This window comes from Neolewinella lacunae (assembly GCF_014349155.1).
GTDB lineage: Bacteria > Bacteroidota > Bacteroidia > Chitinophagales > Saprospiraceae > Neolewinella > Neolewinella lacunae.
The window spans coordinates 1-53065 of sequence record NZ_JACSIT010000065.1 but is presented as its reverse complement, the minus strand read 5'-3'; the positions used below and the strand labels follow the sequence as shown (position 1 = coordinate 53065).

The window sequence follows — 53065 nt, the reverse complement described above, 5'->3', positions numbered from 1 at the left end:
CGCCAACGCTTTATGTATTGGTCAACAGTCTTCTTGACCGGTCGGAGGCGCGTCAGAAAAATGATCACCTCATCACCAGCGGTCCCTTTAGGATTAGGACGCATCGATATAAAATAGAACTGTCCACCCAACTTTATACGTTTGCGGCAGAACTTACCGTGACTCCGGCACTGGTCATACATCTGCTGATAAGTCTTACCGGGAGCTTCGTCTACAGCTTGGTAGAAGTCGCCGAACCTCAGTCGGATGACAAACTCTATTTTGTTGTCAATCAGGAACTTAAACCATTCTTGGCCGACATATTCTCGGTCAGCAAGCAGCGTCATGCCCTTCAGGTCGAGATGTTTCATCGCTTCAGTAAACAGAGCTTTGCGCTCTGCTTGGGAGGAAGCACCAATTTTACCTAGTTGTTTCCAATAGATGGGGATGGCCACGGAGCCGACTAGAACGCTCAACACCATGTAGTGATACTTTTGCTGACCTCGCTTCCAACTGGTACCATCCAAGAGTAAGTGAGTAAAACGAAAGCGACGAAGTAGGCTCAGCGTTCGTCGCTGAACGTCAAGAATAAAGCCAGCGTTGTCTTGCCAGGCATCGAAAAATCGAATCAATCGCTGATAGTGACTGGCGGGCTGAACAAGCGGTTTGTCGAGGGCCAAGCCGACATAATCCTTGAGTTTCCATAGGCTGCAAGTTCTTCCCAAAATGAGAAGTTGGCAGATCAAGTGAAGGTTTTTTGTAGCACCAAGACCGTATTTTCCGTACAAGTCAGTAAATTTACGCAGTTGCGGAGTGAGCATGAGTTGGAGTTGTGGTTAACCCCTAAGGTAGTGCTCGCTTCGCACTTTCTAAAAATGTAGAGTAGTGTGCTATTTAGGTCGATCTGGGAAAACGAGGAAAAAGTCATACCTAGCGTAGGTCTCTAGGGGATATTGCATAAAGTGTGTCATTAGTTTCCTCCAGGAATCTCAAAGATTGAAGTGAAATGATTTTACAAGCCTCGCCGAAACTTCGCCCAAACCAAAGGAAAGCCCCTCTCGCCCCTCCCCCATCCAGCTAATGTGAAGGAAGCACCCGATGACCCACTGCATCCCCTTTAGCCTTCCAACCGCAGCATGTCCTCCCCAGCGGGGGAAAGGATGGGGTGGGCCAGGTCGGCCTAGCCGGGGGTGGTGGTGGGCTGGAAGGGGGGGGCGAAGCACACGAGATGCTCCCCGAATCTTAGCCTGGCCCAGTAGCATTAAGTGGAAAAAGTGAGGGCCAAAGAGGGCCTGGCTAAAATTTTGGCCTGAAAACTTGGATGTTTGAACCTTTAATAGTATGTTGGGGCTGCTTTCAATTAGCAGCTATGCGAAACGCCGCATATTCAGTCGGGTAGGCGCATACCTTTGGCGTTAGTTTCTATTAAGATTCAGGCCACACCATTCAATATTTAATACATAATACTATGCCCAAGAATAAAAAAACGAAAAAGGCCAAGAAGAAGACCCCCATGCAGTATGTAGGGGAAAAAATGCTGGGTTCGGTTATCGAAACGATAGCTGGTGACCCTACCAGTGCCGGAATCGGCTTTATCTTCTCACTTGTTACCGGTGATGATGGCGGTGCTGCTATGGATCAAGCGCAGCTGGATGAGTTAAAGAACATTTCTTCAAAACTGAATGAGGCTATCAAGGAACTAAAAGAGGTGAACAAAAAGCTAGGAGACATTTCTGAGCACCTCAAAGAACTCGTTGATGGCCAACGCCTTGATAGGTGGCTAGGGGCCCACGCTGCAATACTTGATGATATTGGCAGAATCGATACTGTTTTTGAAAATTATTTACAGTATTTCACGCCTACCCCTGACGGTAAATTACCCCACATGGGGCGTAGAACATTTGACATTTTCTACGAGCGGGTCCTCGGAAGTAATGATTCAGTCGAATTTTGCCTTGCCAATATTCACAACCAAATCATGGGTCCTACAAGAGGGACAGGCCTCTTAGATTTATACGCCGATATGATAAGCCAACGGATTGCTGCCGATGGAAAATCATGGTTTGAAGCAACGATTATAAAACCTTACAGCTTTCAAGAATATTACACGAAAGTTACCAGCGAGCAAATTAATAAATACGCTGACGATTATTGTGAATATTACAAGTCGATCGTAAATTCCCAATTGATGGCTATCATATTAATTTGTGAGGTAAACAGTGGTGATACGAATGATCGCTTTATTGGTATTAGTGAGATCAAAAATTTTGCCATTAAAATGGCAGAACAAGAGGAAGTATTTATTTTAAACCTGGGGAAAATATTAAATGCTTGGGTATATACTGTTAACCTTGGTTCCTCTGGAAACATCGCCGTTGGCAATCTGTATAGATACAGCCAAGTAAATCTTGATAACGCAGATAAAGTAGCTTTTCTTCCTTTTAATAGAGCGGGTGGGGGAGATGAGGCCTTGGCCAGTAAGAAATATTACGAAGAGACCGTATATCCAAACGTATTAGAAGGCCGCGCCCAGGATTATTTAGAGAAAGCTGAAGACATTCTGGCCACATCGATGGTGTTTTCTTCGTTGAGGGAAGATTTTCAGGGGAAATCAATTTTCCGTAGAGTAATCGTTTACGCCCAAATGTACAATATGGCAACTGCGGGTCATACTCCTTCTAAGCTAAAAGATGAGGAGCGTATAATGCAACTGGCCAATCAAATGAACGATCTTCGCTTGGAGGGATTCGCCCCCGAACCGATATCTTGTTCAAATATATTTCCGATGACATCCTTCGGAGTTATTAGTGTTAGGAGCAATTTGTATCGGATTGTATTTCAGGTGGATAAAGACGGAAGTTATTCACTGGCTAGCCCAAATTATCCGTTTGATATCGAGGGATACAGTGGGAAGTACCAGTTCTTAACGCAAAATGATCTTGATGTAGAAGTAGATGTAGATGCAGAAAATCCCGTGGAGATCATTCACATTTGTCCATTTATGACAGTAGCCGGCTAAAATTAAAAACTTCCGGGCTTCTGCTGCAGGCGAATGAAGAAGATTGCCATTATAAGTACTATTGAGAAAGGGGTGGGCCTTTCTTCTGTCTCGAACCTTATCATAGATGCATTGAAGGATCATTACCAAGTGTTTCTTTTTGCAATGGATCAGGAGGGAGACGTGTATACAAGAGCGGAGGGAGGAACCATCATTCCATGTTTTTGTAATGGCAGTCTTTTGCACCAGCAAAATTTCTTGATGTCCGGCTTTCGAGCCTTACAGCCAGCTTTATTCCTGTGGTATTTTGATCTGTTTCCACTGAATTATTTTTCAACCTTATTTGCTTACAGCAAACGATTGGGCATCAAGCGCACCATCTACATTCCTGTAGACGGTGACTTGGTTGATCTTGGGCAAATAGCAGTGGTTTTAGAATTTGACCGATTAATTTTCTTCTCTAAATCTATAAAAGATCAATTTGATGCAGTATTGGAAAAAGCAAACTGCGGAGTGTTGCCCGAATGTACTGTCATTGGTCATTCGGTAGAGACTTTTTGGAGTTCTGGCCCGGTCAAAGATCAAACTCTGGCCGAATACCGTGTTGCTGCTCGTCGAGCCTTTTTTAAAAAGGGCAATAATTATGAAGATAGTTTTATAGTTCTGAATGCTAACCGCAACTGGGCCAGAAAGCGGTTGGATTTGACGATTGAAGGATTTTCTAAATTCTCAAAAATGGCTCCTAATGCCGTTTTGTTTCTTCATCTTCCTCACGCCACCTTAAAGGAACGGCTGTTTTTTAAAAGTGAAGTTTTGAGGCTTGGAATCGAGGGAAGGGTTATCATGCCCAACGATGAAACAATCTTACCTTTAAAAGATCTCAAGCTTCTTTATCAGTCATGTGATGTAGGTATTAATACCTCAATGGGCGAAGGATGGGGGTTGGCGAGTAATGAGCATGGATTAACCACCGCAGCACAAATAGTTCCTGGGTTTTCAAATCAAAAAGAGATTTGGGGTGATGCTGCAGTTTTTTTAGAGCTGGTCGAAAGTACTTACCAGTGGTCTCATCCCCATCTGGAGTACCGGAGTACTACTCCTACCGATATTTGCAAAAACCTTTTGATGCTTTACACTGATGAAAGAGCATTGATTAGTTATTCCGTTAAAGCCAGGAAAAGGATGCTAATGGAAAAATTCCGGCTTGAGTTTGTAAACCAGGAGTGGGTAAATTTATTCGAATCAATTATAAAGTAATCATTTACTTGTGCGCTCATGGATTTTAAAAATCAATTTACTCTAATTGGCTATCTATAGGTGCGTAACCGTCCACCCAACCCCATCTGCCCGCCTGGGCCTCCCGCAGGAACTTTGCCCGAACCAATGCAAAGACCTCATGCGCCAAACGCCATCCACCAAACGCGGAAGAAGCACCTGATGACCAGCTGCATCCCCTGTAGCCTTCCCCCCGCAACATGTCCTCCACAGCGGAGGAAAGAATAGGGTGGGCAGGTCGACGTGGCTGGGGATGGTGGTGTGCTGGAAGGTAAAGCTGGCGGGGAATGGGGGGCTGGTGGGCTTTGTGGGGGAGGTTTTTTTGGGGGGGGGAGGGGTTTAGGCGAGCGGGAAAGGGCTAGAGTCGAGTTTGGTGGAAGTCAAGGGCCAGGCAGTCGCCAAGCAACTTCCATCCCCGCAATGTTCAAAATGTCCAGTTTTTTTGCTAATAAACTGGACATTTTGCCTATCTTTGCACGAAAATCAATGGTATGAAGACCGCTGAATACATAGCATCTACGATAGATAGACTACCCAAAGGTTATGTATTCACCTATGCTGACTTAGCTTCTGAGGTGAGCCAAAAGGAAGCGGTCATCAAAGCCCTGAACCGTATGGTGGCTTCGGGGAAGATTGCCAAGCTGTCCAAAGGGAAATACTACAAACCGGAAAATACGCCCTTTGGCCAGCTACAACCCAGTCAGGCACAAGTAGTAAAGGACCTATTGGAAGAAAATGGAAAGCCCACAGGCTATCTCACTGGTTACAGCATCTATAACCAATTGGGCTTAACAACCCAGGTAAGCAATACCATACAAATCGGTAAAAATGATGTCCGCCCCAATTTTAAAAGAGGACGTTATACGATTTCTTTTGTAAAGCAAAAAAATGCCATCACCAAAGAAAACATTGCTTTGTTGCAGTTACTGGATGCCATGCGCTACGTTAAAAAAATACCTGATGCCAGTATAGAAACATCCTGCAAACGATTTTTAGCAATCATCGAAAAATTAACGGATAAGGAAACCAATGCCTTGGTTCGTTTGGCTTTAAAATATCCGCCTTCTACAAGAGCTTTATTAGGTGCGTTGTTGGAGCAATTGCAACAACGCAAAACGGCCGAGCCACTTTTTAAATCATTGAACCCGATTACTAAGTATAAACTATCAGGTGCAGCAAAAACTTTATCTACCACCGAAAAATGGAATATTGTATGAAGTTACACCACGATATAAAATTATTTTCTGATATATTAAGGGTTGCGTCACAGCACTTAGATATTAAATTAGAATTTTTAGAGAAAGACTACTGGATAACATTGGTGTTAAGTCGGTTGGCGAAAAGTAAATTTGTTGGTGAATCAGTTTTTAAAGGAGGCACCTCGTTGTCAAAGGCCTATAATCTTATAGAGCGATTTTCTGAGGATGTAGATATTGCGATCATAAATGACAAGGAAAGAACGGGAAATGAAATTAAAACCATCATCCGCACTATCGAAAAAGAAATCACACCCGATTTAAACGAGTTGCAAATGGATGGTGTGACTAGCAAAGGTTCAAGATTCAGAAAATCTGTTTTTGAATATGTGGCAACTGAAAAGAGCAATTTAAACAATAAGCTCATTGTTGAAATTAACTCGTTTGCCAATCCCTTCCCATTTAAAAAGCTCGCCGTTAAGAGTTTGGTGCATGACTTTTTGATGCAAACAAGTAATTTGAAATACATCGATCAATACAATCTCCATTCCTTTGAGGTAAACGTATTGAGCAAAGAACAAACGCTATTGGAGAAGATGGTGTCTCTAATTCGGGTTTCTTTTAAGGAGGATGTGATTGAAAGTGTATCCGAAAAGATAAGGCACTTTTATGATTTGTATTACTTAATGGGAGACCGTGAATGTGTTGAGTTTGTAGCATCCGATTCGTTTAAGAAAAAATTTGACGCTATTCTACAGCACGATAGAAAAATTTTTGAAGAGCCGAGGGGTTGGCAAGGCAAAGTGATTTCAGAATCACCTTTGGTAAATGACTTTTCAATCATCTGGCAACGATTAAAAGGAAAATACCAAACTGAACTTTCGGCATTAGCATACAGGCCAATACCAAATGAAAGAGAAGTTGCTAAGTGCTTTGAGGGATTAATAAAGAGAATTAAATGAAATTCACCGAATCGAAAATAGAAAAGGATCAAGCTGATTCTTCAGGGCCTATTGATGAAGTTCAGTACGCTTACACCGCATTAAAAATAAGGAAGTGGTGGATAGAAAAGTCGACATTGACGCACTCAAAGAAAAGCAAAACTACCAACCCACCACTACACAAGAATTAAGTGAGATTGCCAAAGAGGCCGATATCGAGCAGTCAATAGAGTTCTTACTGGAAGATTTAAAATCGCTAGGCTAATGAATTATGAGGGGCGGAGCGTTATGAAGGTCGGCCAGAAGTGGTACATAAAGGAAGCTCCACACACTGTAGCCTATAGGGAAATACCAGAGAGAGGTGCCAACTTGTAGTCGTAAGAGTGGATCATAAAATGAAATTCATAACTTTAAACTTCTTCCTGGTAGCCGGTTTGTTACGCTAGGAAGGTAGTTGCGTCTCAATAGCAAAATGAAATGAAGCTTCGAAATCTAATTCCCATAATAGCAGCCTTGCTCTTTGCTTCATGTAAGGAAATCACGAAAGAGGACCTTAAAGGGGACTGGATTGCAGTCCCAAATGGATGCGACGAGCCATTATTTGATGGTATAAACTTCAAAGAGAATGGGGTAGAGCTATTTGGAAGTGATTCATTTAAAGAGACGGGGGGATTTCAAATCAGAAATGGGGTAATTAAAATTCCACTTGATAGAGATGATCTAACATTTGAAACTGAAATTCAACATTGGGAAGAAGACACGCTCGTAATTTTCGACAGTTTAATTTATCACAGAAACAGAGAAATTACACATTTTGATTTTGAAGAGTATGAACTAATCGGTATTGGTACGGAAGCATATTTATCAAAAGCAAATGATTTTAATTATGTAATGCATTATTATAGAACAGCGGACAACCTAATAAAAGTTAGGCTAGGAGACAAGGCCACAACACTCGACGAAATACCGCTCTTCTTAGCGAATGGAAATGGCAATAGAAGAATTGTTGTTTACATCGGGAAAGGGATAACGCTGAATGACTTAAAAAATCTGTATTATCGCTTAGCTTCCGTTCAGCAATTAAGAATTACTTTAGGTACAAAGCGGGACGGTTTTTCAAGCACGCACATCTTTGCTGATATAATTGAAATTTGGTGGGACGATTTGGTAAGCCATCTAGAGAAATTACCAACTCCTCAACCACCGCCGCCGCCACCGACAGATTTTACCTCCAAAGAAAGCTATTTAACAGAAATGGGGGAGGAAGTCGAAATTTTCGCGAAAGATGATTTCCGAAAAATCGAAGATATTGCAACGGGTAAAAAATATGTCGTTTCGATAAGTTCTAATTTATCGGTTGAAAATTACATTGGTTTAAAGAAATTGGTAGTTAGAAAGAGGAAGTTAAACAATCAAATAATAACAGAAATTAAATAGAAATGACACACAGACAAGCACACGAAGGAGGGCTAAGCTTTTGCTGTTGCGCATTTTTTTGAACGAGCTCAACCTTTTCTTGCAAGGTTGAAAATTATCACCCACCTAGGTTGGCTACTGTGCTTCCGGCTTTGTGAGAAGCGCCTTTAGAAAGAGGGACCTGTGGGCGTCCGGTCTCTCCATTCCCTCTACTCAACGTGAAAGGTAACTTTCTACTTGTACCGAAGTTTTGCCATAGTAGGCGTAGCAAAGTGCTGAAGTCTACCTAAGAGCACTGAGTGAGGCTTTTGCCCACCAAGATATTTCCGCCGGGTGAAGGCTCTTCGCACATTGGCGGCTAAAGAGGGCCTGGAGGGAGAAATCGCTGGAGGGAGGGAGAAGGTTTAGCCGAGGCGTGGGGGCAAAGGTTCCAAAGTAGGCTTGGCAGAGAGATTTTTTGGGTAGTAAGCGAGGTTTTGCCCGCCTTTAAAAAGAAGGGCCTCCGAAGTCTCGGAAACGCACTACTTTGCGCATCGTTTGTCTGACCAGTGGGGGTAATCCCTTGGTGGGGACGGATACTGTGAACCATTCTGACCACTTCAAAGTACAGGCCGTTATGAAAAAAGCATTACTTATCGCACTTGTTTTAGTGCTGGCTACCCAGATTTCGTTCGGCCAAGGCCGGAAATTCCTTCGCGACAAGGTTGCCGAATGGGGCACTTGCAAAAACGTTGCCATGACCTTATCGGGGGGCGATATTGCGCTGACCGAGAAAAACGGTTGGGCCGCAGAAGGCATCCCTGACGCCATGTTCGCAGAATTAACCGAGCTCAACGAAGGAGACGAGTTAATTGATGATGTTACCGTAACGGATAACGGCAGTTGGCTGGTTTTGTGGGGGGATAATGGCGTTACTTCCTACGGATGCCCTGCTGAACTGGACGCTGCCATTGAAGAATGGAACAATAACGGTGAAGTGATCAATTCCATCACGTTTAATGATGAGGGAGATTGGATCATGATCAGCGATGATTTCTACGTTGCCTCCGATTCGGATATTATGGATTGGTTGGCAGCAGGTGAAAGTGAGTACGGTGAGCTTTGGGCCGCACACATGACCAACACTGGCCTTGTAGTAGTTTATGAGGGAGGGTATCAATTTTTGGGTGATGTGCCCGCTAATTTGATAAAGGAACTTGAAGAGACGGATATCGATGTGTACCGACTGAAGTTTCTAAGTGACGGAGCTTTCTTCATTGCAGACAAAGGGGGGAAATATTCCTACTATTTTTGAGTTTTTGTTGCAGGAGATAGTATGGGGCAATAAGATGACCGTCCTCCCCATTATGGCCAAGGGGCAATTGTTTTCAGCGGGGGGGCACAGCGGAAAGGGGAGGTCTGCGGATAGGTGATGGAGAGGGCAAGGGTAACTGGTGGTCTTGGTTGGAAGATTTTTTCCGGGAAGGGGAAATTTTGTCTGAATTTTGGCCTGAAGAAGTAGCTACGTCCAAGAAAGGCATTACCTTACACTATAGTTTTATACCCTCCAGATGTTGATCGCAGACTCAGGACCGGTGAAAACCTGCTGCCCTTGAATTTCCTCCTAAGCCTCGTGCCGTTCAGCATGGGGTTTGGTGGACCAATTGCCGATGTTGATCCTTGGTTCATTCCAGTCTGACGCTGCACCGTTCGCCCCCTGGAAAGATTGGGAAAGTTGCGAAAGGCGCAATTGAATACAACAGTGGATAGGGTAAAGGACGGTACCAGCCAACTCAAACAGCAAAACAACAAATTCTCTTTCAACTAAAGCACATATGACTGCCACCCAAAAGAACCCCTTCACGTGGGTAGAAATTTATGTAGAGGATATGAGCAGAGCTCAAAAATTCTACGAGACGGTTTTACAAATAGAAATGATACCCATGCAGGCACCAGGCGATTTTGGGGACTTGCACATGTTAAGTTTTCCTTGGTCACAAGGAGGAAGTAACATAAGTGGAGCCTTGTGTAAGACGGGTGGTATGAAACCCGGAACAGGTGGAACCTTGGTATACTTCACCTGCGAAGATTGTGCCGTTGAAACTTCAAGAGTAGTAGATGCGGGTGGTAAAGTGTTACAAGAAAAGATGTCGCTCGGAGAACACGGGTTTTGTTCGATTTTGATGGATACTGAAGGTAATACCATCGGATTTCACTCAGACAAGTGAGGACTGGTGTGCCAATAGTTATTACTCGTCAAAACGAACATAAAGCAAAGACTTCGTAATGAGCTTGGTGTAAGGTGATTTGAAACATCCAAACCTGTTGCAGACAGGAATTGGCAGTGGCCGCTTTGTATTAGAGGGGAATCGATTAGAGCATTAAATGTAGCTACCCTCCCCGGCCTAAAGGGTAAGGACGTCTTGCCTGATGCACCCATTCTAGGATACATAAAATTTTACCAAAATGAAAAACAGGACTAACCCATTCATTGTACTCCTCGCTGTTTTGTTCCTATTGGTTTCAGGCCTTCCGGCATCTGCCCAATACATAGACGGAGGAAACCAGCATACTGTGTTCCTGTCCACAAAGAAAGAAGTGTGGACGATGGGGAAAAATGAATACGGCGAACTGGGGGATTCCACCTTTGCCAGAAGGATCTACCCAGTCAAAGTAAAAGGTCTGCCACCGATTGATTTTGTTTCCAGGGGGTACAAACACACTTTAGCCGTAGATCATCAGGGGCGAGTATGGACCTGGGGGTGGAACAACTACGGTCAACTAGGCGCTGAATTGCCTTTAGATTACAATTACCCACAGCTGGTTGATGGCGTAAAAGACGCTATCGCAGTAGAGGGTGGACACTGGCATTCATTAGCACTCTTGAAAGACGGCAGGGTGATGAGTTGGGGGCATAATTTCTACGGAGAACTTGGTAACGGCAACCGGGAGCATACCGAAGTGCCCACATTTGTTGAAGGCCTGAAGGACATTGTAAAGATAGCCTCCGTTGGATATTTCTCCTTAGCACTCGATAAAAATGGGCAGCTGTGGTCGTGGGGCTCAAATGCCTATGGCAACCTGGGTGATGGCACCACGGAGCTTAAAAAAGTACCGGTAAGCGTTCAAGGAATGACTGATGTCCTGGACATGGCCACCGGGTGGCACCACGCGATTGCGGTGAAGAAAGACGGCTCAGTGTGGGTGTGGGGAGACAATCCCTATGGACAACTCGGAACCGGGGACTACGAAGACTTACACCTGCCCACAAAGCTGCAAAATTTGCCAAATGCCAAGAAAGTGGCCTGCGGAAGTTGGCACACCATGATGCTGGATGAAAATGATAGAGTATGGACTTGGGGGAGAAATGAGAACGGAATGCTCGGCAACAATTCGGAAATAAACTCCACGCTGCCGGTTCAGCTTGATCTTGAAAACATTAAGGATATCGGCGGAGGATGCTTTCAGTCTATTGCCATAGACCACAACAACGACATCTTCGTATGGGGAGAGAATTGGAACGGACAGCTGGGGATTGGGAATTACCGCCGGCAATTAACGCCAACCAAGGCACTCTTGAATTTTGAAAATGAGTTCCAACTAAGTGATGAACACCTCCGGAATGTGGAGAATGAAACATTAATGGCATTGGGTTTGGAGGATGTAATTCTAGCGCGGCAGTCAAATGATAATGCAGGCACGGACCATGCGTTTACCCAACAACTAGGATTGGTGAGTAACTTCGTTAAGTACAACAAGAAATTTCTCCTAAGCTTTTTCTTGAATATATTTTTGATTTGGAGCCTTCTTAATGTAAGGAAGAAGCTGGTCCGGGAGGTGAGTTGATGAGGTTTTGGGAAGTACTTTGCCTCATCATAAGTTCGCCTTTTGCATAAGGTAGGGGGGGATTCGAAAGATTTTGGGCGGGGTGGGGGCTCCACGCAGGTGTCGATGCTAAAACGCCAGGCCGCAGGGGTGTGGTACAGCGCTGTAGCCCGCCGGTTTGGAAATGTGGCGTTCAGGGACTAAATTTGTTAGGCGCGCGGCATTGCTTTTGCCGCCGGACTTTCTTTGGTCGGGCTGCGCAAGTTCTTGATTTAAGGCACCGTAAACGCGATAACGAATGAAACTAATCAGACTGTCTTTAGCCATTTTAGCACTGGGCTTGCTCCATAGTTGCGGCTACCACGAGGATTTTGCGCCCCGAGGGTTCTCAGATATTGGATTATCGGGTGATACCTACCTTGAGGTGGGGGAAAACCCTTTCCTTCAGGTCGCCGAGCAACCAGTGTCTACCTTTTCGGTTGATGCTGATGGGGCCTCTTACGCCAATGTGCGCAGGTTTATCCAACAGGACAACCAGCTGCCGCCAGTGGGAGCCGTCCGCACGGAAGAATTAATCAATTATTTTGACCTCGACTACGAATTCTCCGACCCCACCCACCCCATAGCTTTGCACGGGGAGGTCAGCCAGTGCCCCTGGAATCCCTCCAACAAGCTCATGCGGATTGGCATCAAAGGGAAGCCGATTCCGGAGAACGAACGACCCGCAGCAAACTTCGTGTTCTTGATCGACGTATCGGGCTCAATGGGCAGTGAGGACAAACTTGAATTGCTGAAAAGTGGATTTAAACTCTTCGTGGATGAGCTGCAGGCCACCGACCGGGTGGCGATTGTGACCTACGCTGGTTCAGCCGGGGTTGTACTGGAATCAACCCCCGGTAGTGACCAAGCCACCATCAAGCGCGCCATTGATGCCTTAGGTTCAGGAGGGAGTACGGCGGGTGCGGAAGGAATCATTACCGCCTACGCAATTGCCCAGGAGCACTTCATCGTGGGCGGTAATAATCGGATCGTTGTGGGGACGGACGGGGACTTCAACGTAGGCCCTTCCAGCCAGGAAGAACTGGTAGCCCTCATTGAGGAAAAAAGGGAGTCGGGAATATTCCTTACCGTACTCGGCGTCGGGAGAGGGAATTTGAACGATGCCGCTCTGGAGCAGATAGCCAACAATGGCAACGGCACCTATGAGTACATTGACAACATCGAGCAATTGCGCAAGGTATTCATTTACGAATACAACAAATTCTTTACCGTCGCTAAGGATGTCAAGGTACAAGTAGTATTTAACCCCGAAAACGTTACCGCCTACCGCCTCATCGGCTACGAAAACCGGCTGTTGAGCGAGGAGGATTTTGAGGACGACAGTGCGGATGCTGGAGAAATTGGGGCGGACCAGAACGTAACGGCCCTTTACGAGATTGTTCCCAAGGCGAACCCGGAGTTTAAGACCGTACCTACGTTTACGATTGATTTCAGGTACAAGCAAGCAGCTGCGGACAACAGCGTTCTCCTGGATCTGCAAGTTTTTGACGAGGGAAAGTCTTTCGATGAGTCCACGGATTTTATGAAATTCACGGCAAGCGTGGCTTCGTTTTCCATGTTGATTACCGACTCGCAATACAAGGGGGCCAGTACCTACGATCAGGTACTGCATTGGATAGGAGCCACCAACCTAAACGATGAACACCGGTTCAAAGCAGAATTCCGGAGCATTGTGGAGAAAGCCAAACGCCTGGAATGAGGGTAGTGCCGGAAGGGCCGGTCTTTCCCAAGCCTTGGGCCGCTCGGAAAGTTTTTCTATTTTTACTCTTCACCGGAGGCGCAAAGTGCGAAGTACAGCGCTGCCGCTCTGCCCCGGGCCATCCCTTCCGCACCTGCTCACGGAAAGGGAGGGCGTACCCAGGCATAAACTATGTCCGTGAAGATAACTGATTGGAGGGGAGTGGTAGCAGTGGCTTTTCTGCTGGTGTCCTTCGCCACGGGCTGTGGGCGGGAAGCGCCCGGGGAGGTGGGTTTAGCCCCGGAGTTGATAGAGGTGAAGGTAAATGGCCGCTCTGCCGCCGCACCCAACTCGCTGGACCTTTTGCCCTGGTTGGGTTTGACGCCTGCGGAACTGGATACGGTCCGTTCGATCCGCTTCCGTTTGGAGAGCGCGCAGGATATGGTGCCGCTGCTGTTTTTGGGTTACGCGCAGGATGTAACGGTCTCGGGACTTGGCCCGCCCGTGCACCTGGGCACCCTGGTTCCCGAGCGGGAGAGTGGCGGACGGCCGGCGGTACAATTTTTCCACCGGCAGGAAGGCTACGCCGCGCACTTGCCCGTTGAACTGAAGGCGGGCAAAGCCGTGGAAGTCCAACTCACTTACCGGAAACTGGTGCAGCGGCCGGCGGGGCGGGCCGTCCGCCTGATGGCCCCGGCCTACGTTCAATACCACGCCAACTGGGGCTTCAGCGATTTTTTCAACGGGGTTTTCCAGGGGATGATCTGGATTTTGATTTTCTACCACCTGCTCCTGTACCTCACGGTGCGGGAAGGATCTTACCTGTGGTACTGCGCCTACATGCTCTGTATCTCTGCGCTGACCCTGGGGGATGTGGGCTATTGGCAGCGGGCGATTTTTCAGGATTATCCCGCCTGGGGGTGGCATTTGTTTCAGGCCATGCAGTACATCACGGGCATCATGACCCTGGTGTTTATGCGCAGTTTCGTCAATTTGCGGCGGCTGGACCCGCGCCTCGACCGAATCGTCCGTTGGTTCATCGTTGGCAACCTGGCCATCCTGGGGGCTTTGGCGCTGTGGTACTTCCCTACGCGGGACGGGCGCGGACTGCAATTGATTAAGGTGTTGATCATCCCCTTTGCCGGTTTCGGATTGTGGGTTTGCTATAAACTCCTGCGCTCGGGAAATGTGGTAGCGCGCTACTTTGCCGTGGCGGGGGCTTTTACGGCGGTGGTGGTGGCCGTCAATGCGGTACTGGAGCAGTTTTTCCCGGAGCCCTTTCCCGGCACCAACTTCATCCACTACTACTGGATCCAGGTGGCGGTCATCTGCCACTTGCTCACCTTTGCCCTGGGGATGGGGTACCGGCGGCGGCAGCAGGACCTTGAACTCCAAAAGACGAAAGAGCTGGACCATCTGAAGACCCGCTTTTACACCAACATCACCCACGAGTTCCGGACGCCGCTGACCGTAATTCTCGGCATGGCAGACCAAATCCCCGGCGATGGCAAAGCGCGCGACCTGATTAAGCGCAATGCCAACCAGCTCTTGCGGCTCATCAACCAATTGCTGGGGCTTTCCCGGCTGGAGACCCAACGGGTGCAGCCGGAATACATCTACGGGGAGATCGTCGCTTTCCTCCGCTATTTGACCGAGTCTTTTCACTCCCTGGCGACGGATAAGGGTATTAAGCTGGTCTTTTATACGGAGGCTACCGAGCTGTGGATGGATTATGACCCGGAAAAACTGCAGCCGATAATTTTCAACCTGCTTTCCAATGCCCTAAAATTTACGGAGGCGGGCGGAGAAGTCGTCTTGCACCTCCGGGAGCAAAGTACGAAGGATGGACGCTGGCTCCAGCTGAAGGTCAGTGATACGGGGATTGGTATTGCCGAAGCGGTATTGCCGCAGATTTTCGACCGATTTTTTCAGGTGGAGAATAATGCCCAGGTGGTGGAGGGCACGGGCATTGGCCTGGCTTACGCGCGGGAACTGGTGCGCTTGCTGGAAGGAGACATCGAGGTATCCAGTACAGTGGGCAAAGGGACTACCTTCCGGGTACTGCTGCCGATCCGGACGACCACGAAAAATAGGGTAGGCCAGGGTAGACTTGGTTTGGAAGGGGGGCCTCGGCTGGGCGGTCCTTTCCTTGCTGCTCCAGAGGTGGCGGGCATTGCACCTGCGTCCGCGCCCCCGAAAATGCCCGCTCCGGAAACCGATGCGGGGGCGGAAGAGCAACCCTGCATCCTGATTGTGGATGATAATGCAGACGTAAGAGAATATATTTTTGGCTTATTAAAAGGGGCGTATCAATTGCGACAGGCGAGCGACGGAGAAAGTGGGGTGGCGGCCGCTTTGGAGGAGGTGCCCGATTTAATCATCAGCGATATTATGATGCCGCGCCGGAATGGTTACGAACTCAGTAAGGAGCTGAAGGGAGACCAACGCACCAGCCATATTCCGATTATTTTACTGACCGCAAAAGTGACGCAGGAAGATAAACTGGCGGGCCTGGAAAGCGGTGCGGATGTTTTTCTCACCAAACCTTTTGACCGGGCTGAATTACTGCTGCGCATTGAAAATTTGCTGGAAAATCGCCGTAAACTCCGCAATTATTACGCGGAGGGCCAGGTGCCTGCGCTGGCGGATGCCTTACGACCTGACCCCGAGGCGGCCTTTTTAGCGGTCCTGGAAAAGGTGGTGATGGAGCGTCTGGACGATCCTTCGCTCGACGTTCCCCAACTCGCTGCGGCCGTAGCGATGAGCCAGAGCCAGATGTACCGCAAGCTGAAGGCAGTCACGGGCAAAACGCCCTCGCAGTTTATGCGCTCCGTACGCCTGCGCCGGGGCCGTGAACTGCTCACGGACCCGGCGCGGAACGTATCGGAAATTGCCTACGCGGTGGGTTTTTCCGACCCCAATTATTTTTCCCGCACTTTCAATGATGAGTTTGGGTGCAACCCGAGCGACTGGCGGAAAAAGAACGGTATTGTTTCACTTTGATGCCGGAAAGCGAAGTGCCGTAAATCGTTTATTTACGGTGGCATTGGCGGGGGTAATGAAGTGGGCTGCTTAGAGCTTGTCTAAAATTTTGTGGGCTGTAATCAATGACTTACGGTTCTGGCTAGACAAAAAATTGCGCGCATAGTGAACTACGTAAGCCATTTTTTGTGACGCCAGGTTCGTAAGTGCTTGGTTATCAGGAAGTAAAAATTTAGACAAGCTCTTACTCCCGTGCCGTGTAGCGGATGGTGCCCAGCCAGCCGGGGGAGGCTTCGGCGTATACCCGGTCGCAGTTATATATTTCCAGTTCCCCCTTGGGGTTAACGAAGGCGGTGCCGCCCCAGCGGAAAAAAGCTTTATCCCAGGTGCGGGCGGCGCGGGGTAAATCGACGTAACTTTTTTCCTGGGTACTGGCGTGTAGTGTCGGGGCGGTATGTACCGTTATTTTGGTGAAGGCCACCCGTTCGCGGGAATATTCCGTGCCATCCACTTTCCAGTACATCAGTTTTGCCAGATAAAGGTCCTGGCCATCACTGAGCAAGGAGATGGCATCAATATTCCACAGGTTTTTATCGGCAACTACATTTCCGGGTCGGGCGGGGTCAATTACGGTGGTAAAATTTTTCACTAAATACCAATATGGGGTGCCGCCATTATATTTCATTTGGTACAGCGAGACCTTCGCTATGTCGTTCTTTTGGTCGCTTGCGGCTGCCAGGTAGTATTGTCCCTGGTGGTTCGTTAAGGCAACTGCCCCGTAGCTGGCAATTTCGGTGCGTTCTTCGAGTTGCAGTTGGGGGATTTCCGTGAGTGCTCCCGTCGTTGGGTGGGCGGAATAGCATTTGATGGTATGTTGCCAGCCGATGGCCACAAGGTTCCCCACGATGCTGATGCCGGAGGGCTCGATGGAATTATACGACGGCACGCGGTTGAGGTGGAATTTTCCGTTACCAGCTACGGGAATCAGGGATTTTCGGCCAGCGTAGTAGGTTTCCATGGCCGTATTGCACTTTTGTTCCAGTTGCTGAATGACGGTTTCGCGGAAGGCGAGGTCACTCAGGAAGGCCAGGTCTTGCACATTAAAGTTGGGAATTTCATTAGGCAGCAGTTTTGCTAGGTCGCTGGCAGCGGGCACCTTGCAGCCAGCGGTATAGTGTTGGGTGTAGGTTGTGGCAAAGCGTTGGCCATCGGGAAAGAGGGCCAGGCCCTGGATGTGGTTGCCGAAGTTGTCTTCCCAGTAGTGGGTGGTTTGGGGCCGTTCCAGGTTGTTCATCCCGGAGGGGATGCGTGCCCCGGCGCTCAGGTCTACGGGCTGCTGTACTACGCCGGCGAGGAAAGCGTCCACCTGCCCGGTTTGCAATTGGTTATTGGTGCCATAAGCCAGCGTGGGCCCGGCCGGCACGTTGCCATTGCCGCCGCTCCCGGCGGGCGCTTGCACGTACAATTCAAATTGTTGCTGGGCCCTGCCGTGAAAATCCCACTGCCACAGAATTGCTTCGTTTTCCTTGCCAGCATCTTTGATGGATAGGTACTTGCCGCTGTGCCGGGCCCTGATGTAGTAGGCATCTCCTTCGGCGGGTTCGAACACAAACTGTTGCTGGGCTTTGCCGTGAAAATCCCACTGCCAAAGCGGAGCGCCGTTTTCCTGACCGGCGTTTTTGACGCTGACGAACTTGCCACTGTGTTCCGCCTTAATGAAGTAATAACCGTCGCCCGTACTTATAAACTCAAATTGCTGCTGCGCTCTGCCGTGGAAATCCCACTGCCAGAGAATGGCGCCATTCTCTTTTTCCGCGTTTTTTACACTGAGGTATTTACCGCTGTGCTTGGCCTTGAGGAAGAAGGTGCCCTCCCGGGGCCTCAGCGGACCCGCCGGGAGCTGAATGGACTCGGCTTTGGTGCCAAAAACCTCGACTTCCGCCAGCGATAAAATGCCTTTGGGGTTGACCAACTGGATCATCACATAACGGCCCTGGGCTTTGCCATCGAAGGTAAATGGATTGCCACCGGTATTACGCTGCGTACCGGAAACGAATCCGCGCCAGGGGTCTCCGCTGGGGTGGTTTTTTACCAATACCTTGAAATTGTCCAGGCGTTCCGCGCAGCAATCGGTTCTGTTCCAGATGCGTATCCGGGATATTTCGTAAATATCGCCCAGGTCTACGGTCCACCAGGGGTTGTTTTGCCCCGCGCTGCTCGTATGGGTAACGGAGCCATTCTGCCAGCGCCCGTCAGTTTTGCCATCAACGGCTTTGGAGGCTCCACCCGCATTGCTGACGTGTTCACTCGATTGCGTAGCGCTTTTATTCAGGGCGACGTTGGTCTGCGCCTGCACCTGGTACTGCACCAGTAAAGTGCCCAGCAGGAGGACGAATATTTTGAAAAAATTCATAGTTGTTATGCTTTTGTAGTGATCACTTCCAGGTTGTTGGTCCTGATGGAAGAAATAATGGTTTTCGTCCGTACCGTGTGCCTCAATCGATTTTAATCCCCGTAAGGGTATTCCCGGAAATGGTCACGTGCATACTTGAATTATCCGGTATGATGGGCATTCCGCCGGGGAATTGCTTCCAGGCCATTATGTCCTTCCATTGGATCTCGTAGTCGCGAATGGTTTGGTTGGCCTCCCCCGTGAGATAGGCGGTGGAGGCATTGAGCCCAGCCTTGAGGTCGGTCCAGCTCGTCCAATCTTTGGCACCGTTAAAAAGCACCCGGAAGCTGACGTCCCACATACTTTTGTTGGTCACGGTAAAGCTGTGGTACTGGGGGTTGGCGGGGCGGACATTGGCGGGCAGGGGATCGTCATTCCAATCAACGCTCGCGGCAGACGTTACCGCAACCATTTCAAATTGTTGTTGGGCTTTGCCGTGAAAATCCCACTGCCACAGAATAGCTTCGTTTTCCTTGCCGGCATCTTTGATGGATAGGTATTTGCCGCTGTGCCGCGCTTTGATGTAGTAGGCATTGCCTTCGGCCGGTTCGAGCGCAAACTGTTGTTGGGCTTTGCCGTGGAAATCCCACTGCCAAAGCAGCGCGCCATTTTCCTGTCCGGCATTTTTTACGCTGAGGTACTTGCCGCTGTGGACTGCCTTGATGAAGAAATAGCCGTCGCCAGCGCTCGTAAATTCAAATTGTTGCTGTGCTTTGCCGTGGAAATCCCACTGCCAAAGCGGCGCACCATTTTCCTGCCCGGCATTCTTGACACTCAGGAACTTGCCGCTGTGCCGGGCTTTCAGGAAGAAGACGCCTTCCTGTACAGGGGAAGGATCGGGTGCTGCCCAGGCGCTGCCAAAAAGGATGACGACTGCGAAGAGTACCGCGCTAAAGCGGATGGAAAATGTGGTCTGCATGGTGAATGTATTTGGTTGGTAGTGAATGGAATGGAGCGTCGAGCGCTCGCTGACGAATGCAAAGCTGCGGGGCGGGCCGCGGCGGGGCACGCACTTATCGTTCAAGTGGACGCAGCTATCGTGCAGCGCGGGAAAAGGGGGCAGCAATTATTGGTCTTAGGGCAAAAGAATAAGTGCTAATCATTTGGTATTCAGGTGCTTGTTCGTTTTTTGGGCGCGGCCGCAGGTGCAGTGTAACTTGCAACGCAAAGGATGGATTAACCACTAAAATGCGGACCAAACTGGGAAAACAGACTAGCTTTGAGGGCCGGACAACTGGTAAGAACAGGCCGTAAAAACTGCATAACTCCAATGGAAACGCCAAACATAAAATACGATTTCCACGCAAAGCCCTGGCAGTACCCCGGGCCGGGTAGCTGGACCTTTGTCTCCGTCCCGGAAGACCTGGCCGAGGAAATCAGAAACACCCAAAAAAGCGAAGAAGAGGGCTGGGGGCGCCTCAAGGCAACGGCAAAAATCGGCGCAACAGAGTGGAAAACGGCCATTTGGTTTGACACCAAACGCAATACCTATCTTTTGCCCTTGAAAGCGGACGTCAGGCGCAAGGAGGCGATTGAACTTGCTAAAGAACAGGTGGCGGTAAGCATTTGGGTTTAGGGGAACTTGCGGGCGGAGAAGGGATTGAAGCGGGGGAATAGGGGACTTCCGTCGCGGGGGAAGGGGGGGCATCTAGCGACTCGAGCGGATGCTCACTATTTTCAACCCGTTCTAGATTTGGGCTAGGGATAGAGGGCGGTTTGGTGAAGTGGATGTGAATGCCTATTTTTGAAGTGGTGTAACTTGCGGGAGTTAGCAAAGTTGCTGATCCCGGTACGATTGCCAATAGACAAAAATAAACCCCATTATGAAGACTTTCCACGTTCTTTCAGCGGTAGTGATGATGTTGCTGAGTTCCATACTGTACGGACAAAGCTTTTCCATACCTATTTATTTTGAGGATGCAATAGGTAATAGGGACACCATAGTTCTGGGCTATGCCGCAGATGGTGGGTATGGAATAGACCCTGAGTTAGGAGAGGTCGATTTGTTGGATAGTGCCTATGTTCGAGCTTTTGAAGTTAGGGCGTCTATCTACGATTATGATAAAATCAGAGATGAAGACCCTCGGGTAATTGAATCGAAGAAAATGGTCATCGGGTATGTTTGTACTGACCCAAGTTACTTTAGCGAAGCCAATTCAATAATGGCCGTAATAAAATGTGACAACTGGCCGATTACGTTGACTTGGGATAAGTCAAAATTTCAGGAAACCTGTGATTTTATGAATATAGTAGACTGTACCCCGGGTGGTTGGTTCGATGTTTGTGGCGGAGGCCACCCCTTTCTAAATATAGAAATGGAGGAAACAGATACCGTAATGTACTATGATGCCGAGTTCAAGATTGAGGCAGGTGAAGATACCCTGTCTGCTCTGTTTTTTCCTTACGGAGGAGTTAATATATTAAGTGTAGCGGAACAGGTGGAAAAAGGTAGGGTAGTGCCGTATCCCAATCCGGTGAATACAGGAGTTGTCAATTTTAAATTTAACGACAGGCTTTATAATGAATCTAACTTGAGTGTGAGGATTTATAACAACTTGGGTGCCCTGGTTTCCACCAGTAGATTAGATGAGGAGATAACCACACAGGGCTGGAGCAGTGGCTTGTACCTATTTAAGGTGTCGGATGGAAGCAAAGTCTTGCAAACAGGGAAATTGTTAGTGGTCCGATAGACGCAATCGGCATAGTTCTTTGCTTTTGCTCTGCTTCGGGGCTATTAGGAATAGTTTTAGGGCCAGTCTACTCCAAACTGGAAATCCATACTGATAACGGTGTAACGAATACATAATGAGCAATAGACTTATTTCGATCAACGGGGCGAGTCTCTTCAAGGTGATTCTTGTAACCTTGCTTCATGTTGTACTTGGGACGGGAGCAATTCTTGCCCAAGACATCGAAAGCGACCAATTCTACACTGTTGTCGCAAAAAGCGGCTTAAACGTCCGGGCGGAAAAATCCCTGGAATCTAAAAAAGTGGGTGGACTGCCTTTCCAGGCCGAAGTAGAGGTGATCCCAGGCGCAGGGAATGAAGAGGAGATATCGATTGATGGCCGGCCTGGGAAATGGGTTAAGGTCAGGTACCGGAACATCCAGGGTTATGTGTTTTCAGGTTACTTAAAACGTGGGAAGCTATACATTCCTTCGGGTGAGATCAATAACGGGTACAGAATTCTCAATTTGGGGACCAGGTGCACGGCCATTAACTACGACCCTGCTTTGATTTGGTACACCTTCCGTATAGTCAGTGGAGAATCGGGATGCGAGGCAGAGTTGAAACGATCTAACCTGACGATTGATTATGACGTCGATGAAAGTACGTTCGCAGATGGAATGCATTACCAAGCTGCGGGGGAGTTCGTATCCGTGATGGATTCAGTGAACAAGGGCGGAATTGTAGCAATTGGTGTTCCTGCGGAAATTGAAAATCCATCAGGTGAACTACTGGATTGTTCTGATTTTACAGGAAAAGGGTTAGGAGGTGTTGGAAAATTTATTTATCCTTACGAGAACTACCTCTACTATGAGAAGGGGCACCAGCGATTTTACTTATGTGCCCGAGAATTGGCCAGTATTGAATACAGCACTTCAATAAAGAAAGAGTATCTTCTGATAAATGCCATGCATGATCCTCACGTTGGTGACGAGGAGGAGATGAAAAGAAAAAACATAGGTGCTAAATTACACTGGAAAAACCTTATATCTTACCAATATGGAAACCATCAGGGGCCAAGATTAATCTGGAAAGGAGATGTAAACAACGATGGATTTCCAGACTGCATTTTTTACACCCCGAACATGAGCGAATCCTGCGGAGGATCTTCGTGGTTTAGTTTACTCGTGTCAAAGAAAAATACGCGGGGGGAATTTTACTTGGAAGCCGTTGCTGAGGAGGAATTTGAAAGTTGTCATGGGTGTTAGGATTGATCTTTGCCTCCCTTCTCGTCACGCTTCCCGCGGCTTCGGTGCTCAATGCCCCTGCCCGTAGGGTAAATACACCGATCTTCGTTCAAATTCTTTAAATTGCCCACACCATGAATTCAATCGCCACCTCCCCCCACAAGTCGCTTTGGTATGCCATCCCCGTGTTGATGGTCCTTTCGCTCATCGGGCTCAACAGTTCCGTTAATCTACAACTTTACGATACCTACTTTGATGTTTCAACGTTTTACGTAGGTTTTTTATCCTCAGCGTTTCTCTTCCTTCTGGGGTTATTGTACTGGGCCGTCCGCAAGCGGAAACTCATCAGGTGGATGACCATCATTCACGTAGTGATGACCACCCTGACTTTAGTCTTGATACTAACCGTGGGCTTAATCGCTGATGACTCCAGCAGCGGTGATTATTTAACCTTCCAGGCGTTTAACCAAACCCTGGGCATCGCCCTTTTGGTCACCATCATCAGTCAGCTCTTGTTCCTGCTCAACGTGGGGCTCAGTTTGCTTCAGGATAAGAAGGAGTATTGACGAGGACGCTGTTGCTACACGCTCTTTTCCGTCTATGTGTTCAATCAGTAATGTTCAGCGTATCTGCATTAGTACTAACCCAAGCCAATCAACTTGTAAAGCATGGAAAAGGAAAAACTCAAAGACCACCTTGATGCCGCAACAAAACGCTTGATCGACTTCACCCGTACAGGCAGCCGACTATTAAAGGTAGGGTTTCTAATCAGCTAGGACCCCTAACAAAGCCCCACAAAGCCCCCCCCAAAACCACCACTACAGCCCGGTCCTCTGCGGCAATCCCTCACAAATCCCGCGGGTTGAACACTTTTTGGCTTTCTACAGACGCTTCTCCTTGGTAAAGTGGGTGTTTAAACCTATTTTTGGGTTTGAGACCCTGCTGTTGGCGCAAAGATTACCCAGCAGCCCTGTCGTTTTTAGTAGGAATCCACGCTATCGGTTGAAAATCTTTGTCAAAACCAATCTGAACTTTCGCTTTCTGGTAACATAAGTCACCTTCGGTGATAGTGTTTGGCCAGTACCCAAGCACTGCCTGTCTGGCGGGTGGGCTTTCTATTGCGTCTGGCCAAGACTTTCGTGCCACCGCTTACCCAGGAGGCAAGATTTTGATAAAGAATTTTTAAAAAAAAACCGCTGCCTTCGGAAGTGCCCTCCGTCACCCGTGGCGTACTGAGCGGTCCGAAAACCTTGCCTACTGCCCACGTTTGCTTCACTGTATTAAACCACCTGCTTAAATTTTTACCACATGAAAGGCCTTTTAATCACCCTCCTTGCTGCGCTTACTTTCGCTCTTTTACCCGCCCAAAACGTGGAATGGGAACGAACTTACCCGAACTACCTGACCTTGGGCAAAGCACTTAGCGTTGATGCAGATAACAATATTATTTCGGTCAGTAACGGTTTCAGCCTGGCGGGTTTTGCCGAGTACATTTACGTGCAAAAACATTCGCCGCAAGGGACGCTCATCTGGAAAGATTCGATCAGCAGCAACCTCGCCAGCAACTACCAGGCCGCCACTTGGGTGGGAACCGATGCCAACCAGGACATTTTTATCGTCGGCTACCGCTTTACCCTGTCTAACCAGTTTGAAGTGCCTAATGCGCTAAAGGTAATCAAGTTCTCCTCCGGCGGGGCTTTGCTGCAAAACCAAACGATTACCGGATTCTTTAATCGGGACGGGAATACTAATCTAGGGCGCAGAAATGAGTCGATGCTGGACGAAACCGGCAACCTCTACGTTGCCAGCGCGGGCGCTACCAGTTCGCAGTCTGGCGGTGGGTTTGTCTTACTTAAGTTTGATAACGACGCAAACCTCCTCTGGGAAAGAATTCATACTTTTTCAAATGTCCATGGCCTTAGGGGTATGCATTGCCAAAATGGAAAAATTGCCGTGCTCGGAACGACCTCTACGACGGGCACCGACAACAAAGTAGCAGTGTGGGATGAAAATGGGAACTTCATCTGGTCTTCTGCCGGAATTAACCTCAACCAGTCGTGGGCAACTGATGTACTAGTGGACGCTTCAGGTAACACCTATACTTTGTGCCAGAAATTCGGCTCTTCCTATAATTTGGTGGAGCTCACCAAATACAGCCCCACCGGCGGGGTACTTTTTGCGGAATCTTTTGATCTTCAAGTGTCCGCAACGTCCGGTCGGATGGCCAAACTGCCCAACGGAAATATAGTCATCAGTGGCACAAATTGGACCAGTTTTGGGACGGGAAAGCTCTTCGTAGCCCAAGTTTCCGCTCTGAACGGAGCAATCATCAACAGCAGTTTGAGTGATCTGCCGCAAACCAACAACTGGGTGTACGACGTAACGACTGCCCCCAGTGGCAATTACTACGTGGCAGGACAAAGCGATAACAACGGTGGTGCGCCAAGTTCAATGTTTCTCTACGCTTTCTCTGACCTAAACGGCCTGGAATGGTCTGCCTCCTACAATACCCAGGGCGTCAAGCCCATGTCGGTAAAGGCCGATGCGGACGAAAACATTTACGTACAAATTGAAAATACCAATACCGTTGTTAAATTCGGCAATAGCGCTTTGCCCGTAGCGTTATCCCGTTTCGAAGCGACGCTTTTTAAAAAGGAAGTTTTCCTTGACTGGACCACGGAAAGGGAATCCAATTGCGCTTTATTTGCGGTCCAGAAATCGCCTAATGGAACGGTATGGACAACGTTTGCGCAAACGCCCGCCGCGGGGACCACCACCGCGACCGAAGCCTACCAGGCCATTGATCATTCCCCCTTCGACGGAACGAATTACTACCGCCTGAAAATGATCGATGTCGACCAAACATTTGAATACTCCAGCGTGGTCAGGGTTGCCGTCAAACGCAACGCCCAGTTCAGTGTTTTCCCCAATCCTACCACAGGATTTATTTCGGTAGAAGGTGAGGCCACGGCGCTGGGACAAAAACTGCGCGTTTTCAGCCTGCGCGGGAACCTGGTTTACCAGCAGGAATTATTCGGGGCAAGCAGCCTCGACCTTTCCTTCTTGCCGAACGGAGTATACGTGTTGAACGTAGGGTCTACTTCCCAGCGCGTAACCATCAGAAAGTAAGCTGTAGCAACCCGGCAACGCTGGCACCTACCCCGCCAACTCCCGAAACCGCTCATTCTCGGCCAGTAGCGCATCATAGGTGCCCGTGCCAAGAATTTTCCCTTTTTCGAGGACGTAAATCTGGTCGGCGCGGCGCACCGTAGTCAGGCGGTGGGCGATGATGAGGACCGTAAGCCCGGCGGGCAGGCGTTCCAGGGAGTTGATGATGTTTTTTTCCGTCAGGTTATCCAGTGCGCTGGTGGCTTCGTCCAGGATGAGCACGGAAGGACTGCGCAGCAGCGCCCGGGCCAGCCCGACCCGCTGCCGCTGTCCGCCACTCAGGCGAACGCCATTTTCGCCCAGCAGGGTGTTCAGCCCGTCGGCAGCCTCCTCGGTGACGAAGTGGTGGAGATCGACCATCACCAGAATCCGCTGCATTTCGTCGTCCGACACCTGCCAGGGGTAGCCGAAGGTGATGTTGTCGCGCAGTGAGGCGTCGTAAAGAAAAACGTGCTGCGGAACGTAGGCCAGTTGGTTGCGCCAGGCCCGGATGGTGGCGGGGGTCAGGGCTTTGCCATCCACCGTCACCCGACCGGCGGAGGGGGTCAGCAGGCCGGTTATCAGATCTACCAGGGTGGTTTTGCCGGAGCCAGTACGCCCGACGAAGGCCACCACCTGCCCCTTCGGAATGGTCAGGGAAAGTCCCTGGAAAAGGGGCGTCGACGCGCCCGCAAAGTGGAAGCCCAGGGCTTCGGCGCGGATCGCCTCGGTGAAGGGCAAGTCTTCTTCCTGTACTGCCGGGGCGGTCGTGTGGGCCAGGCTGCCGCGCAGGTCAGGGTAAAGTTGCTCCACCACCGCCGTATTGGCGCGCAGCATGGCGTAGGCCCCGAATACCTGCTGCAAAGCGGGCAAGAGTCGGTAGCCCGCCACCGCAAACAAGGTCAGGGTGGGGAGGGCCTGGCTGAGGTCGTCCGATTGCAGGTACAGCGCCAGGGTAATGCCAATGATGCCGCAAAAGGCGATCACTTCGAGGAGGTACTTCGGGGTTTGGTAGATGGTCAAAAGCCGGGGCATCACGCGTGCCATCACCGCCGTGGCCTGCCGGTACTGTTTGACGAAGTGGGCTTCGTTGCCGTAGGTTTTTACCGTCTTAATGCCTTGCAGCAGTTCCTCCAGGGCGCGGGAACGGGTGCGCGATGCCGCCATTCGCGCCTCTCCCAGGCGGGCCAGCGGCCGTTTACGCCACTGGTAAATGAGCAGGTAAGCCCCGCCAAACACCAACGCCGAACCTACGGCTACTCCCGGACTAACCACCAGCAGCAACAGCACGATGAGCAAGGCCATCCCGCCATTAATCATCAAGGTGATCAGGGGAGCCAATGACCCCGTCACCAGCACCATCACTTCATCGAGGACGTTGGACCGCAAGGCCGCCGTATTCTGCCCCAAAAAAAAGCGGTAGGGCTTGGCCAGATAGTAATCCAGCAGCCGGCTGCTCATCCGCTCGTACACCCCGTATTGGTAGCGCTCCCGCCAGTAGTTGACCGCCACGGCCAGGAACCGCGATAGGGCCAACAACAGAATAACGACGACCCCGGCGGTGATGATGAACGACCGCGTATCCACAAATCCCCCCCGCTCGTAAGCCCGCGCCAGCCACGGCGAGGTACTGATCCGCTCCGGCTCCGCCAGCAGGGCCATGAAGGGCAAAACGCTGGCCACCCCCACTACTTCCAGGACCGAAAGCAGGGCGACACTACCGGCCAGGTAGCGGAATTGGCGGCGGTCCGCCCGCGTGAGGAGGTCGAATATTTTTTTGATGCGACAAAGTTAATCCCCCATCGCTAGTAAAAGTGAAGGGAAACACTTCGGCTATTGCTGCGCCGTACCCTGCTCCTTGTCTTAACTCCCCCCTTCGGGGGGCCGGGGGGAGCACCTGCGGCCGCGCCCAAGAAAATCACCACCTCTGCTGCGTACAAGTGCCTCAAAAAGAGCAAATTACGGCGTAAGAAAAATCTTAAATTGTACATCCTGCATGGTAAATTGTAAATTTCCCTGACAACCTTTCCCGCCCTACCTTTGTCTTCCATTCTCAAGTGCGTAAGCCCATGATTGACCTCCCCGTAGCCCCGTCCCCCAGCGAACGCCAACGCAAGCCCGATTGGCTGCGCGTTAAGCTCCCCATCGGCCCCGAGTACAAAAAAGTGCGGGCGCTGGTGGATGAATACAAGCTGCACACGATCTGCCAGAGCGGCAACTGCCCCAATATGGGCGAGTGCTGGGGCGCGGGCACCGCTACGTTCATGATCCTGGGCAACGTCTGCACCCGCTCGTGCAGCTTCTGCGCCGTGAAAACGGGCCGACCCACCGAGTACGATACCGACGAGCCCCGCCGCGTCGCCGAAGCCATCGACCTCATGCAGGTCAAGCACGCCGTGCTCACCTCCGTCAACCGCGACGAACTCAAAGACCGCGGTGCCGAAATCTGGTACCAAACCGTGCGCGCCATCAAGGAACGGACGCCCCAAACCACCATCGAAACGCTCATCCCCGACGTCCGCGCCAACTGGGAAGCCCTCGACCGCATGATCGAAGGCGGCCAGGAAGTGGTAAGCCACAACATGGAAACGGTGCGCGACCTCTACCGCAAAGTCCGCCCCCAGGGCAATTACGCGCGCAGCCTCGAAGAACTCCGCCGCATCAAAGCCGCCGGTAAGCGCACCAAAACCGGCTTCATGGTCGGCCTCGGCGAAACCGAAGACCAGGTAGAACAGCTCCTCGACGACCTGCTCCAGGTCGGTGTTGATGTCGTTACCATCGGGCAGTACCTCCAGCCCACCGCCATGCACCTGGCTGTTGATTCATTCGTTACCCCCGATACCTTCGCCCACTACAAAGCCCTTGGCCTCAGCAAAGGCTTTGATTACGTCGAAAGCGGCCCGCTGGTACGCAGCAGCTACCACGCCGAAAAGCACATTTGATTTGGTGAAACGATTTCTCCTCCGAGGCATCTTTTGCCGTATGCAATAGGCAAAAGTTCCTCGGAGGTGTAAATCGTGTGCATCGCGTAAAACCTCTGGAACGATTTCTCCTCCGAGGCATCTTTTGCCGTTCGCAGGGAGGAACACTTTTTCGGAGTGTTAATCTTTGAAGGCAAAAGTTCCTCGGAGGCGTAAATCGTGTGCGAAGTATAAATCTCCCCCATCGCGCGAGCCCAATCAAATATCCAATATCGTCTATCGTCTATCCCCCGGATAGGTGTAAACATACGCCCCGCCCGCGATCATTCGGCGTACAACGCCTCCACCATCTCGCCTATCCCTCGCGGCAGCCCATTCACTCATTCGCTCATTCACGCATTCACTCATTAACTTTGTAAAAAACCCACCAATGCCCCTCCCCCTCTTCCGGCCCGTCCCCATCCCCACCCTGGTCTGGCTGCGGGTCGCAATGGGCCTGCTCGGGGGCGGCGACATCCTCGGGAATGGCATTTATTACCATTGGTATTTGGATGATTTTGCGGGCTATACCTTCCGTTACTATGGTTTCGAGTGGGTGCATCCCCTGCCGGAGCCGCTGCTTTCGCTCTACTTCATCGTGGGTTTTCTCCTCGGCCTGGCCGTGGCGTTGGGGTGGCGCTTTCGCATTACCGCACCGCTTTTTGCCCTCTTTTTCAGCTACCTTTTCCTGCTGGAAAAGGCCCATTACCTGAACCACGCTTACTTGTTCACCTGGCTGGCCTGGTTGCTGGCCCTGACGCCGGCGTGGCGGGAGTTTTCCCTCGACGTCCGGCGGAACCCGGGCGAGCGGCGCACGGAAGTGCCCGCCTGGACGGTTTTACTCTTTCCCACCCTCATGGGCGTGGTGTACTTTTTCGGCGGCATCGCCAAAATCAACGCCGATTGGCTCCTGGAGGCCTCGCCTTTGCACGCCTGGCTCCAGCGCCGCGCGGATATCCCCCTGCTCGGCCCGCTTTTCGCGCTCAAACCCACCGCCTACGTCATGGCCTGGGGCGGGATGTTGCTCGATCTCACGGCGGCATTTTTGCTGTTGCACCGGCGCTTGCGCTGGGTGGCGCTGGGGTTCCTGGTTTTCTTCCACGCCACCAACCACCTCATTTTCCAGATCGGCATTTTCCCCTACCTCTCGATGGTGCTCACCAGCCTGTTTTTTGCACCCGACTGGCCACGGCGGGCCATTCATCGTTTGGCGGGTTTTGGGATCCCGGCGGAAAAGCTGGGGTGGGCGCGGACGCAGGTGCGGCGCTGGGTCGTTCAATGGCAGGGTAGGGTAGGGAGGGCCCCGGAATCCCCCGCCAGCCAGGCATCCTCCCTCTGGCAGGGCCACCCCCGCTACCGGCCACTCGTCACCGCCGGATTGGCCCTCATCATCGGCCTCCACCTTTTTCTGCCCCTTCGCCACTGGCTTTTCCCCTCTGACGTCAACTGGACCGAAGAAGGGCACCGCTACAGCTGGCGCATGATGCTGCGCAGCAAACAAGGCCACGGGCACTACCTCCTCGTTGATCGCACCACCGGGGCGGAGGAAATCGTTCAGCCCCGCGATAGCCTGACGACCAAGCAGTACCGCAAGATGACCACCCACCCGGACATGATCCTGCAGTACGCCCACCACCTGCGCGACCTCCGCGCCGCCGCTGGCCAGGACCTCGCCATTTACCCCCGCTTCCGCGTTTCTCTCAACGGTGGCCCCCGCCATACTTTCCTCGATCGCGCTGCCGATCTCAGCACCATCCACTGGCAGTGGTGGGGCGCCAAAGATTGGGTGCTGCCGGAGGGGGAAACGGCGCAGGATTAACCCTGGAGGTAGGCAGTCTAATTAGCCAGGCTGCAGCCGTACTCACTTTGGCCAACCGGGGGAGGCCCAAGCGCTTACCAGGTCGAGACCCTCTGGGTCGTAGGAGAATGTGCCCCTGTGCCTAGCTGGATCGACCCAGAGGGTCTCAACCTAGGCAGTCTAGGCCCCTAACGCGCGTACGGGTTAACCCCACTAGATCAAACACCTTGGCCCTAGAGGTTTGTCAACATCCGTTCTCTGTGGTCTATCTATTGAAATGGAATGAATGGATTTTAAGCAGAAACTCTAGCGGCTGATAAACACTCCTTTAACGTCAAAAGAACGGTGCTTGGGTCATCCCTCTCCCATGGAGAGGGACCGAGGGAGAGGGCAAATGGAGCCGTTTGACAATTGTACGAAAGAGTAAGGTTCGGTAAGGAAACCCCAACTTTTCAGTCCACAAAGTGCAACTTCCGTACCTTGGCAGCGGATTAATGATCAACTGACCAAGGACTACAAAACCAAGCATGCGCACCCTCCAGACTTCCGCACTTCCCTACGCCAACGGCCCCCTGCACCTGGGGCACCTGGCCGGGGCTTACCTGCCCGCCGACATCCACGCCCGCTACCTGCGCTTGCTGGGCCAGGAGGTCCTTTGGGTCTGCGGATCAGACGAGCACGGCGCGGCCATCACCCTGCGCGCCAAGAAGGAAGGCATTAGCCCCCAGGCCATCATTGATAAGTACCACGCCCTCAACAAGGGCAGTTTCGAGGCCCTCGGCATCAGTTTTGATTACTACCACCGCACCAGCGCCCCCCTCCACCACGCTACCAGCCAGGACTTTTTCCTCAAGCTGCTGGCCGCTGGCGACCAGTTTGAAGTCCGCTCCACCGAGCAGTACTACGACCCCGCATTCGCGCAGTTCCTCGCCGACCGCTATATCCAGGGTACCTGCCCCAACTGTGGCTCCGACAAAGCTTTCGGAGACCAGTGCGAAAACTGCGGCAAAGACCTTTCGCCTACCGACCTGATCGACCCCGTCTCCACCCTCAGCGGTGCCAAGCCCGAACTGCGGGAAACCAAACATTGGTTTTTTCGCCTCGATGCCCACGCCGAATGGCTCAAGCCCTGGATCCAGGAAGGCCTCCTCGATGGTAAGCAGGTGCACGACCCGCGCGCGTGGAAAAAGCACGTCATCGGGCAGTGCCTGAGCTGGCTCGACGGTGGCCTCCACGCCCGTTCCATCACCCGCGACCTCGACTGGGGCATCCAGGTCCCCCTCGAAGGTGCCGAAGGGAAGGTGCTCTACGTCTGGTTCGATGCCCCCATCGGTTACATCTCCAGCACCAAGCAGTGGGCCGCCGAAAACAACACCGACTGGGAACGCTGGTGGAAAGGCGAAGACAGCCGGCTGATCCACTTCATCGGCAAAGACAACATCGTTTTTCACTGCATCGTCTTCCCCGCCATGCTCAAGGCCCACGGCGAATACAACCTGCCCGAAAACGTACCCGCTAACCAGTTCCTCAACTTCGAAGGCGATAAATTCTCCAAATCCCGCGGCTGGGGCATTGAACTGCAGGAATACCTCGACGCTTTCCAGGATTTCCCCAACCACCAGGACGCCCTCCGCTGGGCCCTCATCCGCAACCTCCCCGAGCAGCAGGATGCCGACTTCACCTGGGACGGCTTCACCGACTACCACGACAAAGACCTGGCCGATAAACTCGGCAATTTCATCAACCGGGTGACGGTGCTTACCCACAAGTACTTCGCCGGCGAGGTACCCGCCCTTCCCGCTTCGGCCACCTCCACCGTGCTGGCCACCCTCGCCACTTCGGTCGATAAGATCGGGCAGGACATCGCCGCCTTCCGCTTCAAAGACGCCGCCACGGCTTTCGTCGAGCTGGCCACCTACGGCAACGGCTACCTGCAAGACGCCGCGCCCTGGACCTTATATAAGGATAACCCCACCGACCCGGCCATCGCCGAAACGCTCCACAACTGCGCCCAGATTGCGGCGGCGCTGGCCCTGACGGCTACCCCCTTCATCCCCTTCTCCGCCGAGCGGCTCCGCGCTACCCTCAACCAGGCCCCCGCGCAGAACGGCGACTGGCAGCTGGCCCTAACGGCCCTTGCCGCCGGAGCGCCCCTGCTTGCCGCCGGCCACACGCTCGGTGAGGCGGGTGTCCTCTTCCCCAAAATCATCGATCGCCAGGACCAGAGCCGCAACGCCATCATCCAGCGGCAACGCGATAAACTGGCGGCCATCCTGGCCAGCAAGCCCGCCATCCCCGCCGGGTCCCCCGCCGCCGAAGCCACCGCACCCGCCGAACGTGCCGCCCCGAAACCCGAGATCAGCTTCGACGACTTCCTGAAACTCGATCTCCGCACGGCCACCATCCTCACCGCCGCGCCCGTCCCCAAGTCCAACAAACTCCTCCAACTGACCATCGATCTGGGCAGCGAGCAGCGCTCGGTCGTTTCCGGCATCGCGCAGCACTTCAGCCCCGAGGAGGTCATCGGCCGGCACGTCACCGTCGTCACCAACCTCGCCCCTCGAAAAATGGCGGGCGTCTTGAGCGAAGCCATGATCCTGATGGCCGAAGATGGCAGCGGAAAACTCACTTTCGTGAGTCCCCCCGCCGGCTTCGGCAACGGCTGGACCGTCCGCTAAAGGTACTGTCGGGCTTTAGCCCGACCCCCAAGGTACTGTCGAGGCTTCAGCCCGACCGGTATTGTCGAGGCTTTAGCCCGACTTGTACTGCCGCAGCACCAACCCAACTCTCCCCCCACTATCCATTCAGGCGCGGCCGCAGGTGCAAAGTGACGATTTGGAAGCAAGGGGTGTCAAAAAGGCAGGTGAACAATTGCTTTTACGTCATAATGTCACGCAAATTTTCAATTTTCTCCGGCGGTCCGGATTTTGCCCAGGCGATGTCGTGCGCTATTGCACGAAAAGCTAAATCAATCCACCATGAAACTTGTAAATTATAACCGCCCCTTCCCCAGTGATCTTTTCCGCTTCTTCGATGATACGGTAACGAAGGCCAACTATGGCTACCGTCCCGCCGTAAACATTGCCGAAACGGATGAAGCCTTCTTCCTCGAAGTACTGGCTCCGGGACGGAAGAAAGAAAACTTCCACATCGCCTGCAACGAAGGCACGCTGGAAGTATCCTACACCGCTGAGAAAAATGGTGAGGAGCAAACCCCCAACTTCCGCCTCCGGGAGTTCAACCTGACGGACTTCCACCGCCGTTTCCAGTTGGACGACAAAGTCATCAACGACGAAGGCATCGATGCTACCTACGTGGATGGCATCCTGCGCCTGACCCTGCCTAAGCGCGAAGAGGCCCTGCCCAAGGCGCCCCGGCAGATCAGCGTTGCCTAAGGCTGCGCAAGAGGATTAAATGAGTTGGCCCGGGAGGACGTTCGTCTTCCCGGGCCATTTTTTTTTGGCGGGTACCTTCCCTTGCTCTTCCTTGGGGTACGGGCCTGGCACCTGCGGCCGCGCCCTTTAAATTTCCTCGATGACCAGCAAGAGGGAGTCTACGCGCAGTTCTGACTGCAGGTAAGCCTGAAGCCGCTGCCGCTCGGCGCGAAGGACGGAGGTATTGGGGCGAACGCCCGGCCAGCTGCGTTGGATGGCCACGAGGGGGACGTATTGGCTGGCGGCCTGGCCATCTGCGCGCTGCTGAACGTAGACGGAGCTGATGCCGGGAAAAGCCAGTTGAAGGCGAGTGGCGAGGCTTTTTTCGGCGTTTTCATCGGCCGCAACCTGGAGCAGACTTTCCAGGGCGGCGGCCTGGCTGCTGACCGTGCGCTCCAACTGCGCGATGCGGCTGCCGTGGTTGTTCAGCAAGTTGAGTTTGTCCTGGAGGCTGGCCACGCTGGTGTCGGTGACGATGCGCGCATTGGGAATCCGGTAAGGATCGTTGCGCAAGCGTTCGTTGTAAAAATCCAGGGAGTCGGCGCTCAACGAGCGGGGACGCACCGGGAAGATGAGCAAGGGAGCGTTGGGGTCGTCGGCGTTGAAAACGTAGGTCGATTTGCTCTCGGGGAAATAGCGGGCGGTGAAAGCGCTGGCGGCGTTGCGGTAGCTGTGGTTGTTGAGGACTTGCCGAAGGATGTAAAAACCGGGCAGGATGATGAGGATGCTGACCAGCCCGATGATGAGGCGGCTGCGGAGCGCTTCCCGTTGGTTGATGTACTTGCGGTAGGGGAAGCGCAGCAGGCGGATGATGATATAGGCGGTAGTTGCAATGAAGAACGAGTTGATGAAAAAGAGGTAGAAGGCCCGCCAAAAGACGGAAAAGCCCAGGGATCCTTCGGTAAACGAGAGGGCGATGCCGTAACCGGCCACGCAGAGCGGCGGCATGAGGGCGGTGGCGATGGCTACGCCCGGGATGGCGCTGGTCTTCTCTTCGCGGGTGACGGAGATGATGCCCGCCAGTCCGCCGAAAATGGCCACCAACGCATCGAGGATGGTGGGTTCGGTGCGGGCCTGCATCTCGTTGGTAAACTCGTTGAGGGGGCTCAGGGAAAAGTAGAGTACGCTGGTGAGCAGGGCAATGATGATGGAGATGCCGAAGTTGCGCAGGGCCTGCCAGAGGAGGTCGCGGTCGTTCGTCCCTACCGCCAGGCCGATGCCCAGGATGGGGTTCATCAGCGGAGAGATGAGCATGGCCCCGATGATGACGGCGCTGGAATTGAGGTTGAGGCCCAGGCTGGCGATCATGATGGAGCAGACGAGCATCCAGGCATTGGAGCCCCGCATCTGTTTGCCATTGACAATGGACTGGACGGCCCCGGCGCGGTCGGAGCCCGTACGCAGGTTCATAAAATCCCTGAACCAACTGCGCAGGTTTTCCGCGGGTGAGGATTCGACGTGTTTTTCGGGCTTCGTCTCTTCGGGTAGCATAGGCAAATCCTGGGCTGGTGGTCAACAAGACAGCGGCCCGCAAGATAGGACAAAAACGGGGTTAGCCGGCCAGTGCCGCAGGCGAACGGGAATAGGGAAGGCACGCAAAAGACGGGCAGGGAAGCAGCCTGGCGGTACAATGCCGAAATCAGGAGCCCATCGACTTGTTATTTCTGCACTGATCTGCCCGAGTCGAAACCCGACGTAGCCATGGCGATGCCCAACTTCAACGCGCTTGCTGAGAAACAAGCTCACTTCGCCAGGTCATCACTAATTTTAGTCTTTGACTACTAGCGCTTTACGCTGACGGGGCGAAGGGTGCCGCCGCCGTTTTGGCGGGCGCGCTCGGCGTAGTCGGGGCTCACGCCAGAGTCGGAGACGTCCTCACCGAGGATGGAGTCGTTTCCCTCGAAGGTGCAGCCTTCCATGACGAGGTTGCAACGGCCGGTATCGTTGCTGATGTTGTAGATGGCCGCGCCGTTGATGGTGGAAACGTTGTTGGTGAAGTTGCAGTCGAGCAGCAGCGGGCTGGCGGAGCCGTTGGTGCCGTTGTTGGTCATGCCGGCACCGGAGTTGCTGCCGTTATCGACGAACTGGCACTGGTTGAAAATGGGGCTCACTTCGCTGCCTACGCCGTAGTTGTACACGGCGCCTCCGTTGTAATCGGAGGTGTTGTAGACGAAAGAGCAGGCGATGAAGGAGGGACGACCGGCGCTGACGAAAACGGCGGCACCGTTGTGGGCGCGGTTGGCGGTGAAGTGGCAGTTGGAGATCTGGTGGGCTGCCGTGGCACCGGGGGCACCCTGGATGAAGAGGCCACCGCCGGCGCTGCCGGTACCGAAGCCTTCGCGGAAATTGCGGGCGCAACCATGGGTGATGACAAATCCGTCAAGGATGGAGGAGAGGTTGCCAGCGGAAAGCATCAGGACAACGGTGTAGGCGTTGTCGGCATGCTCACCTACCACGCCGATGTCGCCGGAAAGGATGCTCTTCACTCCCGCTGGCCGCTCGGTGGGGCTGGCCTCGCTGCCCAGGAAGCCGCCGTAGACCTGTACGCCGGCGGGAACAACGAAACTGGCTTCGCGGTTACCCGTACGGGAGGTGGGGTAGGTGCCTTGGAGCATCCAGACCTCGTCGCCCGCAACCACCCGGGCCAGGGCATCTTCTACGCTGGTGGCGTTGGCCCAGCTGGAGCCAGCCAGTGAACCGTTGGCGGCGGGGCTTACGTAAATACGCGTGGCCTGGCCGCTGGCGGCAACTAAAAAGGTGGCGATGAAGAGAAGAAGAAGTTGTTTCACGATTCAATCCGTTGTGCTAGATCCCAAAAAATGATGCACTTTAAGCGGGCAGCAGCCCACTAAAGCGTCAAACGAAAGCAATTGGAAAAACACAGAGATTGAAACCACCGGGTGGTGGAGTGAATGCTACCCCCCGGGTCGGGAAGCAGCACAAGAGGCGAAATAGTGTTCTTTGGTGTTCGTCAAACTGTCAAACAAAAAAAGCAACCAACTGGTGATTACGACGCTAAAGTAGGCAGCAAAACGGTATTTCCTAGACCCTGGTACACAATTTGCGCTCCGGTCTAGGAAGCGGTACTGAAAATAAAAGGAACGGTCGGTATTGGAATTTATATAATTCGTCGTAGCTTGCGTCCGTATTCGGATAGCTACATGGGAGGTAAGCAAGAACACTACCACAGAACACGCTGCAACTGCAGGCTTTTAACGAAACCGATTTTTTCCAAGACGTAATCTCTCCCAAGCTCCTATGCGAAATACGTTTACCCTTTCAGATAGAGTGACCATGAATTCTCTTCGCCTCCTCGTTGCGGTGGCTCTACTGGCATTGCTGCCAGCCCTTGGATCGGCCCAGGATTTCCACTACTCCCAGTTCTACAACGCTCCCTTGCACCTCAATCCCGCGCTTACGGGCATCTTCCGGGGGGATGTACGGATGATGGGCAACTACAAATCGCAGTGGACGGACGTTCCGGTGGACTACAAGACCGTCACGCTGGCCATCGATAAGAAGTTTCTCGGCAGCTTGAACAAGCGCGGCTGGTTATCGGGCGGAGTCGCTTTCAACTACGACCGGGCGGGAGACAGCAAGTTGAGTTGGGCCAACCTCGACCTCAACCTGTCGTACACCCGGGTCTTTTCTCCCCGCATCATCCTGAGTGCGGGCGGGAAGGCTGCGTTGGTACAGCGGTCTTTCCAGCAGGGCAACCTGCGCTTCAACAACCAATACGACGAGGCCCGGGGCATCGTTGATCTGGGCCTGCCCACCCGGGAGTCTTTCGATGCCGACGGTCAGGTATTCCCCGACTTCAGCCTGGGGCTCAACCTGCGCCTGCAATCCAGGCAAACCAGCGAATTGGTTTTCCGCAACGACCGCCGGACGAAGCTCGACCTCGGGGTGGCGCTGCACCACATTACGGCCCCTGACCAGGCCTTCTACGACGACGCGAAAGTGCCGCTGGAGCGCCGGCTGAGCCCTTACGCGATTGGCACTTTGCAAATTTTACCGGCCGTCGACCTGGTTGGGGCCATCACGTACCAGAACCAGGGGGCCTTTTACGATGAGTTCGTGGCTACGGCGGCGGGCCGGGTATGGGTGAAAAACACCCTGAGCAAGCGCATCAGCCTGATGGCGGGCCTGGGCTTGCGCCGCGACGCCATCCAGGATTCTTACTGGCCAACCTTCGAGGTGAGCTACAACGACATTAAAGTGGGACTGAATTACGACTTCAACGTCAGTGAATTCGACATTGCCACGGAGAACCGGGGAGGGATGGAGCTGTCCATTCGTTACCTTATCCGCAAGGTTCGTCCCATTCCCGAGTTCAAAGTTTGCCCCCTTATCTAGCCCCGATCCCAGAATCCCATTTACTATGTACAGATTTTTGACCTTTCTCGTACTCTCCCTGCTGGTTTCTGCGGGGCTTTACGCGCAGAACCAATCCTTCACTGGCTACATTGAAGGGGGTGACCAGGCGATGGAGCGTAACGACCATTATAATGCGTTCCGTCTTTACGACATTGCCGCCGACCCCGAATGGGAAGAAGACCGGGCTTACGAAGAACGGATCGCGGAAGTATACTACAAGGCCGGCGTAGCCGCTTACCGTGCTACGGCTTACCGGGAGGCGGAAAAATACATGCTGCAATTGCAGAGCCGGCCGGAGATTACGAAGTACCCACTGGTGAAGTACTTCATGGGGCAGAGTGCCTTCCGCCAGGGCAACTACGACCAGGCGGCGGCCAATTTCCAGTTGTTCCTCGATGAGCAGCCTAACGCTCCGGAGGAGTACCGCTCGGCGGCACTGGCCCAGATCAACGATTCCAACTGGGCGATCGATGCCCTGGCGCGGAGCGAAGACGTTATTTTGCAGCACATGCCCGAGGGCCTCAATACGGAGAACTCGGATGTGATGTACGTCCGGGGCCCCAATGGCACGCGCTACTTTACCTCAAATAACTTCGAATTCAAGAAAGACACCGTTTCTCCGAAGCGCCAACTCAGCCGCATTTTGCGCCAGACGGGAGAACGTACCGCCGTGCCGCTGCTGAACAGCATCAACCTGCCGGGCAAAAACGTGGCCCACACGGCCTTCAACCTGGAGATGACCCAAGTGTACTACTCCGTTTGCGATTTCCGGAATTACGATGAACTGATCTGTGACCTCTACCGGGCGGATATCGGGGCGGACGGAGAATGGGCCAACCCAGTGAAGCTGGACCTCAATGTGGCGGGGTATTCCACGACCCAGCCCAGCATTGGCCTGGACGCCACCGATGGCGGCTCTTTCCTGTACTTTGCTTCCGACCGGCCAGGAGGAATGGGTGGACTGGACCTTTACCGGGCGGCGTTGGCCCCCGACGGAAGCCTGGGTGCGCCCGCCAACCTGGATAAACTCAACACGGCGGGCGACGATGCTTCGCCGTTTTGGTACGGCCCCCGGCAGACGCTGTATTTCGCAACGGACGGTCGCTTTACCTTCGGTGGCCTGGACATTTACAAGTCTTACCTCATTGACGGACGTTTTCGTCGGCCCGTAAATCTGGGCAACCCCGTAAACTCCTCCGCCGACGAAGCCTACTACACCCGCTTTGACGACCCCGATCAGGCTTACGTAGCCAGCCGTCGCCCGGTGGAGGAAGCCCTTTTTTACTCCGAAGAACGCGACGTATGCTGCTACGACCTCTACGAGTTTACCCCCGACCCGCGCCTGGACCTGCAGGCCCTGACGTTCAATAAGCTCACGGGTAAAGAGCTTCCTGGCGCCACCGTAGCGCTCTACAAGATTACGCCTACTGGCCCGGAGTTGATTGAGGAAATTACCAACCTGGAAGACAACGAGTTCAACTTTCTCGTCGAGCCCGGCGGCAAATACGAACTAAAAGCTACTAAGGATGGCTTTACCGAGGACCTGGACGCCTTCGATCTGGCCAGCCCTGAACTTAAAGACCTCTCCTTCATTGAGCGGCGGCTGGAGCTCAACCCGAAAGTCAATCTGGACATCTTCACCTTCAACAACGTTGACCTTTCCGAGCTGACGGGCGCGACCGTATCCCTTTACGAGGTGAACGAAGACGGGACGCTGACGCTGGTCCGGGAAATCACCAACCCCATCGGCAATGATTCTCACTTCGATCTGGAGATCGGCAAAAACTACCGGATTGAGGCCAGGAAGGATGGCTTTGGCCAAGCTTACACGGAGGTGGACCTTCGGAATTACAGCCCCGATCAGGGCGGTACGATCCGGCGAGACCTGTACCTCGGCCAAACCCTGGAAGTTTACGTTATCGATGGCCGGACCGACGATCCGCTGAACAACGCTACCCTACGCCTGAGCAAAAGTGACGGAGAACTGGTGGACGAACGTTCCAACCCCACCGGCAACGACTTTTACTACACCGTCAACCTGGACCAGCCCTTTATTCTCAATACCCGCCGGGAGGGCTACTTCCCCCGTACCGATACGCTGGTCTTTACCCAGCAAGACCTGGTGGACGGCGGCGGCAAGCTGATCTACTACGTTCCCTTGTTCAGCGATAACCTTAATGACTTCCTTCCCTTCGAGGTTTACTTTGACAACGACCACCCGGACCCCCGGACCACTTCGTTCACCACGCGCCTGAGTTACGACGAGACCTACGAACCCTACATTGGCAACGAGGAAATCTTTAAGAAGGAAGCAGGGGAAGGTTTGCCAGAAGAAGATGCCTTCATCGAGCGGGGCAACATCGCCCAGTTCTTTGAACAGGAAGTAAAAACGGGCTATAAACAACTGCAACGCTTTGCCGACGCCCTTATTCAGCACATGCGGAGCGGACGGAGTTTCAACCTGGAGCTCCAGGGTTCCGCCAGCCCGCGCGCGGAGACGGAATACAACCGCCGCTTAAGTGGCCGCCGGATTACGTCGGTCAAAAACTTCCTGGCCACCTACCGCGATGGTGCGTTGCTTCCTTACATCAAAAACAAGCAGTTGACTTACACCGAATCTGCGCTCGGCGAATCCACGGCTAAACTGGCCAAGATCTACGAAAGGCTCGACCAGGTCCGGGAGTCCATTTACAGTCAGCCTGCCTCGCTGGAGCGGCGGGTGGTGCTGCGCGCCGGCCTGAACTTGAAGAAATAATCCCATCAGCGTTTTAAAGCATAGTAATCGTGAAATCAATCCATAAACTTCTCAAACGCGCATTCGCTGCAGGGTTAATCCTTCCGCTGGCGGCATTGCTGCTGGCTGCTGAACTGTCCGCAGCGGGCATTCAAGACATTGCACCTACTGCGGCCGACGCACCGGTCATGCTGGATACCGGCCGGCCTGGCTTTGGGGTATTTGCGGACTTCAACGGTCCGGAGCCCGGACGCCTGGTTGTTTCCATTGGCCGGGCCGACGAAACGGTCTTCTTTGGCCTGGCTCCCGAATACCAGGACACCGGAGTACCCTTCAATGACAACAATTCGCGCTACAGCTTTCGCGTCCGTCAGCTGACCGCAGATGGTACCAATCCCGTCGTGCACGGCCCTTTCACGATCAGCAATACCAACGCGAACGTCAACAGCTACGAAGACGCGGCCTACGGCGTTTACGATACCACGCTGACGGTTGCCGGACGGAAGGTTTTCGTCTTCCGACCCGGAACTACGGGTGATTTTTCGATTGAGTTTGACGATATCCCCGGGGATGGAAACCAACGCGTGAGCATTCCATTCTGGGATTTTACGGTGGTCCGCGACGGCGCAGTAGTCCCAGGCCGGGTATGGTCGAGGGGCTGGGCTTTCCGTCTCCCCCAGGTGGACGGAACCCAGACGCCGGAGTGTGTCTGGGACCGCGAATTCAACGGCCGCCTTTACAGCTATACCGAAGATGGATTCGTGTCCTTGATCGACTTTCAGGACTCCGGCTTTCAGGGGCTCTCATTTAATATGGCCTTCAACAGTGTGGGGCCAGGCCAAACGGGCAATATTGCGGAAGACCGGATGTCCATCCCCGGTGTAAATGCTACCAATGCCTCCGCCCAGCACCGCATTTTCCTTTCTTTGCCGGACATCGAATTGTTCCCCGACGGGGAATGTGGCATGGTGACGGCGGCGGAGACTTTCCGCTGCGATGAGAATGCACCTTACTGCCTCGACGTTTCCGTTACGCGGCCGGGACTGGTGGAAATCTTGTTGGATTTTAACGGCAACGGTGTACTGGACGATAATGGCGAAGACGTATCCCTCATCTACGAGTTTGTGGGAACGGATACTTCGGCGTGTATTCCCTGGAATGGCTTGCGGGGAGACAGCACCCCGGTAAGATTTACCGATACGGTAGACGTCATCATCAATTATTCCCAGGGCATCCAGCACTGGTCGGCCTACGACGTGGAGTACATGCGCAACGGTTTTTGCGTACAGACCGTGCGTCCGCTGTGTAGCCTGGAACTCGAATCCACTGAGTTGTACTGGGATGACCGGGAAATCCCTCAGCTTCCCGGAACCGGTGCCATTAAGGACAACCGCAATGGGAACGACTGCATGGAAACACCCCGTTCGTGGGACTTCTTCGACATTGGCGTGGATTCCTGTAGTGCCGTTGAAGATGAGTTGACAACGGGTTACGGCGACAAAAACACCCTCAATACCTGGTGGTTTGCCAATAGCCAGGCCCAGTTCCGGGCCCGCGTCCCCGTGGTCAATGCCGCAATTGTAGGTCCAACCCGCTTGTGCTCCGGAGATACCTCTGCGCTCACCGCCCGTAACCTGGCTGCGATTGGTCCGACCACCTTTGCCTGGTCCGGGCCCGGTGTCGATACCGCCACTACCGCCACGGTGCGGGTGACCTTGCCGGGGGAATATTGCGTCGTGGTGACGGAGGAGAACGGTTGTTCGCAGGAAACCTGCGTGACGGTTTCCGTCTTTGATTTCACCAGCAACCAGTTCCCGGAAAGCCTGAATACCTGTTTTGGAACCTCGGTATCCCTGCCGTCCCCGGGCAACCCCGACTTTACCTACACCTGGAGCCCCGCCACGGGGATCAGCAGTACGAGCTCTAACCAGCCTACCTTCTTTCCGCAGGATACTACCACCTACACCGTGGTCATCAGCAGCACCAATGCGGAAGGCATTACCTGCGAGGTGACGGAAACCATCACCATCAACGTAGCCCCCGAGATCAACCTGCAGGTAATCGGCGGCGGCCCGATCTGTGATGCTACCACTACTTTCACGGCTTCCACCAATGTGCCGGCCGAAATTGTGCTCTTCGATCCCAACGGCGTTGCCATCGGTACGGGTACGACCTTTACCGTTCCCGTAAGTGGAGAATCAGACTACCTTTTAGTGGCGACGGACGCCCAGAACTGTACCGATACCATCACCTTCACCGTCAGCGGTGGACCAGTGGAAATCGCCCTGCCGGATACGCTGCTGGCCTGCACCAGCGACGGAGTAAGTGTGGGTGTGACCAACCTGGACCTGAACGATACCCTCAGCTACCTGTGGTCTCCGGCCAACCTTTTTGATCCCGCAACCCTGACCAGTGCCAATCCGACTTTCGTGGGCGGCCCAGGCGATTACACGGCCACGGTGGTAGCCACCAACCAGTACGGCTGTACTGCCACGGAGGATATTCAGATCATCCTCATTGACGACAGCGGTACGCTATCCTTTACCGAGATGGTAGATTGTGACGGCAGCACCGTGCGCTTTACCAATACCAGTACCGTTACCTTCGGCTACCGCTACGATTTCGGGGATGGCACCACCAGTACGGAGGCCAATCCCACCCACGTTTACGCTGCCCCCGGAACCTATACCGTAACCCTTTCCCTGATCTACGACCAGGAATGCGTCAGCTTCTTTACCCGCGAAGTGACCACCTTTGATGCTGTTCTGGTAGCCGGCTTCAGCGTTGGCCTGGGCGACTGCGAGAACGGGACGACGAGCATCAACTTTACGGACAACTCGCTGAACGTGAGTGGCGCGGCCTTGTCCTACCGCTGGACGTTCACCGGCGGTACGCCAACGACATCCACGGAACAGAACCCCACGCTGGAAGTGAATACCTCGGGCGAAGTGACGGCTACCCTGCAAGTGACTTCCGCCGACAACTGTGTTTCCAGCGTGGATACCTCTTTTACCGTCGACCTGGCCGTGGTCAACCTGGCTACGGAGATCATCATCTGCCCCGGAGAAGAAGCCGAGCTGAACCCCGGAGCGGACACCAACCTGATTTACACCTGGTCTCCCGCCCCCGACTTCGACCCCGCCACCCCCAACCCTACCACGGGCATCGCCGGGACCTACTTCGTCACGGTAACCAGCGCCGCCGCCGATTTTAACTGCAGCAACGTAGATACCGTCACGCTGATCGTTGCCGACAGCATCGGTCTGGCCGTAAACGGCCCCGACGGACCCATCGACGGAGGAGATATTGACCTCGGCACGGTACAAACCTGTGGCACCCCCATTGAACTGAGCGTTACGCTGATGACCAACGACGGCGTCAACGTTGTCTTTACGGACCTGGCGGGCAACGTGATCGGCACGGGATCTTCCCTGACCATCAATCCCAGCGGACGTGACACGATTGTCGTCACCGCCACCAACGCCTTCGCTTGTGTGGAGCGGGATACGGTCGTCATCATCAACAACCAGGTGGATGCGGGCATCAACGTGGGCGCAATGGGGCTTAACTTCTGTTCTTCTACGGACACGAGTGTACAGGTCCTCAATTTCGATCCCAACGATACCCTCACCTACGCCTGGGAGCCCAACGCCATCATCAACGGTGCGCTGGACGGTGCGCGGGTGGACATCACGAGTCCGGCGGAAGGCAGCGTAGACCTGATGGTTACGGTGGCCAACCAGTTTGGCTGCGATACGATGCTTACCGTCACCGTTACTTCCACGCCGTTTATGCCCAATACTTATCCGGAACTGGTAGCCCCCTGTTTCGGACAGTCATTTACGATTGACGGCGGAGCGGCAGTTGCCGGCTACGTTTACGAGTGGAACCCCGCCGATGGCCTTGACCTTTCGGACCCCGCCAACCCGGTGGGTACCTTCACGGAAGATGGGACGCTGACGGTGACCATTACCGACCCCCTCACGGATTGCAGCAGCACCCAAACCATTACGGTAGACGTTGCGCCGGAGATTGCCTTTACGGCTACGCCGGCGGATACGGCGGTTTGCGAACCGACCATGGTTTCCGTAACGGGCAGTACCGTAAACCCGGACGTAGTGATCGTGTGGTTTGACGATGCCGGCCTGACGAACCAGGTGGGTACGGGCACGACTTACACCGTCGATGCTGCGGAACCCGGACAAAGCTACCAGCTCTTCGGGCAAGCTACCGATACCATCACCGGTTGTAGCGAGGTGGTTCCTGTCACGATCAACGTCTCGGGCATTTCGCTCGGCCTGCCCCTGCCCAACGTAACGGCCTGCCCGGGTGAGCGTCCCCAGATCTTTGGAGAAGTGCGGCCCCTGCCTACTTTGCAGTACACCTATTCCCCCGCTAACGCCATCGACAACTCTGATCCCACTGCACCGGTCTTCGTTGGAGAGGTCTCTGGCCCGGTTACCGTCACCGTAACTGATCTGGCTACGGGCTGTTCCGCTACCGTGACGATTGAAGCGACGGTGGTAGACTTTGACGGGCTGACGGGAACGGCCGACCCTGCCGAGATTCTGCTGGGTGAAAGCTCTACGCTAACCGTGGAAGGTTGTGAAGGCGAGTGTGCCTACGAATGGATGATCCCCAACGGCACCATTGACCCCGCCACCGGACCGGTCGTTACCGCAACTCCCGATGCAGCGGGCAACCTGCTGTACGAGATCCAGGTGACGCGGGATGGCTGCACGGATGATGTCCAGATCGAGCTGCGGGTGGAAGACCCCATTTGTGACGCCGACCACATCTACGTGCCCAATGCCTTCACGCCCAACGGGGACAATGAGAACGACGTGATGCAGGTTCGCTCCCGCTTCGCCGAGGAACTGACGGAATTCCGCTTCATCATCTACAACCGCTGGGGGCAGGAAGTGTACTCCAGCGACAACATCTTCGATTCCTGGGACGGAACCATTGGCGGCGACGACCTTGAGCCCGATGTTTACGGTTACTACCTGCGCGTGCTTTGCCCGGCGGGCCAGGAGTTGATCCAGAAAGGCAACATTACCATTCTGCGTTAAACCAGGAGCTCCTACCGAGTTAGAAGAAGGCCACCTTTTCCTGCGGGGGAAGGTGGTCTTCTTGATTTAACATTTACGATTGAGAATTCAACATTTAACTTTTGGCATACGCCGCGAGGGTTGATTAATCCTGGCGAGATGAATATTTTTCGTTCCCATTTTAGGATTAACCTCGTGAACGAGTTCTCCTTCGAGGCGTGAGGTCAAGACTTTTTACCTCGCCTAGGTTGAGACCCTCTGGGTCGATCCCTAGGCGGTTTAATCTCTTGCGATGACCAACGTACGTCCTTTTCCTACGGTAAAGCCCTTGGTTGAGCACTCAACGAACGGGCCAAAGTGAGTACGGCTGCAGCCTACCTAATTAGACCGCCTACGTCTCGACCTCAGGTAAGGCCCAGACGTTTTACTTCGCAGGAAAAGAGGCTCAACCGTGCGGGAGGCGGCGCCCATCCTTCGGCGGACAAGGCCTCCACCATTCCCTGCTCCCTGTCCTAACTCCCCCCTCCGGGGGGCCGGGGGGGAGCACCTGCGGCCGCGCGCCAGAAAAACCTTACTTACCGCTGGCGATTTTGCGGCTGTCGTTGATCCAATTCTGGATGCTGGTGCAGGCCTGGTAGCGCTCGTCGATCATGATGAAGGTTGAGTTGATGGTCTTTTCGATCCAGTCGCTGAGGTACTCCTGTTGTTTGGCCTGCTTGGTGGCGTCCTGGATTTTGGCGTAATCCTGGCGCAGGGAGGCGCGGTGCGGGGCGCTGCGGGACTGCAGCTGCACGACGCGCAGCATTTGGTCGCCGCCCGGGTCGCGGAATTCGATGACGTTGCTGACGTCGCCCACCTCCATCTCGTCGATGGTGAAGTAGATGTCGGGGTCGAGGTCGCCGATTTCGAAGAAGGTATTGCCGCTGGCGTTGTTCGTCATCCGGCCGTCGTTGTTGAAACTCTGCACTTTATCGAAGCCGAAGCGTTTGACGGCGTAGCTGAAGTTAAAGGTGTCTACGCGGATGAGGTTGGCGATGCTGTCCAGGAAAACCCGCGATTTTTCGATGTCTTCGTCCGTCACCTGGGGCCGCATCAGGACGTGGGAAACGCGGATGGTGTTGCCGCGGCGCTCCTGCAATTTGATGAGGTGGTAGCCGAACTCGGATTCAACGATGCCGCTGAGTTGGCCGGGTTCGAGGTTGTAGGCGGCCGCTTCGAACTCGGGGACGAACTTGCCGCGCTTGGTCCAGCCCAGGTCGCCGCCGGCCTGTCGGGAGCCGTCTTCGCTGAATTTCCTGGCTGCTTCCTCGAAGGTCATTTCTCCGGCTTCGATGCTGGCGCGGACGCCTTCGAGCCGGGCGATGGTGGCCTTACGGGTTTCTTCGTTGGGCTCGGGTTTGGCGACGATTTCCCCCACTTCTACTTCGGCGTTGAAGTAGGGCAGGCTGTCTTTCGGGATCTGGGCGAAGAAGGTTTTGACCTCCGCCGGGGTGACCTTTACTTCGCGGACGACGGTACCGCGCATCCGTTCCACGGCCAGCTGCTCCCGCAGGTCTTCGCGAAACTGCTCTTTGGTGGCCGTGATGCTCTGCCCGTAGTAGTCTTCGAACTGCTCGATGCTGCCGCCCATGTAGCTGAGGATGCGGTCGATGCGGGCGTTGAGTTGGGACTCAACGTCGCTGTCGCTGATCTCCAAACTATCGAGCTTGGACTGGTTGTAGAGGAGTTTGCCCACCAGGAGCTGATCGAGGATCTGGCAGCGGGTATCCGGCGCGAGTGCCCCGTTGCTCTGGCTGGCGGCCAGGGCGAACTGCTCTTCCAGGTCCGACAGCAGGATGTATTCGCCGCCAACGCGGGCAATCACCTCGTCAATGACCGTCGCCTGGGCGAAAAGTCCGGCGGGCAGGAGGAATAGCAGCAGGAAGGGGGCGTATATGGTAAGCTTCATTAGTATCGCTTCAGGAGTAGGGTACAAATCGGGAGGCAGCCAGGGTGGTCTGTCTTCCAGGGGTACACTTACTCGTTGGTAAAGGTTTCAATATTGTTGCGGCGCAGTTCCCGGTCGAAGATTTCCTCCCGGGCCTGTTCCAGTACTTCGCGCTTGCGGTTGTGGAGGATGACGTTGCGCGCCTGGTCTTCGACGTAGCTCAGCGGAGCAATTTCCAGCCGGGGTTTTACCTCCAGCAGGCGGAAGTAGTAGCGGAAACTGCCTTCCTGCAAGCTGAACTCCCGCTTGGAGTTGATGTTGCCCGCCGTCAGCACCCCTTTGGGCAGTTGGCTGGCAATATCGTCCAGGCTGTACCAGGAGGCGGGCTGGAGAAGAGACACTTCGGCGAAACGCTCGCAGTAATTCTTTAGGGCCATCGTGTCGCTGATCTCGCCGTTGTTCCACAGCGATTGCAATTCCTCGGCATCCTGCACCGGGTGGGGTACGCGGATGAGGAAACAGCGGACAATGGGGCGCTCCAGCAGGTACTGGCTTTTGTTCTCCTCGTAGTAGGCCGTGAGTTGTTCCGGGGAGATGGTACTGTCCAGGCGCATGGCCACCAGCACTTCCTCGTAGTGGGTACTGACCAGGCTGGCCCGGTAGTCGCGCACCAGCCGGTCGATGTTGAGGTCGGCCGGCAGGTTGCGTTCCGCTTCCCACTGGAGGGCGGTTTCTTTGCACCAGCGCGTGACGAAAGCCTGGATGACGAGGCTGCTGTCTTCGGCGGTGGCGTTATCGGGGAACATGCCGGCGAGTTCCGAAAGGCGCAATTCTTTCTGGTGGACGCGGGCCAGGAGCTTGTCTTCTCCCTCCGGCGCATCGCTACAGGCCGCCAGCACCAGCAGCCCAGCTACCGATAGTAGGGCCATTGTTTTTCTCACGACTTGATCATTTTAGCCAGCACCTTCTTGTTCACCACTACTGGGAACTGTTGGCGCAGTTTATCGACCCACTCGCGTTCGAGCTGGTCTTGGTAGTCCGCAATCACGTAACCGCGTGCTTCCTGGAGTTCTTTCTGGCGGGCGGGCACCATGCTTTCCACTTTGTAGAAGGAGGCGGTGCCCTCGCGCAGATCGTTGGTTACGGCAGACCGGCTGCCGACTTTTGCCGCCAGCTTATCCAGTTCCGCAAGCCGTTCGAGTTCGTAAATTTCTGTTTCGGCGGCCACGTTCATGCGGCCGAACTTATCGAGCGTTTTGTCGGGGCCGTTGGTGGCGGCGAAGGCGTAGACTTCCTCGGCGTCAATGCCCGCCTTGGTCTGAAGTACGTAGTGGGTCACCTCGGCGCGTTCGCCCCAACGGTAGTCTTTGGCGTTGCGTTCGAAGAAGGCCTTGAGTCCCGTCGTGTCGTCACTGGCTTTGTCCCACACCTCCAGTTTGGTGGCTTCGAAGAGCAGGATGCCTTCGCGGTACTCCCGCATGAGAGCGGCGAACTCGGGGAAGTCCACTTCCAGACGGCTTTCGGCGTAGGCCATAATCTGTTCATCGATCCACTCCTGGTAGAGGGCATCGGCTACGGTGGCGGCGTTGCTGCGGGGGGCGCGGCCCAGGCTGATGCGGCGGCGGCTGTTCTTGCGCAGGAACTCCTGGAAGGTTTCCAGGCTAAGGCGGTAGTCGTCGCCGATGGTCAGCAGGGGCGTATTGTCCTTCACCGGAAGGGGCTGCCACTGGAAGGTGAAGAAAGTGGAATCCACGAGCGCAGCGGCAAAGCGGCCAAAGACGGCTTTGTTTTCGGTTACTTTCGCCTTGGCGCGGATGTCTTTGAGCATTTGCTTCTTAGCGTCTTCGTAGCGGCCGTCGGCCTTGATCTTGCTTTCCAAAAGAGGGCGGACGTCTTCCAGCGGTTGTATGCCCCGGTGGGAAATGCGGCGGATGAGGTGGAAACCGGCGGAGGTGCGCACGATGTCGCTCACCTGCCCGTCGCGCTCCAGCGCAAAGGCGGCGTTTTCGAAGGCGGGCTCGTAGCGGTTGATGCCGAAAAAGCCGATGTAGCCGGCGTTGGCCTTGGTGTTGTCGTCCTCGCTGTAGGTGGCGGCCACTTTGGCAAAGTCTTCGCCCTGGTCGAGCAGTATTTTGGCCTTCTGGATGCGTCCGCGGGCGGCGTCTTCTACCTCGCTGGTCCGGGCCAGGATGTGGGCCACTTCCATCTCGCCCCGGGCCGGGCGGCTGGCGTGGCGGATGGCCAGGTGGTAGCCAGCGGTGGTCTGGATGGGGCCCACAACGGTGTTCGGGGCCGCGTTGTAAATGACGTCTTCCAGGCGGTGCAGGCCTTTGGGGAAGGGAGCGGTGATGAAGCCGATTTTGCCCCCCTGTTTTTTGCTGTACTGGTCGTCGCTGTACTGCTGGGCGGTGCTGGCGAAGTTCCCGGCGGTGAGGCCTTGCTTCAGCTCCAGGGCGCGCTGGTAGAGCCGCAGGGTGTCAGCGGGTAGGGGAGGGGTGCTGGGGAATTGCAGGAGGATGTGGCTGATCTCCACGTCCTGCTGCTGCCGGGCGTAGAGTTCGTTGACCAACCGGTCGGTCACCTGCCGGTCGACCAGGTAGTTATCGGCCAGTTGCCGGCGGTAGCCTTCCAGCTCGCGCTGGAGTTCAGCCACGGTATCGAGGCCCATGGCGCGGGCGCGGGCTACCTTGAGTTTGAAGCGCTGGTAGAGGTCCAGGTACTCCATCACACCTTCCTCGCTGAAGTCGGCGCGCTCGCCGTTCGTCTTGGTGTAGATGTAGCGGAATTCGCCCACCGTCACGGGTTCATCCGCTACGGTAAAGAGCACATCGCTATCTTTTTGGCCCTGGACCACCGCGGCGGCCAGCACCAGCCAGCCCAGTAAAAGGTAGGAAGGGAAGATTTTCATAAGCATTGGTATTGCACGTGGCACCTTCATCGTGTTCGTCCGAAACATTCCCGAAAGGGAGCGCAAAAGTAACCATTTTTGGGCGGTTCTTATTGCATTTTCTGGCCGGAGCCTGCCCGGAAGGCGCTGCAGTTGTCACCGCTGAGGCGTTCTTGGATGGGCGCGGCCGCAGGTGCTCCCCCCCGACCCCCCGAAGGGGGGAGTTCGGATAGGGAGCAAGGGGAGGAGGGGCGGTTGGCTAGTTACCGATGGGGGGTAGCCAATGGTAAAATTTAGCCCAAATCCATTAGGATGGACAGGTAGAAGTGGGGACAATGCACAGCTGAAACTGGTAGATTCAGGCGAGGGGGACAATTAGCACGCCCATCCGCAACTTTTTACGTATAATGTTTGTATATTTACACGTATAAACCAATGAATGATGGACAGGAAACTGACGCTAAGTCTTGATGCTCAAGTGATTGATAGCGCTAAGCAGTATGCCCAGGCTCATAACATTAGCTTGTCTAGAATGATCGAGAGTTATCTTTCGGCAGTGGTAAAGCATGAACAAGAGGTGCCGGAGGCCTATTCTCCTACGGTCAATAGACTGCTAGGCGTAATAACGCTTTCTGAAGACTTTGACTTCGAGAAGAATTACACGAACTACTTAAGGGACAAGTACAAATGAATAAACTCTTTCTCGACACCAACATCGTCTTAGACCTCCTGGCCAAACGAGAAGCCTACGCAGCTGCCGCAAGGGTATGCTCACTGGGGGATACGGGTAAGGTCAGACTGTTCGTTTCCGCTTTAACCTTTGCAAATACGAATTATATACTGGGCCAGCATCTCGGCAAGGAAGGAACCATCAAGGTTTTAAGAGATTTAGAGTTGATCGTCACCATTATAGACTTAAGCGGAAAAGTTGTTCGGCTAGCGCTGAACGATACTGACTTCAAAGATTTTGAGGATGGTCTTCAGTACTATTCTGCTCTGGAGAACGAAATGGATTACATCATCACCAGAAATTTAAAAGATTTCAGGGGCGCTAAAATTCCGGTGTTAACCGCTGATCAATACCTAAAGCTTCCAGAAAAATAGCATTCACATAACAGCGCAGGTTCGCCCAGCAGTTTGCGGTACAGTACTTCGTGCCCTCAATTTGAGTTCTGCGATCTTGTGTTTGACCCCCTTCCCCATACAACCCAGGTGATCCCGCAGCACGTATTCGTACTTCCAGGTTCCTTCCAAGACTGCGCGTCCTTCGCTGTGCATGATGGCTTCAAAATTTGTTCCACTGATTTCGATGCCACTAAGATAGTCTTTTCTGGGTTGTCCGGTGGTGGTTTTGGCAAGCATGTTGCCTCGGCCGTCGTAGATAATGTTGGTGGTTACCCCGGATTTGACAATTTGCTCGGGGAGATTGAAGATGTTTGGGGTGAGAGCGATGTTGCTGTTGCCTTGGCCGGTTAGGTTGCTCCGGAGGTCCAGCGCGCGACAAAATTAAGCCCATGGCCATTTGGGTGGACAGCGGCAGTAGAAATTTGCAAAGATTAAACTGGTAGATTCAGGCGAGGGGGATAATTAGCAAGGCCCCATTGCCTACCACCTAATGGGAAGCAGAAGGATACTCCAATTTCAAGTCTGAGATGTTTTTAAAATACTTTTCTTTTAAGGCCTGATCCTTAGAAGTATCATAGTCTGCTACGCCATTCTTTATACGCAGTTTAAGCATGTCTGGCTGATCCGGAAAAGTTAAAGATATTACCGCGTTCGCCCGGTCAATGGCTGCTTGCAGTTGGGTATCAGTTAGTTTGCCTCTGTTGGTGATGACCCAATCCAGCCAAGCCTTGGTGTAGTTCGCCAAAGCATCTTCATTCAAAAGGCTTTCGTGAAACTCGTAGGCCAGCTCGTCAAGATTAACCTTCCCTTTTGTCAAGGATTCCAGCCGCCGAAAAGCGGCAAAGTTCTCCGCTTCATCCGCTTCCGGTACTCGTCTAGTCTGCATCCGGGCAATGTCTTGTAGTACGATGGCCTCAGTTGCACTGTTG

The 53065-nt window shown here is 53.5% G+C and carries 36 protein-coding genes; 26 read left to right on the top strand and 10 right to left on the bottom strand.

The window, feature by feature from the left end; genetic code table 11:
• The coding region (locus H9S92_RS04270) for a transposase (RefSeq protein ID WP_187465446.1) at positions 1-800 on the bottom strand (800 nt) is incomplete at its 3' end.
• 647 nt (positions 801-1447) lie between these two features.
• Between H9S92_RS04270 and H9S92_RS04265 the strand changes: the two genes are divergently transcribed.
• The 11 genes from H9S92_RS04265 to H9S92_RS04215 all read left to right on the top strand — a co-directional run bounded on the left by H9S92_RS04265 (position 1448) and on the right by H9S92_RS04215 (position 16350).
• Complete coding sequence (locus H9S92_RS04265; RefSeq protein WP_187465479.1) at positions 1448-2998, top strand: hypothetical protein; 1551 nt, start codon at positions 1448-1450, stop codon at positions 2996-2998.
• Positions 2999-3031: 33 nt separating this feature from the next.
• Positions 3032-4234 (top strand): glycosyltransferase family 4 protein, encoded by a 1203-nt coding sequence (locus tag H9S92_RS04260; protein ID WP_187465478.1) that lies wholly within the window; start codon positions 3032-3034, stop codon positions 4232-4234.
• Between the two features lie 509 nt (positions 4235-4743).
• The gene (locus tag H9S92_RS04255) at positions 4744-5469 is read left to right on the top strand and encodes a type IV toxin-antitoxin system AbiEi family antitoxin domain-containing protein (protein WP_187465477.1); all 726 of its coding nucleotides are present in this window, start codon (positions 4744-4746) and stop codon (positions 5467-5469) included.
• Complete coding sequence (locus tag H9S92_RS04250) at positions 5466-6410, top strand: nucleotidyl transferase AbiEii/AbiGii toxin family protein (protein WP_187465476.1); 945 nt, start codon at positions 5466-5468, stop codon at positions 6408-6410. The genes H9S92_RS04255 and H9S92_RS04250 overlap by 4 nt, the downstream gene beginning before the upstream one ends.
• Before the next feature lie 97 nt (positions 6411-6507).
• Complete coding sequence (locus H9S92_RS04245; protein WP_187465475.1) at positions 6508-6654, top strand: hypothetical protein; 147 nt, start codon at positions 6508-6510, stop codon at positions 6652-6654.
• Between the two features lie 212 nt (positions 6655-6866).
• Positions 6867-7826 (top strand): hypothetical protein, encoded by a 960-nt coding sequence (locus H9S92_RS04240; protein ID WP_187465474.1) that lies wholly within the window; start codon positions 6867-6869, stop codon positions 7824-7826.
• Between the two features lie 595 nt (positions 7827-8421).
• A complete protein-coding gene (locus tag H9S92_RS04235) occupies positions 8422-9099 on the top strand; it encodes a hypothetical protein (protein WP_187465473.1) in 678 nt (225 codons plus the stop codon).
• A 520-nt stretch (positions 9100-9619) separates the two neighbouring features.
• On the top strand, positions 9620-10012 hold the full coding sequence (locus H9S92_RS04230) for a VOC family protein (RefSeq protein ID WP_187465472.1): 393 nt from the start codon (positions 9620-9622) through the stop codon (positions 10010-10012).
• Positions 10013-10250: 238 nt separating this feature from the next.
• Positions 10251-11630 carry an RCC1 domain-containing protein gene (locus H9S92_RS04225; RefSeq protein WP_187465471.1) on the top strand — a complete coding sequence of 460 codons (1380 nt, stop codon included), beginning with the start codon at positions 10251-10253 and terminating at the stop codon, positions 11628-11630.
• A 277-nt stretch (positions 11631-11907) separates the two neighbouring features.
• The gene (locus tag H9S92_RS04220) at positions 11908-13368 is read left to right on the top strand and encodes a vWA domain-containing protein (RefSeq protein WP_187465470.1); all 1461 of its coding nucleotides are present in this window, start codon (positions 11908-11910) and stop codon (positions 13366-13368) included.
• A 171-nt stretch (positions 13369-13539) separates the two neighbouring features.
• Positions 13540-16350, top strand: a complete 2811-nt coding sequence (locus H9S92_RS04215) for a hybrid sensor histidine kinase/response regulator transcription factor (RefSeq protein ID WP_222935974.1) — start codon at positions 13540-13542, stop codon at positions 16348-16350.
• Positions 16351-16573: 223 nt separating this feature from the next.
• Here the strand turns inward: H9S92_RS04215 and H9S92_RS04210 are convergent, their stop codons facing one another.
• Both H9S92_RS04210 and H9S92_RS04205 read right to left on the bottom strand, forming a co-directional pair.
• A complete protein-coding gene (locus tag H9S92_RS04210; protein WP_187465468.1) occupies positions 16574-18742 on the bottom strand; it encodes an RICIN domain-containing protein in 2169 nt (722 codons plus the stop codon).
• An 82-nt stretch (positions 18743-18824) separates the two neighbouring features.
• Complete coding sequence (locus H9S92_RS04205) at positions 18825-19700, bottom strand: RICIN domain-containing protein (protein WP_187465467.1); 876 nt, start codon at positions 19698-19700, stop codon at positions 18825-18827.
• A 351-nt stretch (positions 19701-20051) separates the two neighbouring features.
• Here H9S92_RS04205 and H9S92_RS04200 point away from each other — a divergent pair, with 351 nt between their 5' ends.
• The 5 genes from H9S92_RS04200 to H9S92_RS04180 all read left to right on the top strand — a co-directional run bounded on the left by H9S92_RS04200 (position 20052) and on the right by H9S92_RS04180 (position 25825).
• Positions 20052-20357 (top strand): DUF1905 domain-containing protein, encoded by a 306-nt coding sequence (locus tag H9S92_RS04200; RefSeq protein ID WP_187465480.1) that lies wholly within the window; start codon positions 20052-20054, stop codon positions 20355-20357.
• A 247-nt stretch (positions 20358-20604) separates the two neighbouring features.
• Positions 20605-21471 (top strand): T9SS type A sorting domain-containing protein, encoded by an 867-nt coding sequence (locus H9S92_RS04195; RefSeq protein ID WP_187465466.1) that lies wholly within the window; start codon positions 20605-20607, stop codon positions 21469-21471.
• Positions 21472-21586: 115 nt separating this feature from the next.
• On the top strand, positions 21587-22717 hold the full coding sequence (locus H9S92_RS04190) for an SH3 domain-containing protein (protein WP_187465465.1): 1131 nt from the start codon (positions 21587-21589) through the stop codon (positions 22715-22717).
• 113 nt (positions 22718-22830) lie between these two features.
• Positions 22831-23262, top strand: a complete 432-nt coding sequence (locus H9S92_RS04185; protein ID WP_187465464.1) for a hypothetical protein — start codon at positions 22831-22833, stop codon at positions 23260-23262.
• 742 nt (positions 23263-24004) lie between these two features.
• The gene (locus H9S92_RS04180; RefSeq protein ID WP_187465463.1) at positions 24005-25825 is read left to right on the top strand and encodes a T9SS type A sorting domain-containing protein; all 1821 of its coding nucleotides are present in this window, start codon (positions 24005-24007) and stop codon (positions 25823-25825) included.
• Positions 25826-25852: 27 nt separating this feature from the next.
• Here H9S92_RS04180 and H9S92_RS04175 read toward each other — a convergent pair whose 3' ends face one another.
• Positions 25853-27526: an ABC transporter ATP-binding protein gene (locus H9S92_RS04175; RefSeq protein WP_187465462.1), complete on the bottom strand. Its 1674-nt coding sequence runs from the start codon at positions 27524-27526 to the stop codon at positions 25853-25855.
• 386 nt (positions 27527-27912) lie between these two features.
• On the opposite strand from H9S92_RS04175, the gene lipA reads away from it, so the two are divergent.
• The 4 genes from lipA (at position 27913) to H9S92_RS04155 (ending at position 33996) form a co-directional block, all read left to right on the top strand.
• Positions 27913-28785 carry a lipoyl synthase gene (gene lipA / locus H9S92_RS04170; protein WP_187465461.1) on the top strand — a complete coding sequence of 291 codons (873 nt, stop codon included), beginning with the start codon at positions 27913-27915 and terminating at the stop codon, positions 28783-28785.
• A gap of 409 nt (positions 28786-29194) precedes the next feature.
• Entirely contained in the window at positions 29195-30622 is a 1428-nt protein-coding gene (locus H9S92_RS04165; RefSeq protein WP_187465460.1) for an HTTM domain-containing protein, read from the top strand.
• 506 nt (positions 30623-31128) lie between these two features.
• Positions 31129-33279 carry a methionine--tRNA ligase gene (metG, locus tag H9S92_RS04160; RefSeq protein ID WP_187465459.1) on the top strand — a complete coding sequence of 717 codons (2151 nt, stop codon included), beginning with the start codon at positions 31129-31131 and terminating at the stop codon, positions 33277-33279.
• Between the two features lie 300 nt (positions 33280-33579).
• Entirely contained in the window at positions 33580-33996 is a 417-nt protein-coding gene (locus H9S92_RS04155; RefSeq protein ID WP_187465458.1) for an Hsp20/alpha crystallin family protein, read from the top strand.
• Positions 33997-34122: 126 nt separating this feature from the next.
• Here the strand turns inward: H9S92_RS04155 and H9S92_RS04150 are convergent, their stop codons facing one another.
• Entirely contained in the window at positions 34123-35526 is a 1404-nt protein-coding gene (locus H9S92_RS04150) for a DUF389 domain-containing protein (protein WP_187465457.1), read from the bottom strand.
• Between the two features lie 290 nt (positions 35527-35816).
• On the bottom strand, positions 35817-36824 hold the full coding sequence (locus tag H9S92_RS04145; RefSeq protein WP_187465456.1) for a hypothetical protein: 1008 nt from the start codon (positions 36822-36824) through the stop codon (positions 35817-35819).
• A 505-nt stretch (positions 36825-37329) separates the two neighbouring features.
• Between H9S92_RS04145 and H9S92_RS04140 the strand changes: the two genes are divergently transcribed.
• The 3 genes from H9S92_RS04140 to H9S92_RS22630 are packed head-to-tail and all read left to right on the top strand — an operon-like array spanning position 37330 to position 46218.
• Positions 37330-38391, top strand: coding sequence for a PorP/SprF family type IX secretion system membrane protein (locus tag H9S92_RS04140; protein WP_187465455.1), 1062 nt, complete (start codon positions 37330-37332; stop codon positions 38389-38391).
• 25 nt (positions 38392-38416) lie between these two features.
• On the top strand, positions 38417-41167 hold the full coding sequence (locus tag H9S92_RS04135; protein WP_187465454.1) for a hypothetical protein: 2751 nt from the start codon (positions 38417-38419) through the stop codon (positions 41165-41167).
• Between the two features lie 29 nt (positions 41168-41196).
• A complete protein-coding gene (locus H9S92_RS22630) occupies positions 41197-46218 on the top strand; it encodes a PKD domain-containing protein (RefSeq protein ID WP_187465453.1) in 5022 nt (1673 codons plus the stop codon).
• A 550-nt stretch (positions 46219-46768) separates the two neighbouring features.
• Here H9S92_RS22630 and H9S92_RS04125 read toward each other — a convergent pair.
• From H9S92_RS04125 to H9S92_RS04115, 3 genes are all read right to left on the bottom strand, one after another.
• A complete protein-coding gene (locus H9S92_RS04125; protein ID WP_187465452.1) occupies positions 46769-48145 on the bottom strand; it encodes a peptidylprolyl isomerase in 1377 nt (458 codons plus the stop codon).
• A 68-nt stretch (positions 48146-48213) separates the two neighbouring features.
• Positions 48214-49053 (bottom strand): peptidylprolyl isomerase, encoded by an 840-nt coding sequence (locus tag H9S92_RS04120; RefSeq protein ID WP_187465451.1) that lies wholly within the window; start codon positions 49051-49053, stop codon positions 48214-48216.
• A gap of 8 nt (positions 49054-49061) precedes the next feature.
• Complete coding sequence (locus H9S92_RS04115) at positions 49062-51032, bottom strand: peptidylprolyl isomerase (RefSeq protein ID WP_187465450.1); 1971 nt, start codon at positions 51030-51032, stop codon at positions 49062-49064.
• A 418-nt stretch (positions 51033-51450) separates the two neighbouring features.
• On the opposite strand from H9S92_RS04115, the gene H9S92_RS22775 reads away from it, so the two are divergent.
• From H9S92_RS22775 to H9S92_RS04105, 3 genes are all read left to right on the top strand, one after another.
• A complete protein-coding gene (locus tag H9S92_RS22775) occupies positions 51451-51702 on the top strand; it encodes a DUF6364 family protein (RefSeq protein WP_222935972.1) in 252 nt (83 codons plus the stop codon).
• Positions 51699-52115, top strand: a complete 417-nt coding sequence (locus tag H9S92_RS04110; RefSeq protein WP_187465449.1) for a PIN domain-containing protein — start codon at positions 51699-51701, stop codon at positions 52113-52115. The genes H9S92_RS22775 and H9S92_RS04110 overlap by 4 nt, the downstream gene beginning before the upstream one ends.
• Positions 52116-52193: 78 nt before the next feature.
• On the top strand, positions 52194-52487 hold the full coding sequence (locus H9S92_RS04105; RefSeq protein ID WP_187465448.1) for a hypothetical protein: 294 nt from the start codon (positions 52194-52196) through the stop codon (positions 52485-52487).
• 136 nt (positions 52488-52623) lie between these two features.
• Here the strand turns inward: H9S92_RS04105 and H9S92_RS04100 are convergent.
• On the bottom strand, positions 52624-53065 hold a 442-nt coding region (locus H9S92_RS04100; RefSeq protein WP_187465447.1), incomplete at its 5' end, for a hypothetical protein.

Excerpts from the sequence above, each read along its gene's own strand:
- H9S92_RS04250 (WP_187465476.1), top strand. The coding sequence starts at position 5,466 with ATGAAGTTACACCACGATATAAAATTATTTTCTGATATATTAAGGGTT.
- H9S92_RS04200 (WP_187465480.1), top strand. The coding sequence starts at position 20,052 with ATGGAAACGCCAAACATAAAATACGATTTCCACGCAAAGCCCTGGCAG.
- H9S92_RS04115 (WP_187465450.1), bottom strand. The coding sequence starts at position 51,032 with ATGAAAATCTTCCCTTCCTACCTTTTACTGGGCTGGCTGGTGCTGGCC.
- H9S92_RS04235 (WP_187465473.1), top strand. The coding sequence starts at position 8,422 with ATGAAAAAAGCATTACTTATCGCACTTGTTTTAGTGCTGGCTACCCAG.
- H9S92_RS04210 (WP_187465468.1), bottom strand. The coding sequence starts at position 18,742 with ATGAATTTTTTCAAAATATTCGTCCTCCTGCTGGGCACTTTACTGGTG.
- H9S92_RS04225 (WP_187465471.1), top strand. The coding sequence starts at position 10,251 with ATGAAAAACAGGACTAACCCATTCATTGTACTCCTCGCTGTTTTGTTC.
- H9S92_RS04120 (WP_187465451.1), bottom strand. The coding sequence starts at position 49,053 with ATGGCCCTACTATCGGTAGCTGGGCTGCTGGTGCTGGCGGCCTGTAGC.
- H9S92_RS04220 (WP_187465470.1), top strand. The coding sequence starts at position 11,908 with ATGAAACTAATCAGACTGTCTTTAGCCATTTTAGCACTGGGCTTGCTC.
- H9S92_RS04140 (WP_187465455.1), top strand. The coding sequence starts at position 37,330 with ATGAATTCTCTTCGCCTCCTCGTTGCGGTGGCTCTACTGGCATTGCTG.
- H9S92_RS04185 (WP_187465464.1), top strand. The coding sequence starts at position 22,831 with ATGAATTCAATCGCCACCTCCCCCCACAAGTCGCTTTGGTATGCCATC.
- metG (WP_187465459.1), top strand. The coding sequence starts at position 31,129 with ATGCGCACCCTCCAGACTTCCGCACTTCCCTACGCCAACGGCCCCCTG.
- H9S92_RS04155 (WP_187465458.1), top strand. The coding sequence starts at position 33,580 with ATGAAACTTGTAAATTATAACCGCCCCTTCCCCAGTGATCTTTTCCGC.
- H9S92_RS04240 (WP_187465474.1), top strand. The coding sequence starts at position 6,867 with ATGAAGCTTCGAAATCTAATTCCCATAATAGCAGCCTTGCTCTTTGCT.
- H9S92_RS04205 (WP_187465467.1), bottom strand. The coding sequence starts at position 19,700 with ATGCAGACCACATTTTCCATCCGCTTTAGCGCGGTACTCTTCGCAGTC.
- H9S92_RS04265 (WP_187465479.1), top strand. The coding sequence starts at position 1,448 with ATGCCCAAGAATAAAAAAACGAAAAAGGCCAAGAAGAAGACCCCCATG.
- H9S92_RS04165 (WP_187465460.1), top strand. The coding sequence starts at position 29,195 with ATGCCCCTCCCCCTCTTCCGGCCCGTCCCCATCCCCACCCTGGTCTGG.
- H9S92_RS04255 (WP_187465477.1), top strand. The coding sequence starts at position 4,744 with ATGAAGACCGCTGAATACATAGCATCTACGATAGATAGACTACCCAAA.
- lipA (WP_187465461.1), top strand. The coding sequence starts at position 27,913 with ATGATTGACCTCCCCGTAGCCCCGTCCCCCAGCGAACGCCAACGCAAG.
- H9S92_RS04195 (WP_187465466.1), top strand. The coding sequence starts at position 20,605 with ATGAAGACTTTCCACGTTCTTTCAGCGGTAGTGATGATGTTGCTGAGT.
- H9S92_RS04135 (WP_187465454.1), top strand. The coding sequence starts at position 38,417 with ATGTACAGATTTTTGACCTTTCTCGTACTCTCCCTGCTGGTTTCTGCG.
- H9S92_RS04110 (WP_187465449.1), top strand. The coding sequence starts at position 51,699 with ATGAATAAACTCTTTCTCGACACCAACATCGTCTTAGACCTCCTGGCC.
- H9S92_RS04230 (WP_187465472.1), top strand. The coding sequence starts at position 9,620 with ATGACTGCCACCCAAAAGAACCCCTTCACGTGGGTAGAAATTTATGTA.
- H9S92_RS22775 (WP_222935972.1), top strand. The coding sequence starts at position 51,451 with ATGATGGACAGGAAACTGACGCTAAGTCTTGATGCTCAAGTGATTGAT.
- H9S92_RS04260 (WP_187465478.1), top strand. The coding sequence starts at position 3,032 with ATGAAGAAGATTGCCATTATAAGTACTATTGAGAAAGGGGTGGGCCTT.
- H9S92_RS04215 (WP_222935974.1), top strand. The coding sequence starts at position 13,540 with ATGTCCGTGAAGATAACTGATTGGAGGGGAGTGGTAGCAGTGGCTTTT.
- H9S92_RS04180 (WP_187465463.1), top strand. The coding sequence starts at position 24,005 with ATGAAAGGCCTTTTAATCACCCTCCTTGCTGCGCTTACTTTCGCTCTT.
- H9S92_RS04125 (WP_187465452.1), bottom strand. The coding sequence starts at position 48,145 with ATGAAGCTTACCATATACGCCCCCTTCCTGCTGCTATTCCTCCTGCCC.
- H9S92_RS04150 (WP_187465457.1), bottom strand. The coding sequence starts at position 35,526 with ATGCTACCCGAAGAGACGAAGCCCGAAAAACACGTCGAATCCTCACCC.
- H9S92_RS04190 (WP_187465465.1), top strand. The coding sequence starts at position 21,587 with ATGAGCAATAGACTTATTTCGATCAACGGGGCGAGTCTCTTCAAGGTG.